Genomic DNA, 57,671 nt, shown 5'->3' on the forward strand with positions numbered 1-57,671 from the left:
TAAGGTTTGCTCAAATATTTTTCTTTATTTAAATAAATTCCGTTCTCAATAAAACAGAAAACCCTTCAATTTTTAACTTTCATTTTTAATTATGATTTAGTATATGTTTAGTATATGAAATCCATGATCCGTTTTTTTGCTCCGCTCTTTTCTTTGTCGTCGCCTTTTGCGCCGATTCTGTAACCTGAACTCGACTTCGCCTCATTTCCGTAACTGACGAAATTTCCGCTCTTGGTTATGTTTTTTTTCCCGAAATCAATTATGGCTCCGTCTTCAAAAGTCACGTCATTTTCGCTTTCCATGACTTCGGCTCCTTCAAACGGTTCGCTTTTTGAAGTTATTCCGCCGTAAACATCTTCTTCGATGCCGTAATTACTTTCTTCAATACCGTAATTGTTTTCATCGGTACTGTAAATTTCTTCTCCGGTGCCGTAAACTTCATTTCCGTCTCCGATGCTGACAATTTCATCATCGTCATACTCGGACGCATCTTCATCGGAAGCCGTTATTTCTTCAGTTATGTTTTCATAACCGCCGAAATTGTTGTTCTCGGGCGGATTTTCATCTGTCACTTCTTCAATATCCGCTTCTATAGGTTCATTTTCATAAAAAGTGATGTTTCCGAGTTCGATCATCTCTTTTTTGTTCTCCGTCTTGACTTCATACTCAACGGTCGATTTTACATATTCTTCTTTAATTGAGTATTCCCGAAGCGATTTTTTATCTTCGGCATCCAATTGTCTGAGTCTTTTTTGAACCAAAACCGATTTTCTTCTAAGCTCTTCTGAAAGCATATTTTCACAGTTTTCAGATCTCAGAGGCGTTAACAGTTTCAGCTCATTTCCTCTGATGATATGTTCGGTCAAAACGATACTGATCTCATTGATTTTTTCATCGACAAAAACCGTTCTTCCGGTTCCGTTTCGAATCGATTCGGCATATTGCGCTTCGATATTTTTGGCAATGGATTCTTTAATGTTATCAAGCATCAATTCATCAATCTGTTTTTCCAATTCGATCAGCTTTTTGTTTCCCAAATACGAATCGACAACGTCTCTTGTGATGAGTTTTCTTGTCAAGTAAGCGCCAAACACATTCAATCCTGTTTTTGTTGATTCGGCCAAATCTGCGGCAATATCTTTTCCGATTTCAAAAATGACTTCTGCCGATCCGTTTTGAATTTCGACGAGAGAGATGTCTTCGGGGCATTCTGATTTCAATAAAGAGTTGTATGTCAAAAGCGCCCGGTTCCAATGATACAAGGAGTCCGCGAATTTTTCTAAACGGGTGTTTGTCTCAGCGTCTTTGAACACAAGCGAAACCAACGCCTGAGCGTTTTCCGATTCGATTTCTTCATTTTCGACATATTTCAGAAAAATCTCGTTGAGTCCTTTTATTTCCTGTTCATTTTTCTCGATTTTGTTCAACAGGTCTTTTACAATATGCTGGAAATCCTGATAATATGCGTCTGCATCGATTTCCGTATTTTCATCCAACTCTTCCAGTTTACTCTTTGCTTTTGAGTCGGTAAACGGTTTCGTTTCTTTTAATATCAGCAGCAAATCAATGTCAATCTCGTTATCTTCAATTTCTTCCAATGTATTTCGAATTTTCATTGAAAGATCTTTCATAAAAGTCAGATTCTTATTCTGAGGCTGCTGAATGGCTTGTACATAGTCTTGTAAATCTCTTTTAAATCCGGACCTGATGACAAAATCCTGAAAGAGATTTATTTTCGATACTAAATTTTCGATATTCATAGCTATCCCTACACACTAAATAATAACACATAGAACCAATGAATTGAATTCAGCTCTCCCTACTAAAAGCCAATTTCATTTAATTGGTAAAAATTATTAAATGCAAATAGTATACAAATAAACTTTATTTAAAAGTTATCGCTGAATTTATCGGAGATTCAGTTTAATGTTCAGTTTAATGTTTACTTGAGATTCAGTTTGATGTTTCGTTTGAGACTCATCTCGGGGTTTAGCTTGATATTCAATTTGAGATTTGCCGGCAATTTAACCTGACGCTTCATCTGATTTTTATTCAAAATCTGATTTTTATTTAAATATGAAGCAAAGTCCGTCATACCCGAGCGGAAGCTTCTTCGCTTCTTCATCATGCGGCCCGTAAAAATGGCTCAAATGTGTTAAAACAGTCTGCTTCGCATGAATTTTCTCGGCGATTTCAAGAGCTTCTTTTGAATTCATATGCTTCGTGACGTTCATCGTTTCGGGAACGATTGCGTCAACAATGAATAAATCAGGATTTTGCATATATTCCAGACTTTTTTCAGAAATCGTCTTTTCGGAATCGCCGCTGATAATTATTTTATGCTTTCCGTCCGAAATCATGACGCCTGCCGGATGTTTTTCGGGAAAATGGACGACTTCAAACAATGAAAATTCAAGACCGATCAAAGAGAACGGTTCATAAAAATTGACGTAATGTTTAACAGGTTCAATGAAATGAACCATTTCAGTGATGTAATCCACCGTGTCTTTAAAACCGTAAACATCAACATCGCGTTGAACGCGGTAAAATTCGGGAAAACCGCCGTAATGATCATAATGCCCGTGCGTCCAAATCACGCCGTCAATATGTCCGATATCGGCTTTCAAAAGCTGCGCGCGCATGTCGGGGCTTGTGTCAATGAGAACATTTCCCTGTTCGGTTTGAACCAAAACAGAAAAACGGGTTCGATTGCTTTTTGTTCCGCGCTTCGCGTCCGTACATGAAGCGCAAGAACAGCCGATCGTCGGCGTTCCCGGGGCATCTCCCGTTCCCAAAAGCGTAATTTTCATTGACATCTTTTCCTATGTCTCTTCTCCCCAGTTTAAATAAATTTTGTTCTTAAATTGTGTTCTTAAATTTTGCTCATGGCCGACCTTCGGTCGGCCTCTCACAAAATTTCATCGGGCAGCGGGAGGGCGGTGTTTGTAAAAAATCGCTTCGCGATTTTTCAGGCTTTGCCGGTTTGCAGTTGGAGTGTGGTGTTTGTTTGCAGTTGGAGTGAGGTGTTTGTTTGCAGTTGGAGTGAGGTGTTTGTTTGCAGTTGGAGGGAGGTGTTTGTTTGCAGTTGGAGTGAGGTGTTTGTTTGCAGTTGGAGTGAGGTGTTTGTTTGCAGTTGGAGGGAGGTGTTTGTTTGCAGTTGGAGGGCGGTGTTTGTTTGCAGTTGGAGGGCGGTGTTTATTGAAAAATCGCTGCGCGATTTTTCGCCGCATCCCTGCTGCCGCGTCCGCGCGCGAGCCGCACAGCTTTTGAAAAAATTCGAAAAAAGGCATTCGGATTTGAAAAATCTATCAAATAAAGGGGTGGCAAAATGAAAACAAATAAAATCGAAAAAAGCGTTCGGGTTTTAACAAAAATAAAAAAGAAAATAAGTGACAGGTTTATTCTTCAATAAACGCCGTCATTTTTAAGCCGGATCTTCTGTCAAAGGACTTGACAGCCTTATCCAAATCTTCCTGGACCAATTCGTATCTGTTGTCCAAAAGCGCCGTCAAAACAGCTTCGCGAATCACCATTCTCAAATCCGATCCGGTGTAGTCTTCCGTCTTTTTCGCAATGGCTGCCGTGTCGACATTGCCTTCGATTTTTCTTAAAATCGTATCCAGAATCTCTTTTCTCATATCAAGCGTCGGGCGCTCAAAGTCAACGATTTCATCAAAACGGCGCCAAACGGCTTCGTCAAGTTTCTTTGTGTGGTTTGTTGCCGCAATGAGCAAAACACCGTCTTCAACAAGGCTTGTGTTGTCGATTGCTTTCAAAAGCGTATTGACCGCCTGTTTGATTGCGGCATGTTCGTCGTTTGCGGTTCTGGATGTTGCGATGAAGTCGAATTCATCAATAAACATAATACAGGGATCGAATTTCTTGGCGAGCGCAAAAACGCGGTCAATATTTTTCGACGTTTCACCGAGATACTGATCGGTAATCATTGAAAGATGAACTTCCACGATCGGAATCGACAATTTCTTGGAAAGCGCGCGGGCAAAAGAAGTTTTTCCCGTTCCAGGCGGGCCGACGAAAAGAACTTTTCCGATATCGTAAAGGCCGATGTTTCTGAAATGCTCCTTATTCTTAATCGCCAATTCGATTTTCTGAAGTTCGTTTTTCTGGCGCTCCGTTAAAATCAGCTCGTCCATAGATTCACGAACTTCTTCAGGCGCTTTGATATAAGCAAGTTTCAGCCATTCGCGGCCGTTTCCTTTGCCTTCCGAAAGTTCTTCGATAATAGATTCGATCCATTCTCGAGAAGCTTCTTTGGGCGGGTTTTTGGAAGCCACCTCTTCATAACTGATATTGCCGTCCTTTTCTTCAGAAACGCTGCTGTAATAATAAGCCAAAACAGGATTTTCTAAAATTCTGTCACGCGCGCCTTCTTGTTTTTTAAACCATTCAGCAGCGGCATCCAAACTGCCGGCCGTGATGCGAACACTTCCTGTGTACGCGTCAACAACCGCGTAAGCAAAAGGCTTGCCGTTGATTTTGAGCGCGCCTTCAACATCGTCAATACCGAACATATTTTTAATCATCGTTTTGCCGGGTTTGATCGGTTTAGCCACGTTTCTGGTTTTTGAATCCCAAAGAGGGCGACGAATTTTGGACGGAATGTCGTTGACAATTAAGTCGTCCTGTTCATTGTAAATTTCAGCAGTTAAAAGCAGTTCAACAACATCTAAAGTTTCGGAAGTCATTTTATCAGTTCCTTTTGTTTTTCAGCGCAATCGAAATCAATTGCTTATTTATTGAAATTTTGAAATTTGTGAATTGTTAATTCTTGAATTTTGAAGTTACTGATTACATCCTTCATAATGATAAAATTTTTCATTTTATTTTTTAACTTGTCAATGTAATTTGACTGTCTTGTTGGTGTCGGCAGAAATATCCCATTCTTAATGACTACTTTGTCCCATTCATAATGATTAACTTGTCCCATTTGTAATAGTTAACTTGTCCCATTTGTAATGGGAGGTTTTATATTTCTTGAAATGTATTTCTTTTTATGTTGCTTCAGAGTCAAATCAGTGAAGTTTTAGATTCTCAAAAGGAGTTGTTTTTGGAGCAGGATTACGGCTTGCTTCGCGAGTCTTTGGATGAGGTTCCGAAATCTTCTTCTCATGCTGTTGTTATCACGGGAATCCGCAGATGCGGCAAAAGCACGCTTCTGCTCCAAATTTTCAATCAAAAATCTCAGTCTTCCGCCGATGAGATTCTTTACCTTCATTTCGAGGATATTCGGCTTGCCGGGTTTGAAACTTCTGATTTGACGCGTTTGGATGCTGAAATCAAAAGGCGAAAACCGAAAGTTTTATTTTTTGATGAAATCCAATTCGTTTCCGGCTGGGAGCTCTTTGTCAGCCAGTTGTTGAAAGAAAAATATTCTGTTTACATTACGGGCTCAAATGCATCTCTTTTAAGCCGCGAGCTCGGCACGCATCTGACGGGCCGCCACCGCTCTTTTGAACTCTTCACTTTCTCTTATTCCGAATTTTTGGAAATTTCGGAACTTGAATCCGGAAGTGATTCTCTGCTGACTTATTTGAATTCCGGCGGTTTTCCGGCTTACATTTCTGAAACTCATGCTTCACGAGCAGGACAGTTAAACGCTTTAGCCGATGACATTTTGATTCGTGATATTGCTGTTCGCCATTCTCTTAAAGATGTTTCTTCGCTCAGGCAGCTGGCGGTTTATTTGATGTCAAATATCGGAAATACGGTTTCCGCCAACAAACTTGCGGGCAGTTTCGGAATCAAATCGGGAACGACAATTTTGGATTATTTTTCTTATTTGAACGATTCTTATTTGTTTGAATTTTTGCCGCAGTTCAGCTGGTCAGCTCGTGCTCAAGCTCAAAATCCCAAGAAAATCTATACAATTGATAACGGTTTCATTGATGAGGTTTCTTCTTCATTTACGGAGAATAGCGGCCATAAGCTGGAAAATGCTGTTTATTTGCATCTGAGGCGCCAAAACAAATACGGGGCGGAATTATTTTATTTTAAAGAAAAAGGAGAATGTGACTTTGTCGTTTTTGATAAAGGAAAAGCAAAACAGGTTGTTCAATCCTGTTTTGAATTGAACAGTTTAAATCTTGAGCGCGAGATTGCAGGAGTCGCGGAAGCCGCTTCGTTTTTCAAATTAAATGAAGGAATCATTGTTACATTTGATCAAAGAGATGTCATTGAAAAAGAAGGTATTCGGATTGAAGTTGTTCCGGCATATGATTTTTTCAAATAATTTTTAGGTAATGTTTGTTTTTATTTTTTGTTTGTTTTTTTGTTTTTATTTTTATGTTTTTATTTTTTGTTTTTATTTTTATGTTTCTTATTTTTATTTTACTTTTAATCATGTTTCGATTCTTTTTAATTGATTTTTTCGTTTTTATTTTTTTCAATCTCTTGCTCTCAAAATGAACAATCTTTTGCTTTTCCAAACGCTTTAAATATATTCATTATTTAAACAATGTTTTTAATCTTGATAATTTTGATAATTTTGATAATTTTGAAAATCTTGAATTATAGCGGATTATTTTATTGAAATGATATTTATTCAAACCATATTTTCCATGTTTTATTGAAACGGTGATTTGACATGTCTGAAATTCAAAAACTTGAACCGATTTATTCCGGCAAAGCCAAGACGATTTACACAACGAATGACTCTTCTAAATATATCGCGGAATTCCGTGACAGTTTAACGGCTTTTAACGGCGATAAAAAAAGCGAAGCGCCCAAGAAAGGATATTACAATGCTCAGATTTCGCGCAAAATCTTTGAAATGCTCGAAGAAAACGGAATCAAAACGCATTACAAAGGCATGGCGTCTGATGTTGACATGATTGTGGATATCGTTGAAATCATCAAACTTGAAGTGATTGTCAGAAACATCGCGGCCGGCTCGATTACAAAGAAATATCCGATGCCCGCCGGAAAGGTTTTTGAAAAACCGATCGTTGTCTTTGATTTCAAGAGCGACGAATATCAGGACCCGATGATCAATGAAGATATCGCATACGCGCTCGGCGTTGCAACGTATGAAGAAATGGCGTACCTGAAAGAAGCCGCAATCAAAATCAACAGCATTTTAGTTCCGTATTTCGACAAAAACGGCTACCTCTTGCCCGATTTCAAATTAGAATTCGGTCGCGTCAACGGCGAAATCGTTCTCGCCGATGAAATTTCATGCGATACCTGTCGTATTTGGGACAAAGTCACTAAAGAATCTTTTGACAAAGACATTTTCAGATTTGACAAAGGCGATTTAACAAAAGCTTATGAAACAGTCGCCGGAAAACTCGTTCCCGAGATTTTCTGATTTTTTCATTTTTCATTTCTTTTTTTCATTTTATTTCTTTTTTCATTTTTTTAAAATTTTCTTCTCTTTTCTTTTTTATTTTTCAATCCCTGCCTCCCGTTTTATTCTCTTTTTGAAAATTGGAGCGGTTCGCGCGCGGCGGGCAGCTGCTGCGGCTGCCGACAGCGGCAGTTGCAGGCAGCGCAGCACGGTTGCGAAATGTGAACGAATTAATTACGATTAAAATGAGCAGATGCAAGCGGGAAGATTGGGTCGCTGCTTCGCACCGCCCGGAAAACAGAAACCGCCCCGCAAGCGGAAACACAACCCGCACAAAAAGAAAAACAAAGAATGAATGAAAATTATAAAAAAGAAATGAAAGAGAATTATTTCGGAATCGGCGGCAAATAATCTCTTTTGAAATTGTATCCTTTGAAATCGTTTTGTCTTTTCAGTTTGCCGTCTTCGTGAAGTTTTCCGAGCAATTCAACAACAGAATAAGCGGCGCGCGTAACGCCCATGCTTCTTTTATCTGTGTCGGTTCCCGCGATGTAAAGATTTTCAATCGGCGAGCGGATATCGGCAAATTCGCCGCGAACGGTTATTGCCGCCTTTTCGGGAACAGTGATTTGATCGTGGCGCATCACGGTGTGTTTTTCAATATTCGGCATGATTTCAAAAAGCTGATTGTAAGCGTCATCCACCTTTGCTTTGACATCTTTTTGCTGCGGAATGAACGCGAATCCGACAGACTGACAGCCGACAGGCGCCAAATTCGGATCGTAATTGCTGATTGCGCCGCCCCAGTAGGGCATTTCTTTGTACCAGACTTCGGAGCCGACATAATCGAATTCGGGACACATTTCATCCAATCCGATCCAAATGCTTAAGCTGACAGTGTGATCGATTCCTTTCAACTGATTGACATATTCGGCAGGCAATTCCATCATTTGCGGCAAAGCGCTTGCAAATCCGGTGTGAATGATTAAGTCGGCGTAATATTCGCCGTCTGCTGTTTCAACGCCGATTGCTTTGTCTTTTCCGGAATCCGCGTCAAATTCGGTCAAAATCTTTTGAACGCGCGCTTCCGTTTGAATTTCGGCAAGCGCGGGCATAGAGCGAAGCGTACAATCGGTGACAGCCTGAACGCCGCCGATCGGATAACCTTGAGTTGAAAAACCGCCTTTATGCGTCAGCGTTTTCTTAAACGCGGCAAAAACGGAATCATTATTTTCGGCAGGTTGTGCAACTTTTTTGGATTTCTTCTTTTTGCCGCCTTTCTTTTCACTGTTTTTCTCATTGCTTTTTCCGTTCTTTTCAGCGTTCATCTCATTATTCTTGCCGTTTTCATCTTTTTTGCCGTTTTCATCCTTTTTGTCGGCTTTGCCTTTGACGATTGCTTTGTACTCTTCAGGCGTCAGCTTGTTTTTTTCTTTGGCAACGCCCGCGCCTGCCGCCATTCTTTGAACAGACGTTTCTTTCATGCCGCGGCCAGACATGAACATGGAAAACGTGTTGGCAAAGCCGAGCGTTTCGGGACCCAGTCCTTCGGGCAGGCAGTCGTAAACGGAACGTTTTGAAAAGTCTTCGCCGCGGCTGACTTTAAGCATGACCGAGCCGATCGTTTTGGCAAGTTTCATACGGTCTTTTGCCGGCAGATAATCAAAAAGAAGAAAATCGCGGACATTTGTCGGGCAGCGGACAAGTGACGCGTCCGGCGTTCGAATGTAATAATTGCCGTACGGCTTAAACTCGGGAACGACATCGTAATACTGATTCATCAGAAGCGGCAGCGGTCCGGGTCCGCGAAGCGCCGTAATCGCATGCGGTCCCGTGTCAACCGTAAAGCCGTCCACTTGATAGCTGCGGCAGTTGCCGCCGACAACTTCATCTTTTTCAAGCACAAGAACACGATTGCCGTGTTTTGAAAGCGTCAGCGCCGACATCAAACCGCTGATGCCGCCGCCGATAACAATAACGTCATAATCCTCTTTTTGCATAATGGTACATCCGATTTTATGACATTTGTAAATTCGTCAAAGAATAAAAAAGTAACAGTTTGGCTGTTTTGTTTTTTATTTTGTTTTGTTTCATTTTGTTTTTCATTTGTTTTTTGACGGGTGCCGCCGCGCGCGAGCCGCCTCATTTTTATAATTTTTCAATCTCGCTCATCGTTTCCCATTTTTCATTTTCATGAACTGTCGTCGTATTTTCATCAAATATTCTTCAGATTCTGCACGGTTTTTTTCAATCAAGCAATAATTTTAATTACTTCTATACTTAATTTTTGATTCAGCGATTTTATAATTGATAATTATCAAAATTCAAAGTCGCTTCAAAAAGACGCCCTTATTCCTCATCGGGCGCGTTTTTTAATCATTTCAAATTTCAAGTTATTGCAGGTTGGTGCAGAATATGAGTCAAAAGTTTAGGGGCGTTATCCCGGCGCTCATTACGCCGTTCACGGCGGATAATCACATTGATGTTGACGGATTCAGAAGAAATATCGAATTCACGATTCAAGGCGGCGTCAGCGCGATTGTTCCGTGCGGCACAACAGGCGAGTCCGCGACAATGTCAGCGGCAGAACACATGCAAGTCACAGATATCGCGGTCGAAGCGTCTTCCGTTCCCGTCATTGCCGGAACAGGATCGAACAACACCGCAGAAGCGATCGAATTTACCAAACACGCGGCCGATGCAGGCGCCGCGGCTGTTCTTGTCATCACGCCTTACTACAACAAACCGACCCAAAGCGGGTTAAAAGCTCATTTTGAAAAAATCGCCGACTCCGTCGACGTTCCCATGATTCTTTACAACGTTCCGTCACGAACAGGCGTTGACATGAGCATCCCGACGATTGCGGAACTCGCAAAACATCCCAACATTGTCGGCATCAAAGAAGCGACCGGCGATATGGGAAAAGCAACCGAAATTATCAGCAAAACAAGAGATGAGGACTTTGCTTTGCTCTCCGGCGATGATGTCGCAACTCTTCCGCTGCTCTCCATCGGCGCAACCGGTGTCATTTCCGTTCTCGCAAATATTCTGCCGAGTAAAATGGCGCAAATGGTTGCCGCGTATGAGGCCGGAAACCTGTCCGCTGCCATGCAGATCCACTACGAGCTTGCACCGCTTATGAAAGCGCTGTTTATTGAAACCAACCCGGCGCCGATCAAAACCGCTGCAGGTCTTGCAGGTCACGCCGCAGGTCCGCTGAGACTGCCGCTTGTGCCGCTCCAGCCGCTCAACTTGGAAGTTCTGACAAACGAGCTCAAGAAGTCAGGGGTGTTAAAGTGAGCGAAGTAAAAGCCGTCAGAGCCGCCGTTATCGGCGCATGCGGGCGCATGGGCTCCCTGATCATCCGGCGCATCAACGCAACGGAAGGCATTGAACTCTCCGCTGCATTCGACGTCGCTTTTGTCGGCGAAGATATCGGCGATCTCATTCGAATCGGAAAAATGGGAATTCCTGTGTCCGATTCCAAAGATTTAAAATCTGTTTTGAAAGACTCAAAAACGGATGTCGTCATCGACTTTACGATTGCAGCGGCAACGGCTGTCAACGCTCCCGCCGCCGCCGAAGCAGGCGTCAATTTAATCATCGGCACGACCGGAATCAGCCCCGAGCAGCGCGCCGCAATCGATGAAGCAATTGTTCAAAACGATATCGCTGCCGTCATTTCAACCAATTATTCAATCGGCGTCAATGTTTTCTTCAAATTGCTTGAAGAAGCGGCTCAATATTTAAGAGACGACTACGATATCGAAATCATTGAAGCGCACCACAATCAAAAGAAAGACGCACCGAGCGGAACAGCAATGACTGCCGCTGAAATTCTCAGCGACGCGCTCGGCGGAAAAGACCTCGTCTTCGGCAGAGAAGGCATCTGCCCGCGCGGAAAAGAGATCGGCGTTCATGCCGTTCGCGGCGGCGACATTATTGGTGATCACACCGTCATGTTCATCGGCAATTCCGAGCGCATCGAGCTCAGACACCAGGCGCACACGCGTGAAATCTTCGTCGGCGGCGCCGTTTTGGCTGCCAAATGGATTTGCTCTCAGGAAAAAGGAAAAGTTTATGCCATGGCAGACGTTTTGGATCTCTGATCCTGTTTGCCTGTCACTGATTTTTCAGAATTCACACCGTTCATAAAAACAGAAGTGTAAAACAAAAGCATTTGTTTTTAACCTTTTATTTCTTTTTTATTTTCAAATACATTTATCTGAAACATTATTGTTAAAATTAATATTCAAAATTCATTAATTAATATTCAAAAATAAATCCAAAAAACAAAAACAAGTGTCTGAATCATGAAAGTTTCGATTCTCGGCCCGGCGGGCTCATACTCGGAAATTGCGGCGCGTACCTTTTTTGAAACGGTATACGGCTGCGGAATACCCACATTTTTATTTTGCTCATCTATTGAAAACACGGCGCTGCGTCTTTTTGACCCCGATGAAAACGGAAATACATCGGACTGCGCCGTCATCCCGATCGAAAATTCAATCGAAGGCGCCGTCGGCGTCAGCATGGATCTGCTTTTGGAAAAAGACGTTTCAATCGTCGCGGAATTAGTTCTTCCTGTCAATCATTGCCTTCTCGTGTCCGAAAAAACAGCTCAAACACCGGGATTTTCGCCCGAAATAATCGACGTGATTTATTCGCATCCGCAAGGGCTGTATCAGTGCAGAACATACATTCAAAAACATTTGAAGAACGCTTCCTTCATCGAAGTGGACAGCACATCCAAAGCCGCAATGCGCATCGCTGAAATGGGTGCGGAAGAGGAAGGTGGACCGGCAAACGCAGGCGGGCCGACAGACGCTAAGATTCGAGCGGCAATCGCGTCCGCCGAAGCCGGCAAAACATACGGTTTAAAAGTCGCTGATTGTCAGATTCAAGATCATCTCAACAATTCAACGCGTTTTCTGATATTGATTCGATCAAAAACTTTACAATTTTTAAAAGAACGTGCTTTTCATTCACACGCTTTTGATTCGAACGTTCACATCCTGCCTGAAAATTTGTCTCAGACCGGAAGCGGCAGCGTTTTTTACAAGACATCCGTTATCGTGTCCCCGCTTCAAGACAAGCCGGGAGCGCTTTTTCATATCTTGGAAGTGTTTTCCGATTACAGCATTAATCTGACGCGCATTGAATCCAGACCGTCCAAAAAGTCACTCGGCGAATACAATTTCTACATTGATTTTGAAGGCGCCCCGTCGAATCAAAATGTCGCCGACGCTTTGAAGCTGGTTGAAAAGCGGTGTTTGCGCTTGAAAATCCTCGGGACTTACGGGCGGATTTTGACAGGAGACGGCGGGCTTAAACAATAATTTTAAACGACCTTAAACGGTTAAACAAACGGTTAAACAAACGGTTAAACAATAACCTTAATAATCATTGTGTGAATGATTAAGATTGGAAAATGTGTTTGAAATCCCTTTCAAACAAATGAAATTGTATAATTGTATCCAACTGCATATTCAATGTATTCAATTGCACATTCCGCTTTTTGAATATGTTGATGAATTACAGAGACGGCGAGAGGTTTGACGTTGACAAAAGATTTCTTTACGATTGATGATTTTGATATTTCGGGAAAAACTGTTCTTTTAAGAGTCGATTTTAACGCGCCGATGGGTCCTGACGGCAGAATCTTAGATGATTCCCGTATCAAAAGCCACATCCGAACGATCAATGACTTGAAAGACGCGAAAGTTATTCTTTTGGCGCACCAGAGCCGCCCCGGGAAATCAGATTTCATGACCATGCAGTCTCACGCAAAGGTTTTATCTCAGCTGATCGGAAGAGAAGTCCGCTACGTTGACGACATTTTCGGCTCTTACGCGCGGTCATGCATTTCCGCGATGGAGCCCGGAGACATTATTTTACTTGAAAATGTCCGATTCTTTTCCGAAGAATCTCTCGAACTTTCCGCCGACGAACACGCTGATTCTTATTTTGTTAAAAAACTTTTGCCTTATATCGATTATTTCTTCAATGACGCTTTTGCCGTTTCCCACCGCTCGCACTTGTCCGTTGTCGGATTCACGCGCGACATTCCGTGCGGCGCCGGCAGGATCATGGAGTCCGAAATTCTCAGCCTTGACCGCGGTTTGGACGGCGAGCGCCCCTGCGTTTACGCTCTCGGCGGCGCGAAAGTAGATGACTCGCTGCGCGTTGCGAACAACGTTCTTTCCAAAGGCAGCGCCGACATTGTTTTGTTCAGCGGCATTGTCGGAAATGTCGTTCTCGCGGCAGCCGGCTTCAACATCGGTCAAATCAATATGGATTTGATTGAAAAATTAGGTTACGCGTCTTACATTCCGCCGGTTCGAAATATGCTTAAGGAATTCGGCGACAAAATCCGCTATCCGGTCGATGTTGCGCTCAATATTGACGGAAAACGCGTGGAAGCAAACATCAAAGAAATGGGGAAATCTCAATATCCGGCAAACGATATCGGTCTTGAAACCATTGTTTCTTACACTTCTATTCTTGAATCAGCAGGAACCGTCATTTTAAACGGTCCCGCAGGCGTTTCCGAAAATCCTGATTTTGCGGTGGGAACGCATGAAATTATCCGCGCCGCGACAAACGCGAAGTTTTCAATCATCGGCGGCGGCCACATTTCCGCCGAAGTCCACCGTCTCGGAATGGACACGCAGTTTTCGCACATCAGCACGGGCGGCGGCGCTTGCATTGAATATTTGTCGGGAACAGAACTTCCGGGCATCAAAGTGCTCAGAGAAGCGGCAGCGCGCAGACGCGGAATCGATTCCGGTGAATCTGATTTGCAATAATTTTTTAGATCTTTTTAAAATCTAAATTTTTTTAAATAATTTAACTAAATCAATTATTTAATAATTAATTTCTAAAAATTCTAAGTAATTTTAATATAATTAATTTCTAAAAATTCTAATAATTTTAATAATCAATTATCTATTTAATTCAAAATAATTCTGATAATCAATTCTATTGATTGTAATTTTACGGGTGAAAAAATGTCTAAAAATATTCTTCATAAAAGCGAAGGCGTTCTCGCCGTCAAAACAGCCCGAAAGGCAATTGAAAATGTTTTGGACGGCAAAGAGCCCGAAGATGATTTGCCTTCTCTTCCCGTCATTTTTTCGGAAAAGCGCGGCGCTTTTGTCACGCTTGAAAAAGACGGCGATCTTCGCGGCTGTATCGGCTATCCTTATCCTGTTTTGCCGCTCAAAGAAGTTTTGGTTAAATCGGCGGTTGCCGCGGCTTTTGAGGATCCGCGCTTTTTCCCGATTGAGAAAAAAGACTTTTTGAAAACAACGGTTGAAGTGACAACTCTGACGCTTCCCGAACCTGTTGAAGGCGCTTTTACGACTTACGCCAATCAAATCAAAATCGGAACGCACGGTTTAATGGCTGAATACGGCGACCATCGCGGTTTGCTTCTGCCGCAAGTGGCGTCAGATCAAGGCTGGGACGCGATTGAATTCCTCTGCCAGACTTGCGTCAAAGCAGGCATGACGCCGATGATGTGGAAATACGGCGCGAAAATTTATCGTTTTGAAGGTCAGATTTATCGCGAGACCGAGCCGAACGGTGGAATTGTTGAAGGCGAAGAATAATTTTGAATTTTTGAAATAAATACAAAATTATTGATAACATTAAATTTCGATTTATTTTTCTCTTCTCATTTTTGCTGAAAAAGTATTTGAAAATATAATCGGAGTCAACTGAATGACAATTCTAAAAAATAAACTCGGAATTAAATATCAGGCGGAATTGAATCGAGAAGAGGAACGAATCAGTAAAATAAATGCAAAACGACTTTTTGACAGCGGCGACATCTCCGGTATTGAAGTCGGAACTTTTAAAGGGCTCAAACAGGTTCACAATTATTTATTCGGGGATATTTACGAATTTGCAGGCACTCTTCGCGATGTCAATATTTCAAAAGGAAATTTCAGATTTGCGCCGCTGATGTATTTGGAACAATCTTTAGAATTTATTGATAAAATGCCGCAAAATACGTTTGACGAAATTATTGAAAAATACGTTGAAATGAATATTGCACATCCGTTTCGTGAAGGAAATGGAAGAGCAACACGTATTTGGCTGGATCTGATCTTGAAAAAAGAACTCGGGAAAGTTATTGATTGGAATAATGTTGACAAGAATGACTATCTTTCAGCAATGGAACGGAGCCCCGTCAAAGATATTGAAATTAAAGTGCTGTTAAAAAACGCCTTAACCGATAAAATAAACGAGCGTGAATTGTTTATGAAAGGTATAGATGCGAGTTATTTTTATGAGGGGTATTCTGAATTTAAGACTGAGGAATTGTAATGCATGAATTAATTAAGATTTAACAAATTTCAATCCGTTTTCAATTTTAATTTCTCTTTTTATTTCTTAAACATTCTTACGATGTCAATATCTTTTTTCTAAATCACTACGCACTGCGTAGCGAATTGGCAATTCGGCACACACTGCGTGCAGAATCAAATTTTTATTCACCGTTTTTGAAAAATTAGAATAATCGTTTTTAATTTTTAAGTTATTTTTAAATTCAATCCTTCGCCAATCCTTCCGGAACCATATGTTCCATTAATTTCGCTTTTTTATCTTCCGGAATCGGCGTTGTTACGCCGGCTTTAAAATCATAATGGACGACAACAGCTCTTCCGTATGTGCAAAGACGTCCTTCCTGCCACGCTTCATGATAAACCGTAAAGGATTTCGTGCCGATCTTTTCAATATATGAGCGAAGCTCGACATCGAATTCAAAAAACAGTTCGCCGACAAAATTAAAATCGGTATGCGCCATAATCAGCGGCCAAACATCATGAGATAAATTCAAATTCGGTTCAAAAATGCGGAAAAACGGGTTTCTTGCCATCTCAAACCAGCGCGCGAGGACTGTGTTGTTGATATGGCCGAGACCGTCCACTTCTCCGAAACTGGGAGTAACCGTTGCAGTAAACATGTTTCTTTCTAATTTCATAGAATATATTTAAATGTATCACCATTTATCACCGAAACGGGTTTTATTAATATTTCATATCTTATTGACTGCATCGGGTTTTATTGTTGTTCTTCATGCGGTTTATTATCATGATAAACAATGACAGATGTATGAAAACATATTTAAAAGATAAACGAATTTTCAATCTTATTCGGTAACCGTATTGATTTTTAATCGAACAGATTTCAAACGATTTAATCAAGCGGGTGCCGCCCGAATTCATTATAAAAAGAGGGGATTATATTATTCGAAAATCTGCGTTTCCTTGATACAACGCTTCGTGACGGTGAACAAACTCCGGGCGTAGCGTTAAGTACAGATGATAAACTGAAAATAGCGACAGCTTTGGATGAGCTCGGCCTTCACATTATTGAAGCGGGATCCGCAGTGACATCCGAAGGAGAGCGCGCCGCCATCAAAGCGGTTGCCGGTCTGGGTCTCAATGCCGAAATCTGCAGCTACTGCAGAATGCGCACATCAGACATTGACCTGGCTCTTGAATGCGATGTCGATTCCGTTCACCTTGTCGTTCCGTCTTCCAATCTTCATATTGAAACAAAATTGAAGAAAGATATCGGCATTAAAAAGGACAGAGAAGAAGTTCTTTCAATGGCGGGCGAAGTTGCGGAATACGCCAAGTCTCACGGTCTGATCGTTGAATTCAGCGCCGAAGACGCATCTCGTGCTGATTTTAAGTTTTTGAAAGAGCTTTATGCAAGCGGTGTCGCGCACGGTGCGGACCGCCTCTGCTACTGTGACACAGTCGGCATGCTCACGCCGGAGCGGACTTTTAATATCTTCTCCGAGCTTGCTTTTGTAACAGGCGCGCCTGTCAGCATCCACTGTCACAACGATTTCGGCTTGGCAACGGCCAATACGGTTGCAGCGCTCCGAGCGGGTGCAGCCGAAGCTCACTTGACAATTAACGGCATTGGCGAGCGCAGCGGAAATGCGGCGCTTGAAGAAGTAGTCGTTCAGCTGGAGCATCTTTACGGCATCGACACAGGCATCAAAACCGAAAACTTGTACAAAGTTTCCAGATTGGTCAGCCGATTGACAAACATTCCGGTCGCACCGAACAAAGCGCTTGTCGGCGGCAATTCATTTACGCATGAAGCCGGCATTCACGTCCACGACCTTGTCAAGAATACGGCTTCTTACGAGCCGATCGAGCCTGAATTTGTCGGCAGGACCCGCCGCGTCGTTCTAGGAAAACATGCGGGCGCCAGTTCGATTGAGCTTGCGCTGACGGAACTTCAGTTAGACGCTAACGAGGCGCAGAAACAGGAAATTTTTAAGCGCGTCAAAGAAATGGGAGACAAAGGTCTTCACGTGACTGACGCCGATTTACAAACGATTGCCGAATCCGTTTTGGAAATCCACTGCGAGCCGACTGTTAAATTAAAGTCGTTCTCGGCAGTTTCGGGACGGCCTTCCATTCCGATGGCTTCCGTTATTTTGGAAGTCAACGGCAAAGAAGAAGTTTGTGTTGACACAGGCGACGGTCCGGTCGATGCGGCAATTCGTGCCATTCAGCGCGCGGTTGCGTCTGTCGGTGATATTGTTTTAGAAGAATATCACGTCGATGCAATTACGGGCGGAACGGATGCTTTGGTTGAAGTCACGGTGAAGATGTCCAAGGACGGCAAAACAATTACCGCCCGCGGTGCCCGAACCGACATCATTGAAGCATCGGTTGAAGCGGTTATTAACGGCATGAACCGGCTCGTTTGAGTCAAAGTAATGGTCGTTTTAAGCGCGGATTTGTTTGATGATAAAGTTTTCCGCTTCTTTTGAAGCGGTTTTACTTTTAATTCACAACGCTTTTTTGATTGATTTCAAATCGAATTCAAGTGATTAAAATCTGAAAATTAAATCAGAAATAAATCTGAAAAATCAGAAAGCGATTTAATCCGAATTCAATGAACTCAAAATCAAAAAAGTTCACTTTTCCGCGTTTCTAAAACAATCATTAAATAACATGCCTTAATATTCAGTTCGAAAAATAATCCGTTCCGATTTTGTTTAAATCGGGGTCGGGGGATTTGAAAGACGCAATAATATATGAAAAGATGAAACAACGGTTTTAATGAAACCAATCTTTAAGATAAAAATCTTATAAAAGATACTAAAAATCTTATAAAGATATCAAAAGATACAGGCCTCTTTGGCCGTAAACAATTAGGAGATGCTGTTTTAATGACAAAAAATTCTGCGGAGCAGATGAACGGCGCAAAAGCGTTCATCGAATCTCTCAAAAAGGAAGGCGTGGACACCATATTCGGATATCCGGGCGGTGTTTTACTCCACATCTACGATGAGATTTACAAAAGTGACTTGCGCCACATCCTTGTTCGTCATGAACAGGCGGCAGCGCACGCTGCTGACGGTTATGCCCGCGCAACAGGTAAAACAGGCGTCTGTCTCGCAACATCCGGGCCGGGCGCCACGAATTTGGTTACCGGTATTGCCACCGCTCACATGGATTCCGTTCCGATGGTCGCATTCACCGGACAAGTGACAAGCACGTTAATCGGAAATGACGCGTTCCAAGAAGCCAACATCACAGGCATTACGCTTCCGATTACAAAACACAATTATCTCGTTCAGAAAGCGGAAGATATTCCAAAAAGCGTCAAAGAAGCTTTCTATATTGCATCCACCGGTCGTCCCGGACCCGTTCTGGTTGACATTACAAAAGATGCAACAATCAGCGAATTCAAATTCTCTTATCCCGATAAGGTCGAGCTGCGCAGTTACAAACCGACCGTGAAAGGCAACATCCAGCAGATCAAAAAAGCGGCGGCAATGATTGCGGCTGCCAAGAAGCCGGTCATCTACGCAGGCGGCGGCGTTGTTTCATCAAATGCGTCTTCTGAGTTGTACAAGCTTGCGGAACTCATCCAAGCGCCTGTCACGACAACGCTCATGGGAATGGGCGCTTTTCCGATGGACCATCCGCTCTTTATCGGCATGCCCGGCATGCACGGCACAAAATACGCCAACTTCAGCATTCAGGATTCCGACTTGCTTATCGCTGTCGGCGCCCGCTTCGATGACCGCGTGACCAGCAAGATTTCATCTTTCGCTTCCGGCGCGAAAATCATTCATATCGATGTCGATCCCGCTGAAATTTCAAAGAATGTGGCGGTCGATTTGCCGATTGTCGGCGACGCCAAAGCCGTTTTGGAAGATTTGGTCCCGGCAACGGCTGAAAAAATCGTCTCGGGCAAGACGTCCGATTGGCTCAAGCGTGTCAATCAATGGAAAAAAGAATATCCGCTCGGATACATTGACGACGGTTCCACGATCAAGCCGCAGTTCGTGATTGAAACGCTTTGCGAAATCGCTCCGGACGCGATTGTCGCAACCGAAGTCGGACAGCATCAGATGTGGACGGCCCAGTATTTCAATTTTAAACAGCCGCGCAAACTTATCACATCCGGCGGTCTCGGCACGATGGGCTACGGTCTTCCGGCCGCAATGGGCGCCAAAGTCGGCTGCCCCGACCAAATCGTTTTCGATGTTGCCGGCGACGGGTCTTTCCAAATGAATTCTCAAGAGCTTGCGACATTGGTTGCCAATGACATTCCGGTGATTTCCGTGATTTTAAACAACGGATATTTGGGAATGGTTCGCCAGTGGCAGGAACTCTTCTACGATTGCCATTATTCGCACACCGATATCATCGACAGCGTTGACTTTGTCAAATTGGCGGAAGCGTACGGCGCACTCGGTATTCGCGTTGAGAAGAAGTCCGAACTCAAAGAAGCAGTTCAAACGGCGATTAAATCCGGTCGTCCGACTGTGATTGATGTCCGCGTTGACCGCGGTGAAAATGTGTTCCCGATGGTTCCGGCAGGTGCATCCATTAATGAATTGATTGATGAAAGAAAATACGGAGGCATCTGAAATGACTGAAATGCAATCTCACACGCTTTCCATATTGGTTGAGAACAATTCCGGTGTTTTGACGCGTGTTGCCGCGCTTTTTGCGCGCCGCGGCTACAACATTGACAGTTTGGCTGTCGGGGAAACGGAAGATCCCGAAGTTTCGAGAATCACGATTGTCGTGAACGGTGACGACGCCGTTATTGAACAGGTGATCAAGCAGCTTTACAAGTTGATTGAAGTCATTAAAGTGATTGACTTAAGCAAGGAAGAATATGTTGACCGCGAACTTGCGCTTATCAAAGTTGCCGCGACATCCGAAACCCGCGCCGATATTTTGCAAATCGTTGAAATTTTCCGCGCGAAAGTCGTTGATGTCGGATCGAACACGATGATGATTGAAATCACCGGCGGCAGCGAGAAGATTTCCGCGATTGAAAAATTGCTTCGCCCGTTCGGCATTAAAGAAATGGTGCGTACCGGAAAAGTCGGTCTTTTAAGAGGTCCCAAGGACGTTTCAAAGGAAAAATAATCATGTCGGAAAAATGAATCGAAAACTTAATGAGTTTTCATCATTTTTCTGTTTATCTTTATTTTTTAAGATTAATTTTTAAAATCAGTTTTTTAAGATTAATTTTTGAAATTAATTTTTTGATTTTCAATTTATTATTTATTTAATTATTCACTCACAGGAGTCATAAAATGGCACAGATGTATTATGATAAAGATGCAGATTTGAATGTATTGAAAGGAAAAACGATTGCCGTTATCGGCTACGGCAGTCAGGGTCATGCTCAGGCATTGAATTTGAAGGATTCCGGTCTTGACGTAGTCATCGGTCTTCGAAAAGGCGGCAAAAGCTGGAAAAAGGCCGAAGCAGACGGCATGAAAGTCATGGAAGTTCCGGACGCCGTTAAATCAGCGGATGTCGTTCACATTTTGGCGCCGGATGAAGCGCAGTCCAAGCTTTATTATTCCGAAATCGAGCCGAATCTGAAACAGGGCGCAGCGCTTTCTTTTTCTCACGGCTTTAACATTCACTACAACCAGATTGTTCCGCGCGACGATTTGGATGTCTTTTTGGTGGCTCCGAAAAGCCCCGGTCATATTGTCAGAAGAACGTTTTCAGAAGGCATCGGTGTTCCCGGGTTGATCGGCGTTTATCAGGACAAGAGCGGCAACGCTAAATCAATCGGACTTGCATTCGCAAAAGGCGTCGGCTGTACGCGCGCCGGCGTTTATGAAACTTCTTTCAGAGAAGAAACCGAAACCGATTTGTTCGGTGAACAGGTGGATTTGTGCGGCGGCGTTGCCAGTTTGATGAAGGCGGCTTTTGACATTTTGGTGGAAGCCGGCTACCAGCCCGAAATGGCTTATTTTGAAACTGTTCACGAAGTCAAACTTATTGTTGACCTCATTCACGAAGGCGGTCTTGAAAAGATGTGGTTCTCCGTTTCAAACACGGCGGAATACGGCGGCATGACGGTCGGCCCGCGCGTGATCAACGCGGAATCTGAAGACGCGATGTACGACGCGCTTGCCCGTATTCAAAACGGCGAGTTTGCCAAGGAATTCATTCTTGAAGGTATGCTCAACCATCCGGTTTTGAAAGCAATGGAGCGTCACGAAAGCGAACTTGAAATCGAAATCGTCGGAAAAGAGATTCGCTCCAAGATCCCGTGGCTGAACAAAGGAATCGACGACGACTGATTTTTCAGTCGTTTTTTCCTTTTCCTTTTTCTTTTTTTCGTTCGGCGCGTCGCGCGCGAGCCGCTTCATTTTTCTTTTTGTTTTTTAGATTTCGCCTGTCATTTTTATTTTGTTTTTCATCGAAACCCAAACCATCCAATTTTCAAAGATGGTGAACCTGAACGCCCGATAAAATCCAATATCTAAAAATAGTTTTCATTGAAAAATTGGCGTTCCGTTTTTGAAAATTTTGATAAAGAAGATGTTTCAATCAATTAGATTGAATAAAAGTTTAAAAACCGCCCCTGCAAGTTGAGTTTCCGAGCGCAGCGAGGAAACGAGACTTGGCGGATTCTTCCCGTGCGAAATGAAAAATTTAAAACATTCTGCTTTTTCAGTTGCATTCGGCTCCTGCAAAGTGCTGTCTTGTGACTGTCTTTTGTTGTCAGCTTCCGGCTGAGCCTGCAAGTCTGCAACTGTCTTTAATGCTGCTGCCTTCAGGTTTGCGTTTGCCGTATGTATCTGCTCATTTTAATCGTAATCCGAACGCAATCGCAAACAGTGCCGCTGCTACCACAGGTTTGCGCTTGCCGCTCTGCCGCCACGCCGCCGCAGCTGTCCGCCTCGCGCGAACCGCCTCATTTTTCATTTTGTTTTTAAAATTCGCCTGTCGTTTTTATTTTGTTTTTCATCCCGTTTTTTGTTTTTTCATTCTCCGTTGAATACTTTCACCGTATTCTGAATCTTTATCTGTCTCAAATGCCTTTTCTTTTTGCTCATTCGAGCAGGATGATTTTAATGGAATATTTACCGGACTACACGCGTATTTTAAAGCAGGGCGGAATTATCGCTTTGGCAACTTCCGTCAACGACAAACCGAATGTTCGAATCGTCAATTATTGCTGTGATGAAACGAATCCTTCCGTTCTTTATTTTGCAACAGGGTTTGACAGCGGTAAAATTTCTGAACTTGAAGAAAACGAGTCGGCGGCTTTTACAACGATTCCGAAATCTCACGACGATACGCCGCACGTCCGCGCTTACAATGCGTCCGTTTGCAAAAGTGAACTCTTTTTAAACGATGTCAAAGATTTGTTTTTGGCGCATTCGCCGGGACTTGCCGAAACATTTGAAATGATCGGCGATTCATTGTCTGTTTATGAAATCCACGTCAAAGACGCCGACGTTATTGTCGATATGCTTGAAATCGGTAAAGTTTCATTTAATTGAATTTTAAATATTTTCAAAAAAATCAAGGAGTAATAAATTATGGAAAACAGTGAATTACCCGAAAACACAACATTTTGTCAGTGCTGCGCCATGCCGATGGAAGAAGGAAGCGAATTGAAAGGAACAGAAGCCGACGGCAGCGCCAGCGAAGATTACTGCGTTTACTGTTACAAAGACGGCGCTTTTACCGCACCCGACGCGACAATGGAAGAAATGATCGAATTCTGCGTTCCGCATATGGTTTCGTCAAATGAAGGAATGACCGAAGAAACCGCCCGCGAAATGATGCAAAAATATTTCCCCGAATTGAAGCGCTGGAAAAAATAAGTTTTAAAATCAAATGAAAGGAAATGATTGAATCTTTGTTCCGTTTTTTCCTTTCATTTTTCTCTTTATTTTACTCTTTTCATTTTCTCTTCTTTCATTTTCTCTTTCATTTTGTTCCATCAGAATGCAAACAATGCAACACCTGTAATTATGAAGAAGAACATGATAATCAAAAAGGCAATCAACAGCCAGATGATAATCGGGAGCAGCAGGAAAATAATAATTTCCCAGAAAGTCGGCTCTTTGTAAGGTAATTCTCCTTTATTGACTTTATCGGCATCAGTGTACGCGTCATACATATTCCAAAGCCAAATCGCAAGTCCCGGTATTATCAAAAAAAGCGTTCCGAGCGGAACACCGATCATGAAAGCAATGCCTTTCCAAAAGTTTCCGTTGTAAACTTGACCGAGACCGGGAATGAAAAATGATAAAATAATTGCAAAAAATGTATTCTTTTCTTTTGGCGCTGTTCTCGGAATATCCTCCTCAAAAACCTGTTCGGCATAAGCGGTTTCTCCCGTGTATGTTTCTTCGAATTGTTCTGCATTTCTGTCAGACTGTTGCGTATTTTCAGTTCGTTCTTGCCTTTTAACAGGCGTGCCGCAGCTTGAGCAGACAATCGCATATTCTTTTAATTGCTCTCCGCAATTGGTACAATATTTTTGTGCCATTCTTTCCCTCTTCTTATTTGATCAAATATTTTCTAATCCTGTAACCCTTATCGTTTATTTATTATTCAAACTTATAAATATCATTCTGATAAATATTTAAATCAGTCTTTAACAATCTAACCAAAACAGTTCAATCAAATAATTCACCTGAATAATTCATCTAAATAATTCAACTAAACAATTTAACTGACAATTATAACTGACAATTTAACTGACAATTTAACTGACAATTTAACTGACAATTTAACTGACAATTTAACTGACAATTTAATCAATCAATTTTATCATAATTTAAACATAAATTCAATTAACAGTCCCAGGATGTGCTTTTTTGATTCAAAATGAAATTACCGAAAATATCTGTTCCCGCCGAAGCGTTCGCAAATATTCAAATGAACCGATTTCCGAAGAACTTGTTTTAACAATGCTTGAATGCGCCGGATTCGCGCCGTCGGGTTTGAATAATCAGCCGTGGCGGTTTATTGTCGTTGACAATTCCGGCACCGACAATTCTGATGATAAAGAAATCGGACGGCGGCTTTCAGAACAAACGCATTATTCCGACATTGTTTCTTCTGCGCCGCTTCTCATTGCCGTTTTCTTGGACACGGCAGCGTCTTACAATCGCGAGAAAGATTTGATGGCAATCGGAGCAACGATTCAAAATATTCTGCTCTCGGCGCATTCTTTAGGACTCGGCGCCGTATGGCTCGGTGAAATTTTGAAAAACAAAGACCAAGTTTCAAAAATATTGGAAGCGCCCGAGACTTTTGAATTGACGGCGGTTATTGCCGTCGGAAAACCTGCCGCCGACCTTTCCGATTCGGGAAACGCGGCGCGTAAAGCGTTGGATGAGATTGTTTTTAAAAAATAATTTTATATAACTAATTCGAAATAAATATTTTTAAAAACAATTTAACAAATATTTCTAAAAATAATTTAAAAAAAATTTTTAAAAATAATTTAAAAAATAAATATTTGAATCAGCCGTAAATCGGCTGATTTTTGGATTTTGAAGTTCAGCTTTTTGTTTTTATGTTTAAACGAGTGCAAACGGTATCATCAAAAACATAAACATGAAAATTAAACATATTATGATGAGCGGCCAGAAGAATATGAATCCCATGATTTCCCAAAAGGTCGGGTTTGCAACAGGTATTTCTCCCCTGTTCATCTTTTCGGAATCATTGTATGCGTCCCATAAACCGACAATCCAAACAATAATTCCGGGAATAATCAGAAAGATAAATCCGATGATAATTCCGATTTGGAAAAGAATTCCTTTTAAAAATTTTCCGTTGTAAAGCTGACCTAAACCGGTCCAAAAGAACGACAGAATGACCGCGAGAAACGGACTTTTCGGGTCGGCGGCAGCTCTTTGAGTTCGCATCGCTTCATTGTAATGATTTTGGTTATTGTAATTGTTATTCCGATATTGATTATTCTGTGATTGATAATTTTGAGATTGATTATTCTGTGATTGATAATTTTGGGATTGATTATTCTGTGGTTGATAATTTTGGGATTGATAATTTTGAGATGTTTCATTTTCTCTCAATCGGCCGCCGCAATTGTAACAGATGGCAGCATCTTCTCTGATAACCGTTTCGCCGCAATTCGGACAAAAATTGTTTGCCATTGGGTGTTCTCCTGTCTGCTTTTGAGTCATAAATCTAAACAATAATAAAACGATAAATAAAAATAATGAATAAAAACGATAAACAAAAATGAATTAATACGGATTTCATTTGCACCCGTATTAAATCTGTGTTGAATTTTAAATTTTGAATTTTCAAATTATTATTACAAAAACATAAACGGCAGCATAATAATCGCTGTAATAATTGCGAAGACGATGTATATAATGAAAAATGCCGCGATATACGTAATTGCATAAATGACAGCGTCTTTTGCGGTCGGATCAATAAACGGAAGTTCTCCTCTGTTAATCTTTTCCGCATCTTGATAAGCATCATACATATTGTAAACCCAGACAATTATACCCGGAAAAACAAATACGAACAGACCGATCCAAAATCCGATCATCATGTAAATACCTTTTTTCAAGTTGCCGTTATAAACTTGACCGGCACCCGGAAAAATGAATGACAGAATTATTGAAACGAAAGTGCTTTTTTCTTTCACATAAACGACATTGTCAGGTCTTGCATAAGTTCTGTTTTCGTTATATGTTTGTCCGGAATGCTGTCCTGATGATTGGTAATTTTCATTAGAATAGGATTCTGATGAAGTCGATTCTGTTTGTGATGAGTGAATCTGCGCGCCGCATCCGGCACAGAAATTCGCATTGAGATCAATTGCAGCTTGCCCGCAATTAGAACAGAAATTATTTGTCATTAATTTGCCTCTTATAAATGTAACCCGTGTAAAACGTAAAAACCTGTCCGTTTTTCTAAAATAATTGATACGGTCGTCATATAAAAAGTCGTCGAGCAGAGGCACGAAATAATACATTTATGTAATCATTTTCCCAAAATAAAATCTTAAAAATTACATTATTTTAAAAATTAAAAATATTTTAAAAATTAAAAATAATTAATAAATTACAAACGGCAAACAAAATTTATGAAAATCATAAGCTTGAAAATAAAGTTTGAAAATAAATGCCGAAAATAAATGTCTGAAAAACAAGATGTTTGAAAATCAGGAAATGTAAAAAAGATAAAATGATTTTGAAAACAGTAAAAAAGATTCTTTTCAATCCTGTTTACTGTTTTACTTTTTATTTGTTTTTGTTACGTTTGTTTTTATGATTTGTTTTTATGATTCGTTTTTGTTTTTTGTTTTTACGTTTTTGTTTTTACGTTTTTGTTTTTACGTTTTTGTTTTTACGTTTTTGTTTTTACGTTTTTGTTTTTTACAATATTTGCGATATTTTGAATTTAGAATAATTTGAAATCAGTCGTCATCTTCTCTTTTTGCCAATTTCTTCTCGATTGCGAGAATAGCGGCGACATCGTTTTTGGCAAAGATCAAATCATCAACAATGTTGGATGTCTGATTTTCTTCTTCAATTTGTTCGGTGACGAACCACTGAAGGAAAATCTGGGACGCGTAGTCTTTTTCTTTGACCGCGACATCCATGATGCCGTTGATGGTTTTTGTCACAAGCTGTTCGTGTTCGTAAGCTTGTTTGAAGAAATCCAAAAGTGTTTTTCCTTTAATGTCGGGCTTGTCAATCGGTAATAATTCGACGCTTTCGGATTGTTCTGTGATGTAATCATAAATTTTCATGGCATGTTCGACTTCTTCTTCTGCCTGAAGTCTGAGCCAGTGGGCGAATCCGTCGCGGTTCATATCCGTACACCTGGCGGACATGCCTAAATAAAGGTAGGCAGCGTAATATTCTTTGTTGATCTGCTCATTCAATAATTTTAAAACGGGTTTTTTAATCATTATTATTCCTCTTCTCTCTGTTCATTTTTCTCCCGCTTATCTTTTATTTTGGGAGATTTATAAACAAAATAATAATTGTTTTACTTTTATATATATTGTCTGTTTCCTATTTTATTATGTTTTCACAGTCGACTGTTATATTTTCTTATTCGTTTCTTATGTTTTCTCGGCTGATTTTTATATGTGCTTGACTAAATCTTATATTTTCAAATATTTTGAAATATTATTGTAAATCTTCTTTTCAAAAATTGGTTGACATTAAGATAGATTTAAATCAATTGTGTTCCGTCAACCCATATTCTTAAATTTTAATTGAAATGAAATTATTCTGAAATATTTTTAAAATAATTCTAAAAATTATTCTAAAAATATTCTTTAAACGAACATAAAATGTGAAAAAACGAGGTGTTTCCTTTGGCCGATGAAAATAAAACCGTTAGAGATGTCGTCGTCGATGTCAGCAATGTTTACAAAAGCTATTACCTGGGCGAGGAAGAGGTTCCGATTTTAAAAGGCGTGAACTTTAAAATTCACAAAGGCGATTTTGTCGCCATCGTCGGTCCTTCCGGTTCCGGTAAAAGTACGCTCATGAATCTTCTCGGCTGTTTGGACCGCCCGACTTCCGGCTTGATTGCCGTCAACGGTCAAGACATCAATCAATTGGACGACAACGAACTCGCGCATTTGCGCGGCATGGAAATCGGTTTCATTTTCCAGCAGTTTAACCTCATACCGAGATTGACCGCTTACGAAAACGTGATGCTTCCGACTTATGCCAGCAAAAAAGAAGGCATCGACTATCCGGAAAAAGCGAAAAGCCTTCTCAAAATGGTCGGCCTGGAAGATCGTATGAAACACAAACCTTCGGAACTTTCCGGCGGCCAGTGCCAGCGTGTCGCAGTCGCGCGCGCGCTCATCAACGACCCCGCCATTCTTCTCGCAGACGAGCCGACCGGAAACCTCGACTCAAAAACGAGTGAAGAAGTGATGGATTACTTCCGCAAACTGAATCAAAGCGGTTCTACGATCATTATGATTACGCACAACAACGAACTCGCCGTTCAAACGGATCGTGTGATTACGATTCGCGACGGCCAAATCACTCTTGATGTCCCCGCCGTCGAATTTGTTGAACATATGAAAAAAGAACAATTGGCTGTGATGGAACAGTTGGCAGCGCACGAAACGCATTCGCCGCAAGTTTGATTTTTCTTTTTCTTTCTTTTTCATTTCTTTTTTTCATTTTTGTGCTGCCTCCGCAGCTGCGCCGTGCGCGAATCGCTCCATTTTTCAATAAATTTTTAAATCGCTCCCCCCGTTTTTACTTTATATTCAAGATAAGCCTAAACATCCGTTTTTCAAAATCGGTGAACCCGAACGCCCGATAAAACCCTATATCTTAAAATAGAGTTCATTAAAAAATGGCGTTCCGTTTTTGAATAATTTTGATAAAAAACGATGTTTCAATAGAAAACAAATAAATGAAAAGTCAAAGAACCGCCCCCGCAAGTTGAGTTTCCGAAGCGAAGCGGAGGAAACGAGACTTGGCGGATTCTTCCCATACGAAACAAAAAACTCAAAAGCCGTTTCTTTTACTGCTGCCTGTTCCGGCTAAGCTTGCCAATCTGCAACTGTCTTTTAATGTTTCCGCTTGCGTGGCGGTTTGCGTTTCCGCTTGCGTGGCGGTTTGCGTTTCCGCTTGCGTGGCGGTTTGCGTTTCCGCTTGCGTGGCGGTTTGCGTTTCCGCTTGCGTGGCGGTTTGCGTTTCCGCTTGCGTGGCGGTTTGCGTTTCCGCTTGCGTGGCGGTTTGCGTTTCCGCTTGCGTGGCGGTTTGCGTTTCCGCTTGCGTGGCGGTTTGCGTTTCCGCTTGCAGGTCAGGTTTCTGTTTCTGCTTGGAGTCAGGTTTGCATTTGCCGCCATTGCCGGCAGCCGCAGCAGCTGCCCGCCGCCGCCCGCGAGCTGCCTCATTTTTCATTAATTTTTCAAAAATAATCTGACCGTTTTTCTATTTTCGATAAAATCATTTCCGGTTTTATTTAATCACAAATCAAAATACAACGTCATAATGTAATCATTCATGTAAAAATCGTTGCCGATATCCGTGAGCGCTTCTTTGTCAATCAAAAATCCGTATCTTTTGTAAAACTCAATCGAGCCGAGATTTCCTTTGTTAACCGTCAGCCAAAGACACGGTCGGTCATATTTTGAAGAATCAAAAACAGTTTCGACCGAATTCACTTCTTTTTTTGCAAAATCCAATGTAAAATCCATCATCAGCGTCGCGATTCCTTTTTGGCGGTATGATTTCAAAACATAAACTTTGCTGACAAAAACGCCCTTCTCATCCGGACGAAGCGCCAAATAACCGACCTGCTTATCGGAATAATCGTCATCGTAAACCGCAAAATAACTGTAATTATTCTCGGCAATATCTTTTCGAATGCGTTCGACCGATTGAAAAACGACAATCATATATTCCGTTTGAGGCGCGCCGATGAGCGGCGTGTAATGCTCCGTCCATATCTCTTTTGCCAAATCGGCGACTTGATTTATTTCATCATCGGTTTCAAGTTTTTGAATTTTGAATGTCATGTTCTGATTCTATGTTTTTTAATTTTTATATTATTTTCTTTTGATTGGAATTGATGAAAATGAGTGAAACGGAGAATGAAACAGAGAACGAAATAAAACCGAAATAAAAGAAATGAAACAGAAAATGGAACCGAAAATAAAAAATCGAAAAAATGGAAAAGAAAAGAGAAAAGAAAAAGAAAATAGAAACGAAAATAAAATGAAAATAATGAAATGAAAATAATGAAATGAAAATAATGAAACGAAAATAAAATGAAAATAATGAAATGAAAAATAAACAAAAAAGAAGAAATAAAAGCGATTTCTCACTCTCATTTCTTACCGTTTTTATTCCAAAACAGGAAACCGGCTCCCGCAAAAATCGTCAGAATTCCTGACGCGGCAATCACATCCGATTTCCATGACGATGAACTCGAATCCGAATCGGAAGCAAATCCCGAATTTGAATTTTCAACCGATGCTGAATCCGCAGAAATTTCTGTGTCATTTGTGTCATTTGTGTCTTTTGATTCATTCTCCGAATCGCCTGTCGATCTGTCACTGCTGCTCGAATTTCTGAGCGACTCAGTGGTCGACAAATAAAAGCGAAGCGTGCTTCTGTTGCTCGCCACTTTCAGCGTAAACCCATCCGTCAATTCAATCTTTTTATTTGATTCCAAAACGATTTCCTCATTGGAAATGAATACAAGCTGATTGATGCCGTCGACATTGTTTTGGCCGATAAAATCCAATTTCTCGAATTCATCACTCGTGCTGATTTCTCGCGCCGTCGTGTAATCCGCAAGCCAAATGCCTTCCAAAACAACAAAACTGTCCGAATCGCCTTGGAAAACCATGTCAACGTAAATCTTCGCGACAGTCACTTCATCGCCCAACACCGTCTTGTTCAACGTCCACGTTTTTCCCGCTTCATCGCCGTTTGTTGAAACAGTTGAATTGCCGATGCTTTCGCCGTCCCTTAAAATTTCCAAATACACTTTATTGCCGGCAACATCAATCGCTGTCGGAACAATCGAATAATTTCCGAGGACAAACGGCTGCCCCACCGCAAGCGTTCTCTTAACACCCGTCGTGATGAGAAGCTCCATCATCTTCTGCGTATTCGTTTCCGAAAAAGGAATGTACGTATTTCCGAGCAGTCCCATCACATAATAATTGCCTTCAAGACCGCCTCGGTAATTCGTTGAAACAGGCGTGATGACATAAGTCAGGCAGCCTTCCGGAATCACGCGATTCGAATAACCCAAATCATCGACAAGAATGGAAAATTTCTCGGATCCCGTTCCCGTATATCTGTCAGAATAAAAACCTGCGAAATTGAACGCTTCAATCCCTTCTTTGTAATTGTCCGACGTTAAAATATGACTTCTGATTTCGTAAGACTTCGCCGCCGTTTCTATATTCTTGACGTAAAAGCCCCAGCTGTGCGGCAAAAATATGCCCAGCGTTTCAAAATTCGTTTTCCCGCCAAGCGGTATCGTCGTATTTTCAGTCACGCCGATATTTTCAGCTTTGTATTTTATCGAATCGGGACCAATACCGTCTTCTTTAAAATATCCGAAATCAGCGTCTTCCACTTCAAAAGCCGTCTCAAAATCAATCAGCCAAACACCGTTGATTTCAACAATCGGATGATCTGCTCCGTCAAAAATAGAGGAGACGCGGCATCTGAAATACGTCACATTTTTTTCGCCCAAAACATCTCCTTTTGAAATCATCGTATCAGAGTTATCATAAGAGGCGCTATTTGCCGTATTTCCGGTGTCGCTGCTGCTGTCCGATTTATCTTTTGAACGGTCGTTGTCATCATCGTCATCGTCGCTGCAGTTCGAACTTCCCGAACCTGCGTAAACAACGGCAGAATCAAGCAAAACATCATCTTTGTAAAGATTCAATTTGACTTTCTGTCTCATAACGTCAATTTCTTCGGGAATGACGACATAGCCGTTTCCAAGCGATATTTCTTCTCCGGCGGATCGATTGTATTTGCTGCTCTTATCAATAACAAGCTCCACCAATTTCGTCATTTCCGGCGTGTATTTGTATTCAAGTTCTTTTTCTCCCGGATTTAAAACATAGTTGTCGGGCGAAATGAGCACATATGAATCGCCGAATAAATTGATTGTCGAATAAACGCCGTATTGACTTTTTCCTTCGTCGGTGACACCGTACGTCCAATTTTTGTAACTGTAATTCGTCACAATCGGAAATGTCTCGTAGTAAATATCGACTTTAGAAGGTCTTTCTGCTGCGGTATGATCTTCATTGAAAGTCATCGGCGATGACCCGCTGTAAGGATAGATGTACATTTTTTCTGTTGATGCATTCGTATTAATTTTATAGTAGACGCCGCTCCAAATCATCGGAGTAATCGCCCAGCTGTCAAAATCATCGCCTTTGAGGGCATAATCGACAGGCGTGTCTTTAAAAATAATTGAACTGCGTATGTCAACGGAAGCGGATGTGTAACCTGCTGCATAACCGGCTGTATTATTTGCAGCAGAACTTGCTGCATTATTTGCAGCATCGTCGACAGCAGAACCGGCAGCAGAATCGGCAGCTGTTGCTGTCCCGATTGGGATGAGCAAACTCACCAACACTGATATAATTAAAATAAACCGTGTGATTCGCATAATTTATCTCCATTTTGATTAATTAAATCACACCCGTAATTGCGGCAGATGATGTTTTTGTCTGCCGCCGTTTTTATAAAGCAAATTTTTCCCGATTCCCCGTCTGTACGAAAAATTCAAAGGCTGTTAAATCCCGTTAAAGGCCGTAGATCTTGTTAAGACCGTTAAGCCTGTTAAGGCCGTTAAACCTGTTAAAGCCCGTTAAATTCTTTTTAGGCTGAAATGATTTCATTCAGTCGCTTTTTTGCCGCTTTTCTTTTTTCTGTCTCCCATTCTCTTGATTCTTAAAACGATGTAAGTCACGAGCAATCCCAAGTAGATCTTGCTTCCCAGGATGCTGCTTGCAAAGTTGACGCCGTTTTGTATTGAAATCGCGTTTCCTCTGCTGTTGATCACATAGTCGCTGAGTGAAAGGAGGTCCGGATAACTGCCGACGGCGGCGTGGGACGTAAAAGCCCAGCCGAACAAAAGCATGCCGATAAACATCGGAACGGCGGTATATGTCTGAACCAATTTCCAGGTTCTCGGTTTCATTCTCTTTCTGACGATCGGGAATGATGTAATCCAAGGCAAAACAATCAAAAGTGTGATGATCGGGCCGATGATGCCGAAACTCAAATACTGGAGATTAAAATCGCCGGTATATGTACCGTTTAAATACTGCGTGGCGCGGCTGAGTCTGAAAAGGCCGTGCGCGACAAGCAGCGTTGAACCGATGATCGACATTTCCGATCTGATTTTATAAAGTTCAATAACAACGGGCGTTTTTGGAAGGACGCCGATAAACATAACAATTGTAATCAGTCCGATTCCCATCGATGTCATGAGTCCGAGGTTGGATAAAATGGACATGATGTCTGACAGCCACGAAATTTGAAACAGCCAAAAACCGCTGACGGCTTCGCGTGAAAAGATGATTTGACCAAGCCCCCGCATTCCGTACCAAACTAAAATGGCGAGCGGATACGCGTAAAAGACGTACGGATATTTTTTGAGCGGTTTTCTGAATATGTAGGCGAAGAAAAATGACACGATGATTCCTTTTAAAACGGTGGGAATTCCGAGCCAAAGATACGCGTTTATAATATCGTTGAGGGCATACAGCCCGTCTAAAATAGTTTCCAACATTTATAAGTCTCCCGTAATTTATCTTCGCTTTAACCATGGCGAAGATATACATTATCGTATTTTCGTCATGGCTAATCAATTTTGGAATATAAAATCATTTTGGTTATAGTGAACTTTATAATGCTTTGCCTCATACTCATTTTTCTATTTTCGTCTTGCAATTTTACTTTCTATTTACTTTTTATTTATTTTATTTTTTATTTTTATTTTCATTTGTTATCTTATCAGATTACATTTCTAAATGTGTGCTCTTCTTTATGATTGTTTTAGAAAATGCGTTTTCCGTTTCGATTATTCTTTAAAAACAGATTTCCTGTTTTGGTTGTTTTTAAAAAGAGCTTTCCGGGTTTGGTTATTTTTAAAAAATTGTGCGGTTCGCGCGGCGGCGGGCTGCTGCCTGCCGGTTGCGGCTGCCGGCAGCGGCAGAGCGCAAACCTGTAGGTGGCGGCGGAAACAGAAACCTGTAGGTAGCGGCAGAAACAGAAACCTGTAGGTAGCGGCAGAAACAGAAACCTGTAGGTAGCGGCAGAAACAGAAACCTGTAGGTAGCGGCAGAAACTGAAACCTGCAGGTAGCGGCGGCACGTCCGCGAATGCGAACGGATTTCTTAAAAAAAAGCAGATGCACACGGAAACAGAAACCGCCACGCATGCGGAAACAGAAACCGCCACGCATGCGGAAACAGAAACCGCCCGCCAAGCGGAAACAGAAACCGCCTGCCAAGCGGAAACAGAAACCGCCCGCCAAGCGGAAACCGTAAAAGACAGTTGCAGATTGGCAGTCTCGGCAGGAGCCGCAGCAGTAAAAGACAGTTGCAAGAAGGAACAAGCATAATCAGAAAAGCAAAATTTTAAGCTTAACGGCTTTTGAGTTTTTTGTTTCGTACGGGAAAGAATCTCCAACTCCTTCTTTCCTCCGCTGCGCTTCGGAAACGCGTCGTTGGAGGGGCGGTTTTTCGTCTTTCACTTAAATCTATTTCGATTGAAACATCGTTTTTCATAAAATAAATTAAAAAACGGAACGCCTTTTTTTAATGAAATCTATTTTTAAATTTAGGATTTTATCGGGCGTTCGGGTTCAACGTTTTTGAAAAATGGATGTTTGTCTTTCAATATTGAAAATACAAAAAAGAAATTCGGGTTTGTTTCATTTTTTGTTTCCGTTTTTCATTTATCGTTTTCATTTTCTTTTTTATTTTTCATTTTCTTTTTTATTTTTCATTTTCTTTTTTCGTTTTTATTTTCATTTTTCACATTTCCCGGCATTTTATTTTCTTCCGAATACAATATTATTTAAACTTTCGACGAATTTGAAGGGAAAATTATATATTTCTACATTGTAAACTATGATTTCTAAATTGGTAAACATTGGAACTTTGGAGCCCGTTTTTATCTGCAAAGTTTTAATTTTTATTACGGTGAAAAATATGTCTCAAAAATTAAACTCTGCATTTCAGGTATTAATCGTATTAATGCTCATTCTTTCGATTTTCTCGGGAACCGCAACAGCGGCCGCCGGCTTAAAAATTACACTCGTTGATCAAACACCGTATCCGGCGCAGCCGGGCGAACAAATCCGTTTTTGGATCCAAGCCGAAAACATCGGCGACGGCACGCTGAACAACGTGACCGTTCAAGTCGTCTCTGACGGCGTTTTTTCGGCTTCGACTTCCGAATCGACAAAAACGTATGACAATATTTACGCCGGAAGCAAAGTCTACCACGAATACATCATGTACGTTGCAAGCGACGCGCCCGACGGCCCGCGCGACTTAACCGTGCGCTACAGAGCCAACAACACAAGCAATTGGATCGAACAGAAATTCACGGTCAACATCGGCGGAATCGTTGATACCGACAACCGCGGAACACTTATTATTGAAAACGTGACAAGCAGTCCCGAAGTTTTCATGCCGGGCGATGAAGGAATCATCTGGGTCACATTGAAAAACAACGCGACCAACCAAACCGTTTCCACATCCAACAGCAGCACTTTCATGATGAATGCCAGAGTTCAGTCGGCAGACATGTATTCTAAAGATAATATCATTGTTACAAGCGAAGCGGTCAACGATCTCGGAATTATTGCGCCGGGAGACAACATTTCTATTCCGTTCCGCGTCAGCATTCCCGAAGATACAGTTGACGGCACCTATCTTTTGACATTAAACGTGACCGGCAGTTCTTATGAGTATAACATCAAAAGAAATGTCGAGATCAAAGTCGATTCTTCCGGAATCAAAGCCATTCAGTCAAAAGCGGCTTCAAGTTCAACCGCCGGAAAAACAATTGAAATCGACATTGTGAACTATCATCAGGGAACCGTTCGCGGTGTTTCCATTGTTCCGGTCGCGGAAGGTATGTCTTTTTACCCGACCGAATATTTTATCGGCGAAATGAAGGCGGATGACTTGTACACCGCCAAATTCAATATTACGCAAGGCGCAGGCGACTCCAACGTCGAGTTCAAAGCCGTTTATTACAACGGCGACAACTATCACGAAGACAGCATCACGCTTGATATCGGTCCTGTCGTCAAGCAGTCTTCCGGAATCATGACCTATCTCATTTATCTGATCATTATTCTTGCGATTGCAGCCGTTGTCGGGCATTTCTATTTGAAGAAAAAGAAAGGCATTTCTTTGATTGACTGGCTGAAAATCCAAAAAGAGGCCGCTTCCGAAAAATGGAAATCGAGAAAGGAAGCAAAAAAGGACAAGAAATCCGATTCGAAAAATGAGTGATTTTAAGAAATAATTTTGATTTCAAAAAAGAAACCATAAAATTTAAAATCAAAGTTTAAAATTAAATTTAAAATCAAAATTTAAAATCAAGATTTAAAATTAAATTAAATTTAAAATCAAAGTTTAAAATCAAAGTTTAACGAAAAAACAATCGAAATGCCCGCCGTTATTGAAGGCGGGTTTCTTTTTCATTTCTTATATTTTTAAAAAATTGATTCAAATACGTCAGAGGCTCGATAAATGATCAGCTTGTCCCACTGCATTTCGATGGCGATTGCCAGTTTAAAAAGTTCCAAGCTTCGATCGGGGCTGACGGCGCTCGGCATTATCATCGGCATTGCCGCCGTTATTACTGTTTTTACGCTCGGCGACAGCATGAGCAGTTACGTCAACTCTCAAATGGATCAGGGTCCGCCGTACATTGAAATTCATTCCACCAAAGAACGTATCTTTTATTCGCAGCAGGCGGATCTCGTTGCAAACACGCCCGGCGTCGAAAGCGTCGCCATTGAATGGGGCGCGACGGGGGTGGTTCGCTTTTCGAATGAAGAGCAAAACATCACGGTCATCGGAACGAATGAAAGTTTGGCCGATATCATGGAAATGACTTTCACAGACGGGCGGTTCCTGACGGATAAAGATTCGTACGTTGCCGTTGTCGGAAAAAGCATTGCCGAAGATTCTTTCAGAAATGAAATCGGTGTCCGCAGTTCAATGGATATTTCGATTTACAATTATGACACAAAAGAATATGTCACGGAATCTTTTCAGGTCATCGGCATCTCTGGATCCGATTCTGAATTGGGCTATTCTTTCGGACAAAGTTCCATTTTTATTCCTATTGAAATCATGCAGCAAATGTCAGGCCGCGACGATTTCAATGTGATGACGGCAGTTGTTGATGATATCAATTCTATTAATGAAACTGAAGATGAGATCGAACGCAGATTGGCTCGAAACTTAGGCGTTTCCGAACGCGATTTGGATGATGAAAGCAAAGTGCCGTTTACAACCGTCAACAAAGTCGAAACGCTTGAACAGTTCCAGTCGATGACGTCAACGCTTCAGTATTTCTTAGTCGGAATCGGCGGCATTTCTTTAATTGTCGGTGCCGTCGGCATCATGAACATCATGATTGTGACTGTTACGGAAAGGACGAAAGAAATCGGTACGCTCAAAGCGCTCGGTTATTCCGCAAAGGACATTTTGCTGATGTTCGTTATCGAATCCATTATTATCAGCATTCTCGGCGGCATTATCGGAACGATTGTCGGATTGGTGATGGCGTACATCGTGACAGCGCTTCTCGGTTTGCCGATGGGTCTTCCCGTCTCAAGCATTTTGATCGGTGTCGGGTTGTCCGTCTTTGTCGGCGTCGTTGCCGGTGCCCAGCCGTCGTACCGCGCGGCAAAAATGAATCCTGTTGACGCTTTGAGGGATCAGTGATGAAGATGAAACGAAAAATAAACTCGGCGCGCAGAAACAGAAATCTGACTCCAAGCAGAAACAGAAACAGAAACAGAAACAGAAACCTGATTCCAAGCAGAAACAGAAATCTGACTCCAAGCAGAAACGGAAACCCGACTCCAAGCAGAATCAGTGTCGTATGCGGAAACCGTTTTTTTTGCATGTGGGAGTCGCATTGCAGTTGCGGAGGCTGAATTATGATTGACATCACTTACGGCATGAATATGGCGGTTGCCAGTCTGAAAAGCTCTAAGCTGCGCTCGGGTCTGACGGCTCTCGGCATCATTATCGGCATTGCTGCCGTGATTGCCACTTTGACGCTTGGCAGCAGTTTCAGCGACTATTTTAACAGCGAAATGGATGCCAGCGGTTCTAATTATATTGCAATCGGCTCCATGAAAGATGATTTGCTTCATGAACAGCAGATTGATGTCATCCGCAATTCCAAAGGCGTTGTTGATGTGTCTCCTCTTATCAGTGCAACGGCGGACGTCACGTTTATGGGGGAGACGAAAACGATTGAAATATATGGTGTTACTGAGGATTATCAGAACGTGACGTCTGTTTCAATGGAAGAAGGCGCGTTTATCGGCGACAAAGATACGTTTATGGCGGTAATCGGTCATGATACGGCGGTCGATGAGTTCAAAAATGAAATCGGAACGGGTTCGCGCATCACGATGACGGTTAAAAATCAATATGGTGAAGACGTGACGAACACTTTTACAATTAAAGGTGTGATGGAAACGCCGGCATCAATGATTACGGTCGGCTCGTTCAAGACGATTTATGTGCCGATTGAAGTTTTGCAGGATATGACCGGAAGAGATTTCTACAGCAGTGTTTATGCGACAGCGGAGTCCATGGAAGAACTGAATGAAACGGAAGAAGAAATCAAATTGAATTTGCTTCGTAATTTGGGCATTTCTCAAAGGGAAGCGAATAACAGCAGCGCTCTTCCGATTTATTTCATTAATCAGGCGGAATTGATGGAAGAAATCAATTCGATGGTTTCGACAATTCAGTACTTTTTGCTGGCGATTGGCAGCATTTCTCTTTTGGTCGGCTCTGTCGGCATTATGAATATCATGTTTGTGACGGTGACTGAAAGAACAAAGGAAATCGGAACGCTCAAGGCGCTCGGTTATACGTCAAAAGATGTTTTGGTTTTGTTTTTAATTGAATCTGTTATCATCAGCGGCCTCGGCGGTTTTGCGGGCGCGATGATTGGTTTGATCATTTCGTATTTCGGCGCGATTTTGCTCGGCATGCCGGCTTCGTTTCCGCTCAGCATGCTGTTCTTGGGAATTTTGATTTCCATGATTATCGGCGTGATTGCAGGCGTTTATCCGGCAAGGCGCGCGGCGCGCATGAATCCTGTGGACGCGCTGAGAACTGTTTGAAAAAACGGCGCGTCCGTTTTCATTTTTATTTTTCTCATCTCTTTTTTTCATTTTTAAAATGCGATTCTCTTTCTTGATTTTTTTTTTAAAAATATGTTCCTTTTTCTTGATTCTTTTAAAATATGTTCCTCTTTTTTGACTTTTTTTAAAAATATGTTCCTCTTTTTTGACTTTTTTTAAAAATATGTTCCTCTTTCTTGATTCTTTTTTAAAAATATATTCCTCTTTTTTGACTTTTTTTAAAAATATGTTCCTCTTTTTTGACTTTTTTTAAAAATATGTTCCCCTTTCTTGATTTTTTTAAATTTTATTCCTCTTTCTTGATCTTTTTTAAAAATATGTTCTTCTTTCTTGATTTTTTTTAAAATTTGTGCGGCTCGCACGCGGCGGCGGGCAGCTGCTGCGGCTGCCGGCAGCGGCGAGCAGAAACCTGACTCCCAGCGGAAACAGAAACCTGATTCCAACCGGGAACAGAAACCTGCCTCTAAGCGGAAACAGAAACCTGACTCCAAATGGAAACAGAAACCTAAAGGTAGCAGCGGCACGTTCGCGAATGCGAACGGATTTTTAAAAAAAGAGCAGATGCACGCGGAAGCATAAACCGGACTTGCAAGCGGAAGCGCAAACCGCCACGCAAGTGCAAACCGTAAAAGACAGTTGCAGACCGGCAAGCTCAGCCAGTTGACAGCAAAAGACAGTCGCAAGAAAATACTTCGCCGGAGCTGAAAACAGCTGGGGATCTGATTGTTTTTAGTTTTTATTTTCATATGGGAAGAATCCGCCAAGTCTCGTCTCCTCGCTGCGCTCGGAAACTTGAAACTTCGTTTCAAGTCCGGTTCGCCGCTTCGCGCCGCCCGGAACTCAAATTGCGGGGACGGTTTTTGAAAATTAATTCAATCTAAAATTGATTGAAACATCATCTTTCATTTAATATTTTCAAAAACGGAACGCCATTTTTTAATGAAACCTAAAACATTTATTTGTTTTATCGGGCGTTCGGGTTCAACGATTTTTTTTAAATTGGATGTTTGTCTTTCAAAATTGATTATAAATCGGTTATAAATCGGTTATAAATTGGTTATAAATCGGTTATAAATTGGTTAAAATTGTTTTTTGATTTTCTCATTTTTTGAAGAAATAAAATCGTGATAAAACTCATTGATTCAGAAGACTTTCAGAAGACTTTCAGAAGACTTTATGAAGAATGAAATTGTCTAAGCAAAAATATTGTAAACTGAATGAATTTAAATTGTAAACATTAAACGGTAATATTTTCCGTAATCAAGAGTTGTCGAAATGATCAGTCTTTCTTATTGTTTTAAAATGGCGATTGCGAGCTTGAAAAGCGCTAAGCTTCGCTCGGGATTGACGGCTCTCGGGATTATTATCGGCATCGCGGCCGTGATTGCGACTTTTACGCTTGGCAGCAGTTTTACCGGCTATTTTACGGAACAATTGGATACGCAGGGCTCAAATTACGTTTTGGTCGGCGCTTCCAAATCAAATCTTTTTTATGATTCTCAATTGGATATTGTTCGAAACACGCCCGGCGTCACAGGCGTCGCAACGGAAGTTTCGCAAACGGGAGTCGTGACTTTTGCAAATGAGGCGAAAAATCTGACGATACTCGGAACGCAAGAGGACATGATAGAAATCCTGTCCATTCCGATGTATGACGGCCAAATGTATACCGATAAGGATTCTTATGTCGCCGTCGTCGGAAAAAATATTTCTCAGGAAGAATTCAAAAAAGAAATCGGTCTCCGAAGCACGATTGAAATTACGCTTTACAATTCCAAAACCAAAGAAAATGTGACGGAAATGTTTAAGGTCGTCGGTATTTTAGGTTCCGACGAAACCAGTTTGGTCACGGGCGGCAGTGAAAATACGCTGATTGCGATTCCGACGCATATTATGCAGGAAATGACCGGAAAAGATTATTACGACAACATTTACGCGATGACGGATTCGCGTGACGATATTAATGAAACGACAGATGAAATCGAAAGGCGGCTCGCGCGCAATTTAGGCGTTTCCGAACGTGATTTGGACGATGAAGAGAAAATTCCGTTCATGACAACGAATCAGGCGGAAATCTTGGATCAAATCGGCACGCTGACAAGCACGCTTCAAATGTTTTTGATTGCCATCGGCGGCATTTCTCTTGTTGTCGGCGCTGTCGGCATTATGAATATTATGATTGTGACTGTGACTGAAAGAACGCGCGAAATCGGAACGCTTAAAGCGCTCGGTTATTCTTCCAAAGATGTTTTGCTGCTTTTCGTCGTCGAATCGATTATTATCAGTATCATCGGCGGCATTATCGGAACGATCCTCGGTCTTGCGATTGCTTATATCGGCGCGAGCATGCTCGGGCTTTCCATGTCCGTTCCGTACTCAGGCGTTTTGGTCGGCATCGGTCTGTCCGTCGCGGTCGGCGTTTTGGCCGGCGCTCAGCCGTCTTACCGCGCCGCAAAAATGAATCCTGTCGAAGCTTTGAGGGATGTCTGATGAGCGGCTGTATGATGAATGGTTATTTGTTGACGGATATTTGTTTGTTGACGGATATTTGTTTATTGACGGATATTTGTTTATTGACGGATATTTGTTTATTGACGGATGTTTGTCTGATGACGAATATTGAAAATATTCCGAGGCGGTTGAAATGATCAGTCTTTCTCACAGCATGAAAATGGCGGTCGAGAGTTTGAAAAGCGCTAAGCTTCGTTCGGGACTGACGGCGCTTGGAATCATCATCGGCATTGCCGCCGTTATTGCGACTTTTACGCTCGGCGCCAGCTTCGGCGCTTTCTTTTCGGAACAAATCAGCTCCAGCGGTTCCAATTATGTGATGGTTATGTCAACCAAAGAAAACCTGTTTTTTGATCAGCAGGTGGAAGTCGTCCGCAATACGCGCGGCGTTGTTGCGGTTTCTCCTGTTTTGGGCGTTGACGGAACGGTTACTTTCATGGGAGAAGCGCGTGATTATCGTGTGATTGGGGTGCTGGAGGATTATGCGGAAGTCGGTTCTGTTCCGATGTATGACGGCACTTTTATCAGCGATCAGGATACGGCCGCAATTGTCATCGGCAGGGACATTGCTTATGATGATTACAAAAACACGATCACAACGCGCAGTTCAATTGAAGTGACGATCTACAATAACGATACAGAAGAATATGTCACTCGAATGTTCAGAGTCAAAGGGATTTCCGGCTCCGAAAACACAAGTATCGTGACGGGCGCCGATTCTAATACGGGAATTTATATTCCGATTGCCGTTATGAAAGAAATGTCGGGCCGCGACGATTATCCGAGTATGTTTGCCATGACCGAATCCAATGAAACGGTTAAAGAAACGGATGAAGAAATCGAGCGCAACTTGGCTCGAAATTTAGGCGTTTCCGAGCGCAATTTGGACAACGATGACTTGATTCCGTTCAGAACTATGAATCAGGTGGAAATTTTGGAGCAGGTCAGTTCCATGACGCAGACGATGCAGTTGTTTTTGATTGCAATCGGCGGCATTTCGCTTGTTGTCGGCTCTGTCGGTATCATGAATATTATGATTGTGACCGTTACGGAAAGAACGAAAGAAATCGGAACGCTCAAGGCGCTCGGTTACACTTCAAGTGATGTTTTATCAATGTTCCTCGTTGAATCCGTTGTTATCAGTTTAATCGGCGGCGCCGCCGGAACAGTTTTAGGCTTGATTATTTCGTATATCGGATCCGCTGCGCTCGGAATTACGATGTCGGTTTCATTCGGCGTGATTGTCGGCGCTCTCATCGTATCGGTTGTTATCGGCGTGATTGCCGGCGTTTATCCTGCAAAGCGCGCGGCAGATATGAATCCGGTGGACGCGCTCAGAACTGTTTAAGCGCGGGGCGAGTCCAAATCCAAGTTTTGTGATTTTCGGGGCGGCGGGCGCGCGCGAGCCGCTCCATTTTTGTTTTATTTTTTCAAAACTCATCCCGCGTTTTTCATTTTGTTTTTCAAATCCGTCTGCCGTTTTTATTTTATTTCGCATCAAAAACCTAAACATCCAATTTTAAGAAAATCGTTGAACCTGAACGCCCGATAAAACCCTAAAAAATGTTTTAGATTTTGGATAAAAAAAGGCGTTCCGCTTTTGAAAATATTGATGAAAGATGATGTTTCAATCAATTTTAGATTGAATTAAAATTCAAAAACCGCCTCCGCAATTTGAGTTCCGGGCGGCGCGAAGCGGCGAACCGGACTTGAAACGAAGTTTCAAGTTTCCGAGCGGAGCGAGGAGACGAGACTTGGCGGATTCTTACCATACGAATATAAAAACTCAAAACCATTGCTTTTTAGTTGCTGCTCGACTCCTGCTAAGCCTGCAAGTCTGCGACTGTTTTTTAATGTTGCTGCTGCAATCAGGTTTGCGTTGCTGCTGCAATCAGGTTTGCGTTGCTGCTGCAATCAGGTTTGCGTTGCTGCTGCAATCAGGTTTGCGTTGCTGCTGCAATCAGGTTTGCGTTGCTGCTGCAATCAGGTTTGCGTTGCTGCTGCAATCAGGTTTGCGTTGCTGCTGCAATCAGGTTTGCGTTGCTGCTGCGTGGCGGTTTGCGCTTCCGTTTGCAAGTCTGGTTTGCATTGCTGCCTACATCTGCTCTTTTTTAAGAAATCCGTTCGCATTCGCGAACGCGCCGCTGCTACCTTTAGGTTTCTGTTTCCACTTGGAGTCAGGTTTCTGTTTCCACTTGGAGTCAGGTTTCTGTTTCCACTTGGAGTCAGGTTTCTGTTTCCACTTGGAGTCAGGTTTCTGTTTCCGCTTGCCGGTCATGTTTCAGATCTGCGCCGCAGTTGCCGCTGCCGGCAGCCGCAGCAGCTGCCGCCGCCGCGCGCGCCGCTCTGCTTTTCATTTCAATTTTCAAAAATGTTCGCTCTGCTTTTCATTTCAATTTTCAAAAACGTTCGCTCCGCTTTTCATTTCAATTTCAAAAACGCTCGCTTCGCTTTTCATTTCAATTTTCAAAAACGTTCGCTCCGCTTTTCATTTCAATTTCAAAAACGCTCGCTTTGCTTTTCATTTCAATTTTCAAAAACGTTCGCTCCGCTTTTCATTTCAATTTCAAAAACAACTCTTCATTTTACATTTAATTTCCAAAAAATGACTGCTTCGTTTTTCATTTCAGTTTTTCAAAAACAATCGCTTCACTTTTCGTTTTAACTATTCGAAAAACGTCCAATGGATTTTATTTTGATTTAACCCAAATCAAAAGTAATAATCGCGTCTCTCATCTTCCAATTCGATCAAATCATTTTGAATCAAATAATCGATCATCTCGGCAAAACCGTCGCCGAATCCTTTTTGAAGGACATGATCCGCTTCTTTTTTGACCGCGTCTGTCGCGCTCGCAACCGCAAAAGATAAGCCGGCGGCTTGGAATAAATCAATATCATTGTTCGAATCGCCAATTGCAACAAAATCTTTCGGCTTCATATTCATCATTTCAGACATTCTTGACAGCGCATCGCCTTTGCAAATGTTTTTATCCGTCAAATGAAAAGCATATTCGGCATCCACGAAATGAATATTTTTAAAATCCGACAAAAACGGCAGAATTTCTTCTTTTTGAACCGTTTTGGCAAAAGAAACGTCGGTGACGCGGTCGCGAGAATCAAAAATGCACAAATCAAAATGATCTTGGAGAACAGCAAGCGCCGCCTTTAATTCACTCATACGCGGCTCAATCAAAATCGGGTCGCCGTCATAAGATGTCAGAAGAAGACCGCCGTTTTCGGCAATGAGCGGCGAGCGCGTGCCGAGCATCACGGAAATCGCTCTCGTAAAGCAAAGCGTATTTCCCGAAGCCAAAATAAACGGAATGCGGCCCGAAATCATATGCGCCGCTTTCAGCGCTTCAACCGACAAACGGCGGTCATTATGCGTGATCGTGCCGTCAATATCCGATACAATTCCCGAAAAACGAGCCATGCAAAGAAAAAGACGTTTTTCGATATAGAATTTGTGATGATTATCAAAAAAGATTAAATATAAAAATTCAGAGGATTGGATTTAACAAAAGTAATTTTTCGAAAGGCTGCGCCAAAAAAACAATTAAAATGAACCATACGAACAGCTTAATATACGTTAAAATCCAATTTCATAGCTGAGACTATGAGAGACGATATGAGTCAGAATCCGTTAAAAAAACACATTCAAAGCTTTCAAGGATGTCTTCACGGGGGACTGATTAAGGAAAACGCCGAAAAATACGGCCTTTCCGAAGACGAGATACTTGATTTCAGCGCCAATCTCAATCCTTTTAAAACACCGTTCGATCATCCCGAATACGGTTTAAACTTCTTAAAATTGGCCGCCGAATCCTATCCCGAAACATACAATTATCCCGACAACAGATATCTCAAATTCCGAGAAGCTGCGGCAACGTTTCTGAACTCCGGAATCGCGGCAAACGGCGATATAAATAATGCAAATGGCGGCACGAAAGCGAATGTCCGCCTGACCAAAGAAAATATCATTCCAGGAAACGGGTCCACTGAAATTATCAGACTTTTCTGCCAATGCGTTTTAAACGAAGGCGACAAAGTCATTATCCCGTATCCGACATTCGGCGAATACGAAATCCAATGCCGTCTTCAAAATGCGGAAATCGTTTACATCCCGCAGGAAAAAGTCGAAACATTAACGGTCGACGAATTGAAAGAAATCGGCGCCAAAATACTTTTCATATGCAATCCGAATAATCCGACGGCTGTTCTCAGAAAACGCGAAGATTTGATCAAACTTGCGGAAATCTGCGAAAAATCAAAAACCGTTCTTTTCATGGACGAAGCTTTCATTGAAATTTCCGATCCCGACCAATCCGTCTGCGATTTGGTTGCCGATCACAAATTTGTTTTTATCATGCGCTCGCTCACAAAATGCTTTGAAATTCCCGGCATTCGCCTCGGCTTCGGCGCGGCGCACCCGGAAATTGCAGCAGCGCTCAACAACGCCCGCCTGTCATGGAATCTCAGCCCGCTTCAAGAAAACGTCGGCGCTGCGCTCATGTCAATGGGCGGCGGTGTCAACAGCGATTATCTGATAAAATCCAGGGAATTGATTCTCAAAGAAGCCAACTTCTTAAAAGACGAGCTTTCCAAAGTCTGGGGATTCAAACCGGGCGTTGCCACCACGAATTTTCTCTTAGTCGACATCAGCGAACGGACGGTCAAGTCCACCGAACTCGTTGAGCGGTTTGCCAAAAACGGCATATTGATCCGCAATTGCATTTCATTTAAAGGACTCGGCGAAGATTTTATCCGAATCGCCGTCCGAACGCGTCCCGAAAACGAAAAATTCATCAAAACAATACCGATTGTTTTTGACGAATGGGCAAAAGATTTCGCCGACAGCGAACTGAAATCCGCGCTCACGACGCACAAAAAAGGACTGCAGCAGAACAAAAGAGAAACGTGCGAATACTACCCATGCCATTTTGAAGGTCAGGATTGTACATTCTGTTATTGCCCGTTCTATCCCTGTAAAGATGAAAGAGGCGGCGGCAAATACATTCAAAGTTCAAAAGGCGGACAAGTTTGGAGCTGCGTGGATTGTTATGTTCCTCATATTCCGCCCGTCGTTGAAAAAATGCTTGAAGGACTCATGGAAGACGGAGATACGGAAGAAATATTGAAGAAAGAATGGGACGAAATCATTCTGCCGATCATGGAAGAAAGAGACAGCGACCATGTTCTTGCCGTGTGCCGGAGAATAAAAGAAGAGAAGGATAAAAATCCAAAATGAGAAAAATCCGAAATCCGCAAAACAATGAAAATTTTGTTGTTTTTGATGATTGTAAATGTTTACTTTAATTATTGTGTTTTATGTTTACATTTGATAATTACGTTTAATGATTGTGTTTAGTAATTTCATCGAATTGATTGCGTTTAATGTTTACATTTAAGATTACGTTTAATATTTACATCTAATAGTTTCATTTAATTGATTGCGTTTAATGTTAGCGTTTAATGTTAGCGTTTAATGTTTGTGTTTAATGTTTGTGTTTAATGTTTGTGTTTAATGTTTGTGTTTAATATTTATTTGATTCATCGTTGAATCTTGAATTTTATTTGTTTGACTTTTAATCGGAGCCGAATGTTTATGGTTTTTGAAACAGCCTTTCAATATTTGTCGGAAGCTTTTACATACACGTCAAGTGAATTGATTTTGGTTTTGCTTCTGGCAGTCTTTATTGATCTCATCTTCGGTGAGCCGCCGTCCGCTGTTCATCCTGTCGTTTGGATCGGTAAATTGATCGGATTTTTAAAATCGAAAGCGCCGAAAAAGTACAGAAAAGCTTACGGCATCATGATGGCTTTAACAGTCATTTGTTTCTCCGTTTTGCTTGCGGTTGCAGTCGTTTTGATTTCTCATCACGAATATATGCCTTACGCAGTCGGTATTTTGACTCAGGCAATCTTTTTGAAAGCGACATTTGCAATCAAATGCATGGTTCAGCCGGCAAAAGAAATTCAGCAAAAATTGGATAACGATATTGAAACGGTTCGAAAAGAATTGTACACATATGTCAGCCGCGACACATCAAAGCTGAGCAAAAGCCAAATCATTTCGGCAGTCATTGAATCTATTTCCGAAAACTATGTCGACGCGATGCTGACGCCCGTATTCTTTTACGTCGTGTTCGGTCCGCTCGGACTTCCCGCAGCGTATCTCTTTAAAGCGGCAAGCACGCTTGATTCAATGGTCGGGTACAAAAGTGAAAAATATCTTCATCTCGGCTGGTTTTCAGCGAAATTCGACGATGTTTTGAATTGGATTCCGGCACGCCTTTCACCGATATTTATTGCCGTTGGCGCCGGCTTTTCAAACTTCATGGTCGGAGATCTTGAAAAATTGAGCCCGATTGACGGATTTAAATTGGCAATGAAAGAGCATAAAATAACACCGTCGCCCAACTCAGGCTGGCCGATGGCGGCAGCGGCAGGCGCGCTTCACATTCGATTCGATAAGCCCGACTCTTACATCATCGGAAACGAATACAGAGAGCCGGAAGCATCAGACATCACGCGTGTTTCGACTTTAATCATTCTTACGTCCGTCATTACTGCCATTGCAGCGGTTTTGGCAATTATTTTGATTTGGTATGCCGCTTCACTGATTTGAAAAGGGAAAAGAAAATAAAAGTAAAACACTATTCGTAAAAGAAATAAGCTTTATAAAAATTTAAAAAGCATCAAAATTATCCAATTTTATCACAAATTTATCACAAATTTATCACAAAATTATCACAAATTTATCACAAAATTATCACAAAATTATCACAAAATTATCCACATTTTATCACAAAATTCCACAATTTTATCACAAAATTATCCCACAATTTAATCACAAAATTATCACAAATTTATCAAATATCTAAAATTTATCTAAAAATTTTTAAAAATTATTTAAAATTAATTTAAAATTAATTTAAAAATTAACTTGAATCAGAAAATAAGCTGAAAATTTAATTGTTTAAAAATTATTCAAAAGAGATATAAGCTGAAAAAGAGAGGGAGATGAATGAAATTATCAAATATTGATGACGGCTTTCAGAAAGAGCAGCCGGATGTCATTGAAGAAGAAGCTTCTCGAAACATCACGGATGTTTTAAAAGACTTCGGCATCACTTACGCGGATATGGAAAATACCGCAATGGAGTTTTACGTGCCGCATCCCGGAATTGAAACCGAAGAAAAAGCGCGCATTATTTTTAAAAGAGAATTCGATTACGCAATCAATGATTCAAATCTTCAGCTTTTGATTTACACCGCTCTCCTTTTGGAAAAGGAAGGGCAAAAAGGCACTCTCCCCGGCCTCAGCAAAAAATCATACGAGCAGGACCTTTCATTTATTGTTGCCGACGAAATTCTCGGCGAAGCCGTTGCCGGATACATCGGCGGCACCAAAGGCAAATTCGAATTCGTCCGATTCGACAAAAACAAACCCGGCATTTTAAAACATTTGGGCATGTTTATGGACGATATCATCGGCGGTCTCCTCGGCGGCGTGTCGGCAAATATGTATTCGCGCGCAATGTCGGAAGCAGCAGAAGATGAAGGAACGCAGAAAATGAATCCGGATGAAATGAATACAAAGAAAACAAATGCAAAAGAAACGAAGACGGATGAAACAAATGCAAAAGAAATGAAGGCGGAGGAAAATAAATGACAATTTGGGAAGCTTTCAAAGCCGGTTTCGGTTTTTTATCCGTCATTCCTGTCGGAATCACAATGGAAGGCATTGAAGCGCTGATGAAGCGCCTTTATATGTATCCGATTGTCGGGTTCTGCCTCGGCATTCTGATCGGAATCATCACGTTTGCGGCAGAAATCGTTCTTCCGACGCCGCTGACAATTATTGCGATCATGCTTGCGACATACGGAATCATTTGGTTCAATCATTTGGACGGCGTTTCCGACATGGGTGACGGCATGACGGCTCACGGATCGCTTGAAAAGAAAAGAAAAGCGCTCAAAGACATGTCACTCGGCATCGGCGGCGTTGCGTTTGCCGTTCTTTTGATGCTTTTGTTTTATTCATCACTCGCCGCTCTTGAAAACATATCCACGTCAATCGGTGCGGTTCCGTACGCGGGACTCTTTTCGATTGCATCTGCGGCAATTGCAGGTGCAGGGCTGTCTGCCGCTTGGACCGGCGCGCTCACAACTGCTGCTTTGATGGCAATCGTCGTCACAGTTGCGGAAACAAACGGCAAACAGGCCATGCTGACAATTGCGACGTTCGGCAAATCATTCAGCGAAGGACTCGGCTCAATGACGATTGCCGGCGGCACGCGCAGAAATTTCACAATCGGCATTCTCTTTACGGCAGTCATTTCAACACTGCTGCTCGGCTTTCTTGGAATTGCCGCGCTTATCATTTCAACAATTGCCGCGCTCATTATTTTGAAAATCAGCAACCGTCATTTTGAAGGCTTAAACGGTGACGGCATCGGAACAGCCAATGAAGTCGGCCGCATCATAACAATTGCATCAATTGCCGTCATACTCTTCCTTTTATACGGAGGGATGTTTTGGACGCTTTAATCATGGCCGGCGGCCTCGCGCAGCGAATGGGGTCGGGCGAAAAATCCTGCATTGAATTAAACGGCAAACCTTTGATTTCATACATCATCGGCGCGCTTCAGGGTGCAAAAGGCATCGGAAAGATTTACGTCTCCGTGACGCAGGCAACGCCTGATACAAAAAAATTGATTGAGACAACTTTCCCCGAAATTTGTTTAATTGAAGCCGCAGAAGGCAGTTATGTCGGCGATATGATTTATTCAATCAAAGCAGCGGAATTAAACGGTCCCGTCATGGTTGTGATGTGCGATCTTCCGCTTGTCCGCTCCGATATCATCGATGAAGTCCTTGAAAAATATGAAACATGCGAAGAACCGGCGCTTTCCGTCTATGTCCCGATTGCGCTCTGCAAAAAAATCGGCATTCGCCCCGATACAGTCTTTCATAAAAATACAAAACTGATTGTTCCGACCGGAATCAACATTTTAGATGCGTCAGACATCAACAATGAGCAGCCGGATTTCAATTATATCGTTGATGACCCGCGGCTGGCAATGAATGTCAACACGCAGGAAGACTTGGAAAATTGCCGCAGGATGCTTGCGGAAGGATATGAATAAGCGAACAATACAAAAAAAAGGGACAGCTTCTTTTGAAAAAAATATTATAAATTATATTTTGAAAACATTTGAAAAATAGTTTGAAAAGTATTTTAAAAACAGAAGGTTAAAGCTGAAAAATTCAGTCTTTAACATCTGTTTCAATTCTTTTGCCGCCTTTTGCCAAATGTTCGCAGAGTTCAAGACCCCAGTTGCGGGCACGATCGCCCTGACTCAAAATATATCTGGAGTCGAATCTGTTGTCGCTGTCAAACAAACCGAGAAGAGCCATCTCGTTTGTAACTGAAATTTCTGTGATGCCGAGACCGTCCGGGATGACATGGAACTTTGTCTTTTTCCAGTCTAAAAACTTAACATCATCCAATTCGGCGGTGCCGTCATAAACGTATTCTGAAATGATTCTTTCAAAAACAGATTGAGAATAAATCAATGTCAAATCGCAGCCGTTCTTGATCATACCGTTATACATTTTATTGTACTGCGGCTGGAAGAAATTGGACAGTGTCGTACAGTGTTTTGCATTCTCCATTGCTTCAACGACATCTTTATTTGCGTCAAATACGTGTGCTAAGTCTGATTCTATCAGCTTACACGGGCCGAGCTCTCCGATTCTGTCTAAAAGGTGCGGCGGAATGCCGGATAAGTCATGTGTTGCCCAGTATTTCTGATTGTTCTCATAGACGCAGAGAATGTTTAAAAGCTGTTTTGAATTGTTGGCGATTGCGCGTCCCATATCTGTCAGATAATAAACACGATCTTTGCTGGTGATCAGATCCCATTCTTCCAGCTTTTTAATCTGCGGAATCATCGCGCCCCAATTGACATTTAACTTATCTTTGATATCATCAGATGTCTGTGGCCCTTCAAGTAAAAGCAGGAGCAAGTTTTTCCGTTTGTCGGAAAGGAAAATTGTATCAATTAAACACGATTTCATATTGATGTAACCTCCATAACATCAACAAAGTAACGGTTTTTAGAAAAGCCGTACAAATATAACTGAACAAATCATAAGAAAAATCCCCTTCTCCCGTGATTAAAACCAGCAAAAGTACGTCTTTTATTTCGTTTTTTAATTCTGAAAATAATCAAATGTTTATTTCCCGAATAATACCATTATTATAATTGGGTAGCTGGGATTTTAATGTTTCGATTATAAAATTTCAAAAAGAGAGTGATTTCAAGAACTTATTCTAAAATTACAACGCCTTTAGAATTTGTTTTTTAAATAAAAATAAGCAGAAATGTCTAAGGTCCGTATTGTTTATGAATATTTCGGTAAATAAATATTTTGAAGAGCAAATTCGAAAAAGATAAAACGGTTGTAATTTAAAAAAGATGAATGAAAAAGACAAATTCAGAAAAATGAAAGCTAATTAAAAATAAAAAAAATAAACAAAAAATAAACAAAAAATAAACAAAAAATAAACAAAAAATAAACAAAAAATAAACAAAAAATAAATCCTGTCTCAAAAATGGAATGCAGCATACTCTCGAATTTCAATGAAAAATTTTGAATAAAAACAAACAATCCGAATCAATGTTCGTACCATTCGGGATCTTCAAAATCGGCATCTTCTTTGATGACAACGTCAGATTTTCCGATAATGCCGACCGTTTCCATTGCTTTTGCAATTGCCGCTGAAAAATCCGACAAATAATCGGAACAGGAGAGACTGTTGTAAATGAATTTTTTATTCGGTTGGATGTTGCGCTCAATTGTTTCGTTTTTTGGAATAATATCTATGGGAATTCCGGTCTGCTCGGACGCGCGCGTCATCGCTTCCCTGAAATCGCCGATACAGTATGCGATTCTGTATTCATAATTCTCTTTTGTCCGTTCTAAATATTCCGAAATTCTTTTTGTTTCGGTTTTTAAGAAATCGCGCTTGACTTTTGCAACGTTGCATTGTCCCATCATGAAAGAGTAATTCATAAAAGGATATTCGACATCCAATTCTCTCGGAACGACGCCGCAGGTTCCGAAAGTTACGATGTGAACGTCATCTTCGTCGAGCATGGAATAAATGATTTCATCGAATTTTTGATGAGACGGGCTCGTGTGGTATGGTTTTTTTTTGGAACACGGGACAAATATGCAGATTTTGCGCGACGGAATTTCATATTCGGTCACGATCCAATCGTTGGCGCGTTCCATGTCGGGGTGGTGAATTATGTTTTCGGTGTCGAGCGGTTCGCTCGAACGTTCGTCTTCGGGAATAATGCGGGTCATTAAAATCCTAAATAATCCTTCTCCTATTAAAAAAAGCCGTTAAGTCAATTATTTGAAAATAATAATTGTAAAATAAAACACAAAAAACCATAAAGCATAAAAGAAAAAGAACATATTACAAATCCAAATAAATCCAAAATTTACAAATTAAAATTTACAAATTAAATATTAATAATTTGGAGAAAAAGATATGCCGGAAATTTTATTAGGAATTGACGAAGCGGGGAAGGGACCGGTCATCGGTCCGATGTGCATTGCCGGCGTTTGCGCAACAGAAGAGCAGGAAAACAAGCTCAGAGTATTGGGTGTTGCCGACTCTAAAAAGCTGACTGCCAAAAAAAGAGAACAATTGGCGGTTTCAATTAAGAAATACGTAACGTCGTGGTATATTTATGAAGTTGAACCGAAGCAAATCGATGATTTGCGCAAAATCATGACGATGAATGAAATTATGGTTCTTTGTTTTTCAAAAGTCATGGAAGAGCTGTCTGTTCCCGAAGACAAATCTTTCGATATTGTTTATTTGGATGCGGCGGATGTTTCCGAAGATCGTTTTGCGCGCCGTGTTCATGACGAATATGCTAAAAAATTTGAAAAGCGCGCCGATAATATCGAATATGTTTCAAAACACAAAGCGGATGCGATCAGCCCCGTTGTTTCGGCAGCATCCATTTTGGCAAAAACAAGGCGTGATGAGTTGATCGAAGAACTCAAGAAAAAGGAAGGCGTTGATTTCGGCAGCGGCTATCCGTCCGATCCGAAAACGAAACAATTTATGGAAAATTATGCGAAAGAACACGGCGATTTCCCCGATTACGTTCGAAAATCCTGGAAAACGGCTGAAAATTTGCTTTAATTTTTAATTTTTAATTTTTAATTTTTATTTTTGATTTTTAATTTGTTTTGAAAAACGAAGGATGAGTTTTTAATTGAAATGAAAAGTGAAGCGAGCGGCTTTGAAAAATAAAATGAAAAGTGGAGCGGCTCGCGCGGACGGCGGGCAGCTGCTGCGACTGCCGGCGGGCAGCTGTAGCGTGTTGCCGGCAGCGGCAAATGCGGCGCAAACCCGACTTGCAAGCGAAAACACAAACCTGTAGGTAGCAGCGGAAACGCAAACCTGACGGTAGCGGCGGAAACCGAAACCTGTAGGTAGCAGCGGAAACAGAAATCTGTAGGTAGCGGCGGCACGTTCGCGAATGCGAACGGATTTTTTAAAAAAGAGCAGATGCACGCGGAAACGCAAACCGCCACGCACGCGGAAACGCAAACCTGATTGCAGCGGCAACATTTAAAGACAGTTGCAGACTTGCAGGCCTGGCAGGAGTCGAGCAGCACTAAAAAGCAATAGTTTTTAGTTTTTTATTTTGATTGGGAAGAATCCGCCAAGTCTCGTTTCCTCGCTTCGCTCGGAAACTCAACTTGCGGGGACGGCTTTTGAAATTTAATTCAATCTCGGATTGATTGAAACATCATCTTTCATTCAAATTTTCAAAAACGGAACGCCATTTTTAATGAAATTTATTTTAAGATTCAGGTTTTATCGGGCGTTCAGGTTCACCGATTTTCTTAAAATTGGATGTTTAGGGTTTCGTTGAAAATAAAATAAGAAACGATAGACGAATTTGAAAATAAAATAAGAATGGGCAGGCGAATTTGAAAATAAAATAAGAAATGACGGACGAATTTGGAAAACAAAATAAAATAAAAAAATGATGGACGAATTTTGGAAAAATTATATAAAACGGAACGGCTCGCGCGCAAGGCGTCGAAATGAAAAATAAAAGAGAAAAAGTGAGATGAATCGATTTCTCGAATTATCTCATCATAAAGGCTTTTGCTTTGTCTTTGTCGACAATGATATAGTCTTTAACGGCGCTGACGGCACCGAACGGAATCAAAATGTAATCTTCTTCTTTTTGATATTTGGCGAGATCCAAGCCTTCCGCGGGACTGACAACCAAATCCATGATGGCGCCTGTTTTGGCATTGATATGAATGTCTTCAAGTGTTCCGAGTTCTTTGGCATCCGTTGACATGATTTTTTTGTTGTCTAAAAGACGCTTTGCATAATATTTCATTGTCATTTCCTCTTTGAATTGTGAAAAGTGAATTTATGATAATTGAATGAATTGAATAAATTGTGCAAAATCTTGCATTATTATTGCTTTATTTAATTCACTTTTATTTTATATACATTTTCATTTTTTTGTTTATCTTTTGGTTTTTATTCGTTTTTTTGCGTACTGTTTGTTTATTTTGCTTTCTGTTTGTTTATTTGTTTACTGTTGTTATTTTGATTACCGGTTCATTATTGAATTTCAGTTGTAAGCGGTGAAATAATCATCATCGGGTTCATCTTTGTGTTTGATGAAATCTTCCATCTTCTCATATTTCTGATTCAGCTCTTCGCCGACGGACGGGCGAATCACTGTCAGCGCCGTCTCAAAATCGTCTGCCGTCACTGTCTGAACACTCATATTCGTTCGAAGCGCCGTCATCACCGCTTCACGGCAAACCGCTTCAATATCGGCCCCCGTGTATCCTCTCGTCGTCTCAGCAAGCCTGTCAATACTGACATCATCGGCAAGCGGCGTTTTCTTCAAATAAATCTCAAAAATCGATTTTCGGCCGGCAAGATCAGGCACGCCGACATAAACCATTCTGTCTAAGCGGCCGGGGCGGATGAGCGCGGGATCAAGCGTGTCGGGGCGGTTGGTTGCCGCAACAACAAACACATCTTTAAGGCGCTCGATGCCGTCCATCTCAACAAGCATCTGATTGAGCGTGCTTTCTGCGACCGATCGCGTTCCTGCTGACCCGCTTTCGCGAGCGGTTGCAAACGCGTCAATTTCATCGAAGAATATAATCGTCGGAGACGCCTGTTTTGCTTTTCTGAATATTTCTTTCATCGCTTTTTCAGATTCACCGACCCATTTCAAAAGCAATTCCGTGCTCTTGACGCTGATAAAACTTGTTTCGCATTCATGAGCGACGGCTTGCGCCAGCATCGTTTTGCCGGTTCCGGGCGGCCCGTAAAGCAAAATGCCTTTCGGCGGCTCAATTCCGAATTGTTCAAATTTCTCGGGATATTTAAGCGGCCATTCTAACGTTTCAACGATTTGACGCTTGACGTTTTCAAGACCGCCGATATCGTCCCATGAAATTTCAGGAATTTCAACATAAATCTCTCGAAGCGCGGACGGCTCACTGTTTTTGACCGCGCGCTCAAAGTCTTTGTTGGTCACGACAAGCGTTTCCAAAATTTCATCGCTCAAATTTTCATCCAAATCGACTGTCGGAGCGATTCTTTTAACGGCATTCAGCGCAGCTTCGCGGCAAAGGGCGGCCAAGTCGGCGCCGACATAGCCTTGCGTCTGCGCGGCCATCTCCTTGAACACTGTTTTTGCATTCTGCTCGTATTGCTCTTTTGCCGCAGCAAGCTTTTTCGTGTAATCGGCAATCGCAGATTTGTCCGCCGCTTGTGTTCCGCTGTCGGTGTTGCCGTTATCGGCATTATACTTCGCGGTTTCTTTTGCTTTTCTGAGCGCTGCCTCAATCATTCTGATTTTCGGGTAGCCTTCCAAAGGCATTGCACGCGCGTGAATTCTGATAATTTCTTCTCTGCCGGCCGCATCCGGCGCGCCGATCTCAATTTCCCTGTCAAATCGGCCGGGGCGGCGAAGCGCGGAGTCGATGGAATCAATTCTGTTGGTCGTTCCGATCACGAAAACTTGAGTCGTATCCATCATGCCGTCCATTACGGTCAGCAGCTGGGAGACGATTCTTCGCTCCACTTCTCCGGATTGTTCTCTTTTCGGCGCGATCGAGTCGATCTCATCAATAAAAATGATTGCCGGCGCATTTTTCGCGGCTTCTTCAAAAAGCTCGCGGATTTTTTCTTCGCTTTGACCGTATCCGCTGCGCATGATTTCGGGTCCTGCGATGTAATAGAAGTTTGCGCCGATTTCGTCCGCCACCGCTCTTGCAATAATCGTCTTTCCCGTCCCCGGAATCCCGTGAAGAATCAATCCTTTCGGCGGGCTGATTTTTAATCTTTTAAACAAGCGCGGCTGCTTCATCGGAAGTTCAACGGTTTCGCGGATTTCTGCCAATTTGTCACCGAGGCCGCCGATATCTTCATATGAAATATGTTTTTTGCGGTATCCGTTTGCGCTTTTCTCAAACGAGATTTGGGTTTCGTCGGTGATGACGACTTGTGATTTTGACGGCGTCACCTGCGTTACCAT

The 57,671-nt window shown here is 41.9% G+C and carries 55 protein-coding genes (1 of these 55 cut by a window edge); 33 read left to right on the forward strand and 22 right to left on the reverse strand.

Features of this window, described 5'->3' with window-relative positions:
• Positions 1-107: 107 nt before the first annotated feature.
• On the reverse strand, positions 108-1,631 hold the full coding sequence (locus MmiHf6_RS09265; protein WP_316557506.1) for a hypothetical protein: 1,524 nt from the start codon (positions 1,629-1,631) through the stop codon (positions 108-110).
• Positions 1,632-2,066: 435 nt separating this feature from the next.
• Positions 2,067-2,816, reverse strand: a complete 750-nt coding sequence (locus tag MmiHf6_RS09270) for an MBL fold metallo-hydrolase (RefSeq protein ID WP_316557507.1) — start codon at positions 2,814-2,816, stop codon at positions 2,067-2,069.
• A 63-nt stretch (positions 2,817-2,879) separates the two neighbouring features.
• Between MmiHf6_RS09270 and MmiHf6_RS09275 the strand changes: the two genes are divergently transcribed.
• Entirely contained in the window at positions 2,880-3,332 is a 453-nt protein-coding gene (locus MmiHf6_RS09275; RefSeq protein WP_316557508.1) for a hypothetical protein, read from the forward strand.
• 66 nt (positions 3,333-3,398) lie between these two features.
• Here MmiHf6_RS09275 and MmiHf6_RS09280 read toward each other — a convergent pair whose 3' ends face one another.
• Positions 3,399-4,706: an AAA family ATPase gene (locus MmiHf6_RS09280; RefSeq protein WP_316557509.1), complete on the reverse strand. Its 1,308-nt coding sequence runs from the start codon at positions 4,704-4,706 to the stop codon at positions 3,399-3,401.
• Between the two features lie 362 nt (positions 4,707-5,068).
• On the opposite strand from MmiHf6_RS09280, the gene MmiHf6_RS09285 reads away from it, so the two are divergent.
• Positions 5,069-6,250 carry an ATP-binding protein gene (locus MmiHf6_RS09285; protein WP_316557510.1) on the forward strand — a complete coding sequence of 394 codons (1,182 nt, stop codon included), beginning with the start codon at positions 5,069-5,071 and terminating at the stop codon, positions 6,248-6,250.
• A gap of 354 nt (positions 6,251-6,604) precedes the next feature.
• Positions 6,605-7,327, forward strand: a complete 723-nt coding sequence (gene purC / locus MmiHf6_RS09290) for a phosphoribosylaminoimidazolesuccinocarboxamide synthase (protein ID WP_316557511.1) — start codon at positions 6,605-6,607, stop codon at positions 7,325-7,327.
• Positions 7,328-7,409: 82 nt separating this feature from the next.
• Here the strand turns inward: purC and MmiHf6_RS09295 are convergent, their stop codons facing one another.
• Both MmiHf6_RS09295 and MmiHf6_RS09300 read right to left on the reverse strand, forming a co-directional pair.
• Positions 7,410-7,631, reverse strand: coding sequence for a hypothetical protein (locus tag MmiHf6_RS09295; RefSeq protein WP_316557512.1), 222 nt, complete (start codon positions 7,629-7,631; stop codon positions 7,410-7,412).
• A gap of 61 nt (positions 7,632-7,692) precedes the next feature.
• Positions 7,693-9,306: a phytoene desaturase family protein gene (locus MmiHf6_RS09300; protein WP_316557513.1), complete on the reverse strand. Its 1,614-nt coding sequence runs from the start codon at positions 9,304-9,306 to the stop codon at positions 7,693-7,695.
• Positions 9,307-9,721: 415 nt separating this feature from the next.
• On the opposite strand from MmiHf6_RS09300, the gene dapA reads away from it, so the two are divergent.
• The 6 genes from dapA (at position 9,722) to fic (ending at position 15,640) form a co-directional block, all read left to right on the forward strand.
• Complete coding sequence (gene dapA, locus MmiHf6_RS09305; protein WP_316557514.1) at positions 9,722-10,606, forward strand: 4-hydroxy-tetrahydrodipicolinate synthase; 885 nt, start codon at positions 9,722-9,724, stop codon at positions 10,604-10,606.
• Entirely contained in the window at positions 10,603-11,415 is an 813-nt protein-coding gene (gene dapB / locus MmiHf6_RS09310) for a 4-hydroxy-tetrahydrodipicolinate reductase (protein WP_316557515.1), read from the forward strand. The genes dapA and dapB overlap by 4 nt, the downstream gene beginning before the upstream one ends.
• Positions 11,416-11,619: 204 nt before the next feature.
• Complete coding sequence (gene pheA, locus MmiHf6_RS09315) at positions 11,620-12,645, forward strand: prephenate dehydratase (protein WP_316557516.1); 1,026 nt, start codon at positions 11,620-11,622, stop codon at positions 12,643-12,645.
• Positions 12,646-12,861: 216 nt separating this feature from the next.
• The gene (locus tag MmiHf6_RS09320; protein WP_420891305.1) at positions 12,862-14,115 is read left to right on the forward strand and encodes a phosphoglycerate kinase; all 1,254 of its coding nucleotides are present in this window, start codon (positions 12,862-12,864) and stop codon (positions 14,113-14,115) included.
• 201 nt (positions 14,116-14,316) lie between these two features.
• On the forward strand, positions 14,317-14,919 hold the full coding sequence (locus MmiHf6_RS09325; protein WP_316557517.1) for a TIGR00296 family protein: 603 nt from the start codon (positions 14,317-14,319) through the stop codon (positions 14,917-14,919).
• A gap of 112 nt (positions 14,920-15,031) precedes the next feature.
• On the forward strand, positions 15,032-15,640 hold the full coding sequence (gene fic / locus MmiHf6_RS09330; RefSeq protein ID WP_316557518.1) for a protein adenylyltransferase Fic: 609 nt from the start codon (positions 15,032-15,034) through the stop codon (positions 15,638-15,640).
• Positions 15,641-15,863: 223 nt separating this feature from the next.
• Here fic and MmiHf6_RS09335 read toward each other — a convergent pair whose 3' ends face one another.
• Positions 15,864-16,280, reverse strand: a complete 417-nt coding sequence (locus tag MmiHf6_RS09335) for an acyl-CoA thioesterase (protein ID WP_316557519.1) — start codon at positions 16,278-16,280, stop codon at positions 15,864-15,866.
• Positions 16,281-16,574: 294 nt separating this feature from the next.
• Between MmiHf6_RS09335 and MmiHf6_RS09340 the strand changes: the two genes are divergently transcribed.
• The 7 genes from MmiHf6_RS09340 to MmiHf6_RS09370 all read left to right on the forward strand — a co-directional run bounded on the left by MmiHf6_RS09340 (position 16,575) and on the right by MmiHf6_RS09370 (position 23,456).
• Positions 16,575-18,053 carry a 2-isopropylmalate synthase gene (locus MmiHf6_RS09340; protein ID WP_420891328.1) on the forward strand — a complete coding sequence of 493 codons (1,479 nt, stop codon included), beginning with the start codon at positions 16,575-16,577 and terminating at the stop codon, positions 18,051-18,053.
• Positions 18,054-18,518: 465 nt separating this feature from the next.
• Positions 18,519-20,231, forward strand: a complete 1,713-nt coding sequence (locus tag MmiHf6_RS09345; RefSeq protein WP_316557520.1) for an acetolactate synthase large subunit — start codon at positions 18,519-18,521, stop codon at positions 20,229-20,231.
• A 1-nt stretch (position 20,232) separates the two neighbouring features.
• Positions 20,233-20,742 carry an acetolactate synthase small subunit gene (gene ilvN, locus MmiHf6_RS09350; protein WP_316557521.1) on the forward strand — a complete coding sequence of 170 codons (510 nt, stop codon included), beginning with the start codon at positions 20,233-20,235 and terminating at the stop codon, positions 20,740-20,742.
• Between the two features lie 170 nt (positions 20,743-20,912).
• Positions 20,913-21,920 carry a ketol-acid reductoisomerase gene (gene ilvC, locus MmiHf6_RS09355; protein WP_316557522.1) on the forward strand — a complete coding sequence of 336 codons (1,008 nt, stop codon included), beginning with the start codon at positions 20,913-20,915 and terminating at the stop codon, positions 21,918-21,920.
• Between the two features lie 377 nt (positions 21,921-22,297).
• Positions 22,298-22,621, forward strand: coding sequence for a hypothetical protein (locus tag MmiHf6_RS09360; protein ID WP_316557523.1), 324 nt, complete (start codon positions 22,298-22,300; stop codon positions 22,619-22,621).
• Between the two features lie 76 nt (positions 22,622-22,697).
• Positions 22,698-23,129, forward strand: a complete 432-nt coding sequence (locus MmiHf6_RS09365; RefSeq protein ID WP_316557524.1) for a pyridoxamine 5'-phosphate oxidase family protein — start codon at positions 22,698-22,700, stop codon at positions 23,127-23,129.
• Between the two features lie 39 nt (positions 23,130-23,168).
• Positions 23,169-23,456, forward strand: a complete 288-nt coding sequence (locus tag MmiHf6_RS09370; protein WP_316557525.1) for a zinc ribbon domain-containing protein — start codon at positions 23,169-23,171, stop codon at positions 23,454-23,456.
• A 119-nt stretch (positions 23,457-23,575) separates the two neighbouring features.
• Here MmiHf6_RS09370 and MmiHf6_RS09375 read toward each other — a convergent pair whose 3' ends face one another.
• Complete coding sequence (locus MmiHf6_RS09375) at positions 23,576-24,127, reverse strand: zinc-ribbon domain-containing protein (RefSeq protein WP_316557526.1); 552 nt, start codon at positions 24,125-24,127, stop codon at positions 23,576-23,578.
• A gap of 331 nt (positions 24,128-24,458) precedes the next feature.
• Between MmiHf6_RS09375 and MmiHf6_RS09380 the strand changes: the two genes are divergently transcribed.
• The gene (locus tag MmiHf6_RS09380; RefSeq protein WP_316557527.1) at positions 24,459-25,001 is read left to right on the forward strand and encodes a nitroreductase family protein; all 543 of its coding nucleotides are present in this window, start codon (positions 24,459-24,461) and stop codon (positions 24,999-25,001) included.
• Positions 25,002-25,166: 165 nt separating this feature from the next.
• Here MmiHf6_RS09380 and MmiHf6_RS09385 read toward each other — a convergent pair whose 3' ends face one another.
• The 3 genes from MmiHf6_RS09385 to MmiHf6_RS09395 form a co-directional block, all read right to left on the reverse strand.
• A complete protein-coding gene (locus MmiHf6_RS09385) occupies positions 25,167-25,766 on the reverse strand; it encodes a zinc ribbon domain-containing protein (protein WP_316557528.1) in 600 nt (199 codons plus the stop codon).
• A gap of 164 nt (positions 25,767-25,930) precedes the next feature.
• Complete coding sequence (locus MmiHf6_RS09390) at positions 25,931-26,485, reverse strand: zinc ribbon domain-containing protein (RefSeq protein WP_316557529.1); 555 nt, start codon at positions 26,483-26,485, stop codon at positions 25,931-25,933.
• 561 nt (positions 26,486-27,046) lie between these two features.
• Positions 27,047-27,544 carry a ferritin gene (locus tag MmiHf6_RS09395; RefSeq protein ID WP_316557530.1) on the reverse strand — a complete coding sequence of 166 codons (498 nt, stop codon included), beginning with the start codon at positions 27,542-27,544 and terminating at the stop codon, positions 27,047-27,049.
• A gap of 414 nt (positions 27,545-27,958) precedes the next feature.
• On the opposite strand from MmiHf6_RS09395, the gene MmiHf6_RS09400 reads away from it, so the two are divergent.
• Both MmiHf6_RS09400 and MmiHf6_RS09405 read left to right on the forward strand, forming a co-directional pair.
• A complete protein-coding gene (locus MmiHf6_RS09400) occupies positions 27,959-28,750 on the forward strand; it encodes an ABC transporter ATP-binding protein (RefSeq protein ID WP_316557531.1) in 792 nt (263 codons plus the stop codon).
• A 338-nt stretch (positions 28,751-29,088) separates the two neighbouring features.
• A complete protein-coding gene (locus MmiHf6_RS09405) occupies positions 29,089-29,541 on the forward strand; it encodes a hypothetical protein (RefSeq protein ID WP_316557532.1) in 453 nt (150 codons plus the stop codon).
• 43 nt (positions 29,542-29,584) lie between these two features.
• Here the strand turns inward: MmiHf6_RS09405 and MmiHf6_RS09410 are convergent, their stop codons facing one another.
• The 4 genes from MmiHf6_RS09410 to MmiHf6_RS09425 all read right to left on the reverse strand — a co-directional run bounded on the left by MmiHf6_RS09410 (position 29,585) and on the right by MmiHf6_RS09425 (position 34,715).
• Positions 29,585-30,136 carry a GNAT family N-acetyltransferase gene (locus MmiHf6_RS09410; RefSeq protein WP_316557533.1) on the reverse strand — a complete coding sequence of 184 codons (552 nt, stop codon included), beginning with the start codon at positions 30,134-30,136 and terminating at the stop codon, positions 29,585-29,587.
• A gap of 311 nt (positions 30,137-30,447) precedes the next feature.
• Positions 30,448-32,724 (reverse strand): S-layer protein domain-containing protein, encoded by a 2,277-nt coding sequence (locus MmiHf6_RS09415; protein ID WP_316557534.1) that lies wholly within the window; start codon positions 32,722-32,724, stop codon positions 30,448-30,450.
• Between the two features lie 273 nt (positions 32,725-32,997).
• Positions 32,998-33,897, reverse strand: coding sequence for a hypothetical protein (locus MmiHf6_RS09420; protein WP_316557535.1), 900 nt, complete (start codon positions 33,895-33,897; stop codon positions 32,998-33,000).
• A gap of 266 nt (positions 33,898-34,163) precedes the next feature.
• Positions 34,164-34,715 carry a hypothetical protein gene (locus MmiHf6_RS09425; RefSeq protein WP_316557536.1) on the reverse strand — a complete coding sequence of 184 codons (552 nt, stop codon included), beginning with the start codon at positions 34,713-34,715 and terminating at the stop codon, positions 34,164-34,166.
• A 608-nt stretch (positions 34,716-35,323) separates the two neighbouring features.
• On the opposite strand from MmiHf6_RS09425, the gene MmiHf6_RS09430 reads away from it, so the two are divergent.
• Entirely contained in the window at positions 35,324-36,640 is a 1,317-nt protein-coding gene (locus MmiHf6_RS09430) for a COG1361 S-layer family protein (RefSeq protein WP_316557537.1), read from the forward strand.
• 240 nt (positions 36,641-36,880) lie between these two features.
• Positions 36,881-38,086 carry an ABC transporter permease gene (locus MmiHf6_RS09435; RefSeq protein ID WP_316557538.1) on the forward strand — a complete coding sequence of 402 codons (1,206 nt, stop codon included), beginning with the start codon at positions 36,881-36,883 and terminating at the stop codon, positions 38,084-38,086.
• Here the strand turns inward: MmiHf6_RS09435 and MmiHf6_RS09440 are convergent.
• A complete protein-coding gene (locus tag MmiHf6_RS09440) occupies positions 38,080-38,283 on the reverse strand; it encodes a hypothetical protein (RefSeq protein WP_316557539.1) in 204 nt (67 codons plus the stop codon). The genes MmiHf6_RS09435 and MmiHf6_RS09440 overlap by 7 nt on opposite strands.
• 21 nt (positions 38,284-38,304) lie before the next feature.
• Between MmiHf6_RS09440 and MmiHf6_RS09445 the strand changes: the two genes are divergently transcribed.
• Positions 38,305-39,510 carry an ABC transporter permease gene (locus tag MmiHf6_RS09445; protein WP_316557540.1) on the forward strand — a complete coding sequence of 402 codons (1,206 nt, stop codon included), beginning with the start codon at positions 38,305-38,307 and terminating at the stop codon, positions 39,508-39,510.
• A 239-nt stretch (positions 39,511-39,749) separates the two neighbouring features.
• On the opposite strand, the gene MmiHf6_RS09450 is transcribed toward MmiHf6_RS09445, so the two are convergent.
• A complete protein-coding gene (locus MmiHf6_RS09450) occupies positions 39,750-40,214 on the reverse strand; it encodes a hypothetical protein (protein WP_316557541.1) in 465 nt (154 codons plus the stop codon).
• Between the two features lie 40 nt (positions 40,215-40,254).
• Here MmiHf6_RS09450 and MmiHf6_RS09455 point away from each other — a divergent pair, with 40 nt between their 5' ends.
• From MmiHf6_RS09455 to MmiHf6_RS09475, 5 genes are all read left to right on the forward strand, one after another.
• Positions 40,255-40,395, forward strand: a complete 141-nt coding sequence (locus tag MmiHf6_RS09455) for a hypothetical protein (protein WP_316557542.1) — start codon at positions 40,255-40,257, stop codon at positions 40,393-40,395.
• Positions 40,396-40,806: 411 nt separating this feature from the next.
• On the forward strand, positions 40,807-42,021 hold the full coding sequence (locus MmiHf6_RS09460) for an ABC transporter permease (protein WP_316557543.1): 1,215 nt from the start codon (positions 40,807-40,809) through the stop codon (positions 42,019-42,021).
• Entirely contained in the window at positions 42,014-42,154 is a 141-nt protein-coding gene (locus MmiHf6_RS09465; protein WP_316557544.1) for a hypothetical protein, read from the forward strand. Before MmiHf6_RS09460 ends, MmiHf6_RS09465 begins: the two co-directional genes overlap by 8 nt.
• A gap of 21 nt (positions 42,155-42,175) precedes the next feature.
• The gene (locus MmiHf6_RS09470) at positions 42,176-43,390 is read left to right on the forward strand and encodes an ABC transporter permease (RefSeq protein WP_316557545.1); all 1,215 of its coding nucleotides are present in this window, start codon (positions 42,176-42,178) and stop codon (positions 43,388-43,390) included.
• A gap of 406 nt (positions 43,391-43,796) precedes the next feature.
• Entirely contained in the window at positions 43,797-44,651 is an 855-nt protein-coding gene (locus MmiHf6_RS09475; protein ID WP_316557546.1) for a hypothetical protein, read from the forward strand.
• A gap of 101 nt (positions 44,652-44,752) precedes the next feature.
• Here the strand turns inward: MmiHf6_RS09475 and MmiHf6_RS09480 are convergent, their stop codons facing one another.
• A complete protein-coding gene (locus MmiHf6_RS09480) occupies positions 44,753-45,475 on the reverse strand; it encodes a phosphoglycolate phosphatase (protein ID WP_316557547.1) in 723 nt (240 codons plus the stop codon).
• 183 nt (positions 45,476-45,658) lie between these two features.
• On the opposite strand from MmiHf6_RS09480, the gene MmiHf6_RS09485 reads away from it, so the two are divergent.
• The 5 genes from MmiHf6_RS09485 (at position 45,659) to MmiHf6_RS09505 (ending at position 51,194) form a co-directional block, all read left to right on the forward strand.
• A complete protein-coding gene (locus tag MmiHf6_RS09485) occupies positions 45,659-47,290 on the forward strand; it encodes an aminotransferase class I/II-fold pyridoxal phosphate-dependent enzyme (protein ID WP_316557548.1) in 1,632 nt (543 codons plus the stop codon).
• Between the two features lie 357 nt (positions 47,291-47,647).
• Positions 47,648-48,670 (forward strand): cobalamin biosynthesis protein, encoded by a 1,023-nt coding sequence (locus MmiHf6_RS09490; RefSeq protein ID WP_316557549.1) that lies wholly within the window; start codon positions 47,648-47,650, stop codon positions 48,668-48,670.
• Positions 48,671-49,069: 399 nt separating this feature from the next.
• The gene (gene cobZ / locus MmiHf6_RS09495; RefSeq protein WP_316557550.1) at positions 49,070-49,717 is read left to right on the forward strand and encodes an alpha-ribazole phosphatase CobZ; all 648 of its coding nucleotides are present in this window, start codon (positions 49,070-49,072) and stop codon (positions 49,715-49,717) included.
• Positions 49,714-50,595 (forward strand): adenosylcobinamide-GDP ribazoletransferase, encoded by an 882-nt coding sequence (locus MmiHf6_RS09500; RefSeq protein ID WP_316557551.1) that lies wholly within the window; start codon positions 49,714-49,716, stop codon positions 50,593-50,595. Before cobZ ends, MmiHf6_RS09500 begins: the two co-directional genes overlap by 4 nt.
• Entirely contained in the window at positions 50,583-51,194 is a 612-nt protein-coding gene (locus tag MmiHf6_RS09505; RefSeq protein WP_316557552.1) for an NTP transferase domain-containing protein, read from the forward strand. The genes MmiHf6_RS09500 and MmiHf6_RS09505 overlap by 13 nt, the downstream gene beginning before the upstream one ends.
• Before the next feature lie 121 nt (positions 51,195-51,315).
• Here MmiHf6_RS09505 and MmiHf6_RS09510 read toward each other — a convergent pair whose 3' ends face one another.
• Positions 51,316-52,128, reverse strand: coding sequence for a helix-turn-helix transcriptional regulator (locus tag MmiHf6_RS09510; protein WP_316557553.1), 813 nt, complete (start codon positions 52,126-52,128; stop codon positions 51,316-51,318).
• A 600-nt stretch (positions 52,129-52,728) separates the two neighbouring features.
• Positions 52,729-53,424: a DUF5591 domain-containing protein gene (locus MmiHf6_RS09515; protein WP_316557554.1), complete on the reverse strand. Its 696-nt coding sequence runs from the start codon at positions 53,422-53,424 to the stop codon at positions 52,729-52,731.
• A 190-nt stretch (positions 53,425-53,614) separates the two neighbouring features.
• On the opposite strand from MmiHf6_RS09515, the gene rnhB reads away from it, so the two are divergent.
• Positions 53,615-54,280, forward strand: a complete 666-nt coding sequence (gene rnhB / locus MmiHf6_RS09520; protein WP_316557555.1) for a ribonuclease HII — start codon at positions 53,615-53,617, stop codon at positions 54,278-54,280.
• Positions 54,281-54,297: 17 nt separating this feature from the next.
• On the opposite strand, the gene MmiHf6_RS09525 is transcribed toward rnhB, so the two are convergent.
• From MmiHf6_RS09525 to MmiHf6_RS09535, 3 genes are all read right to left on the reverse strand, one after another.
• Positions 54,298-54,759, reverse strand: coding sequence for a hypothetical protein (locus MmiHf6_RS09525; RefSeq protein WP_316557556.1), 462 nt, complete (start codon positions 54,757-54,759; stop codon positions 54,298-54,300).
• Between the two features lie 479 nt (positions 54,760-55,238).
• Positions 55,239-55,502, reverse strand: coding sequence for a PRC-barrel domain-containing protein (locus MmiHf6_RS09530; RefSeq protein WP_316557557.1), 264 nt, complete (start codon positions 55,500-55,502; stop codon positions 55,239-55,241).
• Positions 55,503-55,742: 240 nt separating this feature from the next.
• Positions 55,743-57,671, reverse strand: partial view of a CDC48 family AAA ATPase gene (locus MmiHf6_RS09535; protein WP_316557558.1) — the 3' portion only. Its footprint extends 522 nt past the window's final position; only the last 1,929 of its 2,451 coding nucleotides appear in the window; its start codon lies off the right edge, out of view — the gene reads right to left on this strand; its stop codon occupies positions 55,743-55,745.

This window comes from Methanimicrococcus hongohii (assembly GCF_032594095.1).
GTDB lineage: Archaea > Halobacteriota > Methanosarcinia > Methanosarcinales > Methanosarcinaceae > Methanimicrococcus > Methanimicrococcus hongohii.

Bases quoted from the DNA above. Each gene is read 5' to 3' on its own strand.
- MmiHf6_RS09265 (WP_316557506.1), bottom strand. From the start codon at position 1,631: ATGAAAGATCTTTCAATGAAAATTCGAAATACATTGGAAGAAATTGAA.
- MmiHf6_RS09270 (WP_316557507.1), bottom strand. From the start codon at position 2,816: ATGTCAATGAAAATTACGCTTTTGGGAACGGGAGATGCCCCGGGAACG.
- MmiHf6_RS09280 (WP_316557509.1), bottom strand. From the start codon at position 4,706: ATGACTTCCGAAACTTTAGATGTTGTTGAACTGCTTTTAACTGCTGAA.
- purC (WP_316557511.1), top strand. From the start codon at position 6,605: ATGTCTGAAATTCAAAAACTTGAACCGATTTATTCCGGCAAAGCCAAG.
- MmiHf6_RS09300 (WP_316557513.1), bottom strand. From the start codon at position 9,306: ATGCAAAAAGAGGATTATGACGTTATTGTTATCGGCGGCGGCATCAGC.
- dapA (WP_316557514.1), top strand. From the start codon at position 9,722: ATGAGTCAAAAGTTTAGGGGCGTTATCCCGGCGCTCATTACGCCGTTC.
- pheA (WP_316557516.1), top strand. From the start codon at position 11,620: ATGAAAGTTTCGATTCTCGGCCCGGCGGGCTCATACTCGGAAATTGCG.
- MmiHf6_RS09325 (WP_316557517.1), top strand. From the start codon at position 14,317: ATGTCTAAAAATATTCTTCATAAAAGCGAAGGCGTTCTCGCCGTCAAA.
- fic (WP_316557518.1), top strand. From the start codon at position 15,032: ATGACAATTCTAAAAAATAAACTCGGAATTAAATATCAGGCGGAATTG.
- MmiHf6_RS09335 (WP_316557519.1), bottom strand. From the start codon at position 16,280: ATGTTTACTGCAACGGTTACTCCCAGTTTCGGAGAAGTGGACGGTCTC.
- MmiHf6_RS09345 (WP_316557520.1), top strand. From the start codon at position 18,519: ATGACAAAAAATTCTGCGGAGCAGATGAACGGCGCAAAAGCGTTCATC.
- ilvN (WP_316557521.1), top strand. From the start codon at position 20,233: ATGACTGAAATGCAATCTCACACGCTTTCCATATTGGTTGAGAACAAT.
- ilvC (WP_316557522.1), top strand. From the start codon at position 20,913: ATGGCACAGATGTATTATGATAAAGATGCAGATTTGAATGTATTGAAA.
- MmiHf6_RS09365 (WP_316557524.1), top strand. From the start codon at position 22,698: ATGGAATATTTACCGGACTACACGCGTATTTTAAAGCAGGGCGGAATT.
- MmiHf6_RS09370 (WP_316557525.1), top strand. From the start codon at position 23,169: ATGGAAAACAGTGAATTACCCGAAAACACAACATTTTGTCAGTGCTGC.
- MmiHf6_RS09375 (WP_316557526.1), bottom strand. From the start codon at position 24,127: ATGGCACAAAAATATTGTACCAATTGCGGAGAGCAATTAAAAGAATAT.
- MmiHf6_RS09385 (WP_316557528.1), bottom strand. From the start codon at position 25,766: ATGGCAAACAATTTTTGTCCGAATTGCGGCGAAACGGTTATCAGAGAA.
- MmiHf6_RS09390 (WP_316557529.1), bottom strand. From the start codon at position 26,485: ATGACAAATAATTTCTGTTCTAATTGCGGGCAAGCTGCAATTGATCTC.
- MmiHf6_RS09395 (WP_316557530.1), bottom strand. From the start codon at position 27,544: ATGATTAAAAAACCCGTTTTAAAATTATTGAATGAGCAGATCAACAAA.
- MmiHf6_RS09410 (WP_316557533.1), bottom strand. From the start codon at position 30,136: ATGACATTCAAAATTCAAAAACTTGAAACCGATGATGAAATAAATCAA.
- MmiHf6_RS09420 (WP_316557535.1), bottom strand. From the start codon at position 33,897: ATGTTGGAAACTATTTTAGACGGGCTGTATGCCCTCAACGATATTATA.
- MmiHf6_RS09430 (WP_316557537.1), top strand. From the start codon at position 35,324: ATGTCTCAAAAATTAAACTCTGCATTTCAGGTATTAATCGTATTAATG.
- MmiHf6_RS09435 (WP_316557538.1), top strand. From the start codon at position 36,881: ATGATCAGCTTGTCCCACTGCATTTCGATGGCGATTGCCAGTTTAAAA.
- MmiHf6_RS09440 (WP_316557539.1), bottom strand. From the start codon at position 38,283: ATGCGACTCCCACATGCAAAAAAAACGGTTTCCGCATACGACACTGAT.
- MmiHf6_RS09445 (WP_316557540.1), top strand. From the start codon at position 38,305: ATGATTGACATCACTTACGGCATGAATATGGCGGTTGCCAGTCTGAAA.
- MmiHf6_RS09460 (WP_316557543.1), top strand. From the start codon at position 40,807: ATGATCAGTCTTTCTTATTGTTTTAAAATGGCGATTGCGAGCTTGAAA.
- MmiHf6_RS09465 (WP_316557544.1), top strand. From the start codon at position 42,014: ATGTCTGATGAGCGGCTGTATGATGAATGGTTATTTGTTGACGGATAT.
- MmiHf6_RS09470 (WP_316557545.1), top strand. From the start codon at position 42,176: ATGATCAGTCTTTCTCACAGCATGAAAATGGCGGTCGAGAGTTTGAAA.
- MmiHf6_RS09480 (WP_316557547.1), bottom strand. From the start codon at position 45,475: ATGGCTCGTTTTTCGGGAATTGTATCGGATATTGACGGCACGATCACG.
- MmiHf6_RS09485 (WP_316557548.1), top strand. From the start codon at position 45,659: ATGAGAGACGATATGAGTCAGAATCCGTTAAAAAAACACATTCAAAGC.
- MmiHf6_RS09490 (WP_316557549.1), top strand. From the start codon at position 47,648: ATGGTTTTTGAAACAGCCTTTCAATATTTGTCGGAAGCTTTTACATAC.
- cobZ (WP_316557550.1), top strand. From the start codon at position 49,070: ATGAAATTATCAAATATTGATGACGGCTTTCAGAAAGAGCAGCCGGAT.
- MmiHf6_RS09500 (WP_316557551.1), top strand. From the start codon at position 49,714: ATGACAATTTGGGAAGCTTTCAAAGCCGGTTTCGGTTTTTTATCCGTC.
- MmiHf6_RS09510 (WP_316557553.1), bottom strand. From the start codon at position 52,128: ATGAAATCGTGTTTAATTGATACAATTTTCCTTTCCGACAAACGGAAA.
- MmiHf6_RS09515 (WP_316557554.1), bottom strand. From the start codon at position 53,424: ATGACCCGCATTATTCCCGAAGACGAACGTTCGAGCGAACCGCTCGAC.
- rnhB (WP_316557555.1), top strand. From the start codon at position 53,615: ATGCCGGAAATTTTATTAGGAATTGACGAAGCGGGGAAGGGACCGGTC.
- MmiHf6_RS09530 (WP_316557557.1), bottom strand. From the start codon at position 55,502: ATGAAATATTATGCAAAGCGTCTTTTAGACAACAAAAAAATCATGTCA.